Here is a 57671-nt window from a genome sequence, read left to right on the forward strand (position 1 = left end):
TGCTAGATTGCGCTTGGCCACAACTGCTGTGTCCAACTGTCTCAAGGTTCCTGCTGCAGCATTGCGGGGATTGGCAAACTCTGGCTCACCATTCTCCTGCCGCAGCTGATTGACCGCATCAAAGGAAGCCTTGGGCATGTAGCACTCTCCTCGAACCGTAATGTCCAGCGGCTCTTTCAAGGTCAGAGGAATATCCTTGACTCGCTTGAGGTTTTCAGTGATGTTTTCTCCAACAGAGCCATCCCCCCGTGTCGCCCCTGCTACCAATATTCCCTTTTCATAGGTCAGAGAAATAGAGAGCCCATCAATCTTGAGTTCACAAAGATAAGAAACTTGTGGAAATTCCTTGCGAACTCGCTGGTCAAAGGCTATTAATTCTTCACGTGAAAAAGCATCCTGCAAACTAAAGAGAGGATACTGGTGTGGATATTTTTCAAATCCTTCTAAAATCTTCCCTCCCACCCGATGTGTCGGACTGTCAGGCAGGATATCGGTTGGGTACTTTTCTTCTAACTCCGCTAACTCACGATAGAGTCTGTCATACTCGCTGTCCGATACACTTGGCCTGTCTGCCGTATAATATTCATGTGCATATCGGTTGAGCAGTTCTACTAATTCTGACATTCTTTCTTCCATACTTCTATTTTATCACAAATACACAAAATCTTCCTCTATTTGTTCCGAATTCTTCCTAAAAAGCAAAAGGACATAAAAAGAGCGGAAATTCCGCTCTCTGCTGTTTTATTTTGTCAAATCAATACTTTTTGCAATCTGGTTAATAAGGATAGCTCCAACAATCAAGGAAGCAAACTCACCAATGGCCGTTGTAAACCAAGTCAGGAAGAATGGCAGACCTTGCAAGAAGTGTAATTCTGCAGCTATAGTCACCATCGAAATAGAAAAGAATACTGCAAAATAGAAATGATCCAAACGAATCAGACCTTTAATCAGATATTCATTCTTATAACGACTGAAAAGGTAGACACCCAGTGACAGGAAGACCAAGGTGGACCCACCACCAACAAAGACATCAACGATTCCAAAACTATATAGATTGGCAATCATACAGCCAATGGTCACTCCCATGATATATTTCCGGTTATAAAAGGCCATAAAGTTCATCATTTCAGAAATTCTGAACTGGTAAGCACCATAGCTTATAGCATTTAAAGGGGGCGTAATCGTAAGAGCTACATAAATGGCAGCAACAATGGCAATCTGAGCCAAATCACGAACTGTCAGTTTTTCTTGTTTCATGTTTTCTCCTTTAGCGGCTTTACCGTATGTAATATGCTTGGCGAAAGAAGCTAAGCGCCAAGGGTTGCGTCACATGAGAGGAGCATCATTAGATGATTCCTCCACAGATTTGGCAACCCAACTAGTATAGCATAAATCCTAGAAATATGATAGACTATCTTTATGAAAACTTTAATCAAAAAATTCTTTGACAATGAGGTTCTGTCCTATCTTTTCTTTGGTGTGGCAACAACTGTCGTATCCGTTGTCAGTCGGATGCTCTGCTATGAATTGACGGGAAATGAACTACTGGCTACAATCATCGGTGATGTTTTGGGGATCCTTTTTGCCTTTGTAACCAACGATACTATCGTTTTCAAGCAAGCAAGGAGTGGCTGGCCTTCTAGACTTATCAAATTTTTCACTGCACGTTTGGCTACTATGGGCTTAAATTTACTATTGACTTTTATCTTTGTCACTAGCTTCCCACAGATCATAGGCCAGTTTGTCAATAACAATATCAAAATGGTCAATACTATCGAAACTTTCATTGCTCAAGTACTTATTATTGTTCTCAACTATGTTTTCAGTAAAGTCTTTATCTTTGAAAACAAGAAAAACTAATTGACTATGATACTTCAACCTTAAAATATCAAATCTGGACCAGATAATTCTGATCCAGATTTTTTTATTCCTAAATTTCCAAGCTTGGATTATCAAGCGTCAGATGGGTGATTTCACCTTTGACACCAAAATAGTCCTCAATCAGAGTCTGAAGCTCTATCATAGCTGCTTGAGCACGCACGGCCTGCTCTTCGTTGATGGACTCGATAACCAAGATGGCATTCTTGGTCTCCTCGGTCAGCATAGTTCGCTGGGCTTCTCGCCAGTTAAGGCAACGGCAGACAGCCCCTTCTTCATCATAGTAGATGATTTCTTCTGGAAGTGCCGGTGCGTCACTCTCAGCACCCAGCGGGAAAAAGGATTCCCCACCCTTGGCTTTACCTAAATAAAGACCTCCGACAATCTTATCCAAATCCTCACCGCCACATGGAACCGCATAAGACAGCGAGACACTGTTGTAGATATCGACCAAAGGATTGATTGGATGAAATTCACGCCCCTGACTGACCCGCTTGAGCAGAGCTTCGATAGAGGAACGCGCTCCTTTCTTGGTCTTGAATTGGCTGAAGGCCTGCCGCCACTCCTGAATGACTTCATTTTGAGTGAAGTTCTCGTCTGGGATAAAGTCATCAGCTCGCTTCGCTCCCTTATCCAGCAGGGATTTGAAATATGGGTCCTTACTTTCATCCACACTATTATCCAGCCCCTTGACCACTAAAACACTAATCTGAGCTTCCGGAAATACTCGCCAAAATTCATGTTCAACTGTAACTTTCATGTTCTACCTCTTCAATCTTAATAGTTTCTTTTTTGTCCTTTTTTGACTGCTTCCCAGTCACCTGTGATGTTTTCACTCACTCGTACCAGCATTTTCTCCAAGGCTTGAACTTCCGCCTGAGAAAAGCCCCGCAGGGATGTCTCCTCAGAGTAGTCGTTCTCCGCTAGGATAAAAGGATAAAGTTTTTCCCCTTTTTCCGTCACAAACCATTCCTTGTTCTTCTTGTTGTCCTTGGCTGCCTTCTGCTGAACCAAGCCCTTGGCCTCTAGCTTCTTAACAGAACGAGCAACCGTTGAGCGATCCACCTTGAGCAGCTCCGACAGCTCCTCTTGGATGATTCCCGGATTCTCCGCGATTCGCACCAGATAAAGATATTGTCCCCGTGCCAGCTCTATATCACGGAACTCAATATTAGCAATAGAATCCAAAGCTCGGGCAATAATCCCAATTTCCCGCAATACTGACATATTCCCTCCTTTAATTTTTATTTGAATCTATTATATCATATTTTATTGCAAATGCAATAAAATCAACTAAAAAGAAAAAAGAGGATAAACCTCTTTAAATTTGACAAAAATATCTTTTTCTAGTTTTCTTCCTTATAGTATTTTTGTAATTCTTCCGCTGAATTAATGACATGTTCCTGCCCATCTACTGAATATTTAGCAGGGATAGTCACGTTCTCAAATACATTCGTTCCTAGCGGAAAGAAGAGTTCAGCAACTTTTTTAACTAACGCTACATCTGTTGTTTCATTTAGGAATGTAACCTGTCCACCATATCCTTGAATGATTTTATATAAATCTGGATAGTTTTTAGCAAGAACTGTTTTTTTGAGGTTTTCTGGAGGGTAGTCCTCACTCAGACCGGCATCAATATAGGACACAATTACCCCCTTTTTAATTAGATTATCATGAAAACTCGTATAAGAAACAAAATTGTTTTGGTTAGATACACCTTCCGTTTTCACCTCATTAGCTGGTAAAATCTTACCTTCGTCCAAATCAATAAAGTGAACCTTATAATCTTCATCTTTTTTAGAATGTTTAGGATGGAGGAGGATTCGAACATACTTCTTTTGATGAGAAATATCTATCCAAATTCCGGTTGATTCTATTTCAGAAGGAACAAGATTATCATCAAAAGAACGCACCATCTTAAAAACATCAAATTCTTTTCTTTCTAGTTTTTCTCCCACCAGCTTATAAACAGCTAACCTCCAATATTCTCCTTTTTCTGGTATATTCCGATTAAAATCATATAAACTTTGTTTTGGATTATTCTTCAACTTCATATAACTATTCACAAAATAACCATGACCAAATGTCATTATACTATCATAATTAGGAACAGCTTCTGACTCGACTGCAGTCATTTCCCTTTGTTCCTCAGACTTTACAACTTCCCAATTATAAAAGATGGCTTTTTCCCCTTCAAAAAATTTATAATTCGGTCTATACTCAGGGACATAGTAGGTATATTGACCATAATTTTCTTGAAATTGTGCCTTTTGACAATTATCCCAGATATAATAGCCTACAAATCCTAGAATCAAGACTAGAGTGATCACAATACTCTTCCATTTAGTTATTTTTTTACTTTTCATACTTATTTATCCTTCTCCACTCTAAAACAACATCAGTCTTCTTCATCTACACCTTCTTCTTGAAACTAAAGCGTCCAGTGCTTTCAACTTGAAACCCTGACTCACAGCTGCTCTGGATACTGGCATTAAGCACTGCGCCAACAATCAAAATTTTAGCAATCATGATAAACCAAAACATCATCACAACCATAATGATGGAGCTGAAAAAACGAACATCAACTAGGTGATTTAAATAATTATCCATGTAGACGGAAAAGATATTCAGCAAAGCCAGAATGGTCAGGAACACAAAGGCACTGCCCGGCAGAACATAGCGTTTTTTGTTGATTTTCACATTGGGCAGGAAAAAATATAACATGACCAAAACCGCAAAGAGTAAGGCGTAAATCAATGGCTCTGTAAAATGCTGCAAGTGTTGATAAAGCTGGTTATCTAGCTTCCAGTAAGTACGGAGAAAATCCAGCGACATATGGCCAAACATGGTCAGAAAGAGGGCCAAGGCAAAGAGAATCTGCAGACCTAGACTCACAAAGAGACTCATGACGCGATGGGAAATCAGACCCCGGCTCTTGGCTACCCCATAGGCTTTGTTGAAGGCAATCTGTAGGAAATTCATGGACTTGGAAAAAGTCCAAAGAGCCGACAAGACTGAGAAGCTCAGCAGGCCAGTCGAAGGCTGGGTCAGCACTTCACGCATGACTTTTGCCACAACATCATATAAAGTCTCTGGCAGCATGTCCTTGATGGCTGTCAGAAAATCCGCCACCGGAATGTGAAAATAGGGCAAAATATTCACCACAATCAAGAGCAAGGGAAAAACGGAAATCAGCCAATAATAAGCAACTGCAACGCTAGTCAGCTCACTATCTGCTGCCCGATAAAAGCGGAAAAATGCTCTTAAAAACTGATTTCTGCGAATCTTGGCAAAAAATTTCTTCACTCTCTTCTCCTTCAAAAAAAGCTGAGACAAGTGCCCAGCCTTTGATTTCTAATAAGTCCCTTCTTCTCCCTGGCTGGTCAGAATGACAGGACCATCTTTTGTAATGACAAACTGATGCTCATACTGGCAAGACAAGCCGCCATCCAGCGTTTTATGTGCCCAGCCGGTCTCAAAGTCCGTATCAATTTCCCATGTACCTGTATTGATCATGGGCTCGATAGTCAGAACCATTCCCTCACGCAAGCGCAAGCCGCGTCCTGCTCGACCGTAATGCGGCACCATAGGCTCCTCATGCATGGTTGGACCAACACCGTGACCCACCAGATCCCGCACAACACCATAGCCATGACTTTCAGCATATTCCTGAATAGCTGCGCCAATGTCACCGATACGATTGCCAACCTTGGCAGCCGCAATTCCACGATAGAGACATTCCTTGGTCACATCCATCAGCTGCTGAGCCTCTGGGCTAATCTTCCCTACTGCATAGGTCCAGCAAGAATCTGCCACACCGCCCCGGAAGCTCTCTGTGTGTTGCTTCATCTGTGCTACATTGTCAAAGTCTAGCTTGGACACATCCAGCTCGGCCTTATCGACCAAGCCAACAACCATATCAACGCTGATGACATCGCCTTCTACCAGTTTCTGATGACGGGGAAAGGCATGGGCTACCTCGTCATTAAGAGAGCAGCAAGTCGCATAAGGATAGTCCATGACAGACCCTTCAACACCAATCTGCAGAGGCAGCGCATTGTCTTCTTTACAACGCTTGCGGACATACTCTTCTATGTCCCACATGTCAATGCCTGGCTTAATCAAGTCTCTCAAACCAATATGGACAGAAGCCAGAAAATCTCCACTCTTGTCCATCAAGTCAATTTCACGCTGTGATTTTAAAGTAATCATTCTTTCTCTAAATTCCTCTTCTTAATTAATTTTCACTGTAATCGTGGCTTTGGCAACCAGCATCGCTTCCAAATACATCTCAAAGTCAATAATGGCTGTCCGCCTAGTCTGACGGATAATACGCGGCTGGATATGCAGCAGGTCATCAATCTGGACCGCCTGAAAGAAATAAATCATCAGCTGGTCGATTATCAGGCTGCGGCCGCTGTTGACCATGAGCTGCTGGGTAATCCGAGTCAAAATTTCTGTCAGCACACCGTTGGCCAGCACACCATTTTGCTCTAGCATAAATGGCTCAACAGTAAAGGAAAACAAATCATCCTGACGGCTAATCTTCTGTCCTACCTGCTCACTGAAAGTCGGCAGGCTGGAAATCTGAGAACGGCTCATTTTTTCCATAATGTCCCGCCGCGTGATTACACCTAGCAAGGTCTGATTGCTGCGAACCACTGGTATCATTTCGAAATCTTCTGCAATCATGCGCTGGCTGATATTGGCAATATTAGCAGATAAGCCTGTCATAAAGACATTTTTCGTCATGACCTTGTCCAAGGTTGTCAGAGGAGACTTATCCCCTGCGTCCCGCATGGTTACTACTCCCACCAGCATCTGCTGCTGGTTGATAACCGGAAACCGGCTGGCACGATTGCGGCGGACCAAGTCCAGATAGTCACGAACAGTATCTGTATCATGCAAGAAGCCGTACTCGTGGCTGGAGCGATAGACCTGCTCCACTGTTAAAATATCGGTCTTGATTTGCATATTGGACAGGGCACGATTAATCATGGTTGCCACGGTGTAGGTATCGTGCTTGGTCCTGAGAACCGGTATATTAAGCAGATTAGCCATCTTCAGAACTTCCGAGCTGACTTCAAAACCTCCAGTAACCAACACCGCATTCTCATTTTCCAAGGCCAAAAGCTGGATTTTCGTCCGATCTCCGACAATCAGGAGACCGCCCTCTGTCAGATAACGCAGGATATTCTGCTCCGTCATAGCTCCGATGGAGAATTTATTGAATTCTTTTTCTAGACCATCTTCTCCGGCCAATACTTCTGAGCCTGTAATATCAACGATTTCCTTGTAGGTCAGATGCTCCAAGACCACTTTCTTGGACTTAACCCGAACCGTACCACTCCGAGGCCTAGTCTCAACAATACCGCGGTTCTCCGCTTCCTTAATAGCTCGATAGGCCGTCCCATCACTAACTCCCAGATAGTTTGAAATACTGCGGACACTGACCCTCTTGCCGATTGGAAGATTTTCAAGATAGGTTAAAATTTCCTGATGCTTACTCATTAAAATCTCCTCTCTCATAACGGTACTCCAGATAATCTCTCATCTTCCTCGTGTACCGATCACTCCCTTTAAACTGCCGGTAGAGGCTGAAGCCAGATTTTTGAGCTACCTTCTGACTGGCTAGGTTCTCTGCATGAGTGATAATGCTGAGACGCTTGAATTCAAAGCGGGTAAAAGATAGAAAAGCAATCTCTCGGACAATTTCTGTCATCAGCCCTCGTCCCCAGTAGTCTTGCCGCAGAAAATAGCCTAACTCAGCTTCTTTCTTGATCTCATCCATCTTTTCAAACTTGACAGAGCCAATCATTTCCTGCGTTTCCTTGTGGCAAATGGCCCAAATCCCCAGAGGATTTTTCATAAAGAAATTGGCAATGACGTATTCACTTTCCTCTAGGCTTGCTTCTGTCGGAAAAATGAACTGAGTATTTTCCGGATTGGACGCAATCTTATATAGGGCCCCTGCATCTTCAAAGACAATGGGCCGCAAAAATGCATGCTCTGTCTCAATAAATGAGCAGGCTGCCAAATGTGTCCACAAATTCATCTGCTACCTCTACAAAAAATAAGCGAAAAACGCTTATTCTTCTATCAACTGGATATCTGCACCCAGACTTGTTAATTTTTCAATAATATTAGAATAGCCGCGCAGGATAAACTCGATATTAGTAATCTCTGTCTTTCCTTGAGCCATCAAACCTGCAATAACCAAAGCGGCTCCTGCTCGCAAATCGGTCGCCTTGACCTGAGCTCCCTGCAGTTGATTTGGTCCCTCATAGACAATCTGATCGCTACTGGTCGAAATCTTACCTGCCATCTTAGCCAGCTCCGCCACATGGTTAACCCTCTTCTCATAGATGGTGTCCGTAATCTTACCATGGCCATTAGCCGTCAGCAAGAGCGGGGTAATCGGCTGTTGTAGGTCAGTTGCAAAGCCTGGATAAGGAGAAGTCTTAATGTTGATAGCTCGCAGATTTTGCTGTTCTTCGACGAAAATGCTGTCTTCAGAAACCGTCATCCGAACACCCATTTCCTCAAGCTTGGCAATAAAACTCTCCAAATGCTCATAAAGGACATTATTAATCTGGATTCCCTGACCTATAGCTGCAGCAAGGGCGATATAAGTCCCTGCCTCGATACGGTCTGGAATCACTTGATGACGAGTTCCATGGAGATGTGGAACCCCCTCAATCGTAATAATATCAGTTCCTGCTCCGCGGATATGTGCTCCCATATTGTTCAAGAGAGTTGCTACGTCGATGATTTCTGGCTCCCGCGCTGCATTTTCAATAATAGTCCGACCTTTGGCCTTGACAGCAGCTAACATAGTATTGATGGTAGCACCCACGCTGACCGTATCCATATAAATGCTGGCGCCTTTCAGCTGCTGGCCTCCTGTGGATAGGTTCATGTAGTTGCCGTCCATGGTCATCTTAGCCCCCATCGCTTCAAAAGCCTTGAGGTGCAAGTCAATAGGACGCGGACCCAAGTCACAGCCACCAGGCAGGCCTACCGTTGCTTCACCATAGCGACCAAGCAAGCTGCCATAGAAATAATAAGAAGCCCTTAGACTGTTGATTTTCCCATAAGGCATAGGGACGTTTTGGATACCACGCGGATCAATCGTCAGACTGTCCTCAGAGCGAGTAACACTAGCCCCCATGGCAATCATGATATCAATCAGACTATCCACATCCGAAATATCCGGAACGCCATCCAACGTTACAATATCATCCGCCAGAATCACAGCCGGAATCAAGGCAACGACACTGTTTTTAGCACCATTAATAGTCACCTCTCCTTTTAAGGGGCGACCACCATGTATTACAATTTTTTTCATGTTTAAAATAAAGCTCTTTCAAGGTATTGCCATTTATTATACCACAGATTCGGGAAATTTCCTATACTTTTAGATAAATAAGACAATTGAAATTAAAATGAAACAGGGAAAATTGCTTTTTCAACAGTTCTTTCAGAAAAATACAGTATTACCAAGAATGAGAGAAGCGCAAGGCTAGACTGCTTGCCTTTTAAAAGTTGTCTGTATAGAAATGACTTTTTCTTAAAAAAGAAAAGCTCTCAACCATTACGATTGAGAACTGTCTTCTTACTGCACTGCTGCTTTCAATGCCTCTACCTTATCCAACTTTTCCCAAGGCAGGTCAATGTCTGTCCTACCCATGTGGCCATAAGCTGCTGTCTGACGATAGATTGGTCGTTTTAGATCCAGCATTTGAATGATACCGGCCGGACGCAAATCAAAAATCTGACGAACTGCTTCCTGCAATTTGCTTTCTGCAACAGCACCAGTTCCAAAAGTATCAATCCGTACAGAAACCGGCTGAGCCACACCAATGGCATAGGCTAACTGCACTTCTGCTTTCTTGGCCAGTCCAGCAGCCACGATGTTTTTAGCAATGTAACGAGCTGCGTATGAAGCTGAGCGGTCGACCTTGGTTGCATCCTTGCCAGAGAAGGCACCGCCACCATGACGAGCATAACCGCCGTAAGTATCCACAATAATCTTACGTCCAGTCAAGCCAGAGTCACCTTGCGGGCCGCCAATTACAAAGCGACCGGTTGGATTGATGAAGAATTTCGTCTTATCATCCAAATACTGGGGTGGAATAACTGCTTTAATTACCTTTTCAATCACATCACGATGAATCTCTTCGTTAGTCGCTTCTGGGTCATGCTGGGTCGAAATAACCACTGTATCCACACGCACTGGCTGGTCATTTTCATCATACTCAACGGTCACCTGTGACTTAGCATCTGGACGCAGATAGGCAATCTCTCCTGATTTGCGCAATTCTGCCAATCGACGGACTAGCTTGTGACTGAGCGAGATAGGAAGCGGCATGAGCTCCGGCGTTTCATCCACTGCAAAGCCAAACATAAGCCCCTGGTCTCCAGCACCAATCAAGTCCAATGGATCTTGATCCGCATTCCCACGAACTTCCAGAGCTTCATTGACACCCTGAGCAATATCTGGTGATTGCTCCACCAAAGACGGATGCACACCGACCGTCTCTGCCGAAAAGCCATACTCTGTATTGGTGTAGCCAATCTCTGCAATGGTATCTCGAACCACACGATTGATATCCACATAAGCTGTGGTCGAAATCTCACCAAAAACATGAACCGAGCCCGTATAAACGGCTGTTTCAGCAGCCACATGGGCATCTGGATCCTGACTCAAGACAGCATCCAAAATAGCATCGGAAATTTGGTCTGCAATCTTATCAGGATGCCCCTCCGATACAGACTCAGACGTGAAAAGTTTACGTTCTGACATAGAAATGTCCCCCCTTAAATAAATTGTTATAGAGTTACAAAGTACTGATAGAAAGAACTACCACCTTATCGGGACTATATAACTTCTTCATTATACCACTTTTCGCTAAAAACTTCAGAATTTTTTTAATAGAAAAAGCTATAGACGAAAACTATAGCTTTATTGCAATGATAAACTAAGGGCAGCTTGCTAACAACTCTTCAACTTCCGCCTTACCGATAGCATCACCAGCTTGGTCAAAAAGTCTGATAGCAGCCGCGAAGTTGATTCTTGCTTCTTGGAGATTTCCCAAAGCTTGAGCAATTTCGCCCAAGCCTCGGTAACTACAGGCATGATTGATCACATCATCTGACTCCTTAGCATAGATATGCGCCTTTCGCATAAACTCCTGAGCTTGAGTCAATCGGCCTAATTTAAAATTTAGATAACCTAGCTCATAGAGATTAACTGATTGACGATAATGGTCATCTGGGAAGTACATCGCTAGGAAAGCAGCCTCTTTTTCTATCCATTCTAAAGCTTGATAAAAATCTCCCGCAGCTCTAGCAACATAGCCTAGCTGATGATAAGCGATATGCTCATTTTCAATATCACTATCATTTTGAGCCTGAATCAGATAAAGCTCCAAATTTGCAAAAGCATTCTGATAATCTTGCCTTTCTACAGCAAGATAAGCTCGCAAATTCCAGCGGCTAAAGGAATCTTTTTCAAGCTGCTGCTCTAGTTCTTCGGCCTTATTTAATTGTCCTTCAAAGAAATGCTGCCAAGCGGCTGCCAATTTCTCATTCATCTGCCTTCTCCTTTTACCTCCAGAACTTCTCCTCTATACCAAATCCGTCTGAGCAATGGCCTTCTTGACATCATCCAGCGGCAGATGAACCAATTCCACCTCTTTTTCCTTGTAGAGATACTGAGCATAGTCATCTATGCGATATTGGTTGATGTATACTACCCGTTTGCAGCCGACCTGAAGCAGTTGCTTGGTACAGTTGAGACAGGGAAAATGGGTCACATAAGCCGTAAAGCCCTTGGGAACTCCCCGCTCGGCTCCTTGCAAGATAGCATTGACCTCAGCATGCAAGGTCCGCACGCAGTGACCGTCAATAACCAGACACTCGTGGTCAATACAGTGCTCCGTCCCTGAAACTGAGCCATTGTAACCAGTTGAAATAACCTTATTGTCCTTAACCAATACAGCGCCAACCTTGGCCCGCTTGCAGGTTGAGCGATTAGCGATTAAGAGAGCCTGAGCCGCAAAATACTGATCCCAAGCTAAACGATTCTCTGACATGATTTCTCCATTCTACTGATTTTTTATTTACATAAATGTCTGTTTTTATCTATTATATCGCAAATCCCAATTTTTAACTAGCTTTACCATGAAAGCTGTCTTATCAGCAACATGCCTTTATCTATAATATAAGTGGCATGGCAGACTATTTCCCTCCTCATACTTTTCATTAAGAGTTATCGAAAAAGAACCAAGGAAATCCTCAGTTCTTATTTTAATTATTTACCAAGCTTAGCTTTAGCTGCATCTGCAAGAGCTGTGAAAGCTGCTGCATCGTTAACAGCTAAGTCAGCCAACATTTTACGGTTAACTTCAATCTCAGCCAATTTCAAACCATGCATCAATTGTGAGTATGAAAGTCCGTTCAAACGAGCTGCCGCATTGATACGAGTGATCCAAAGTTTGCGGAAGTCACGTTTTTTCTGACGGCGGTCACGGTATGCATAGTAGTAAGAGTTCATTACTTGCTCTTTTGCAGTACGGAACAAGATATGTTTTGCTCCATAGTAACCTTTAGCTAATTTTAAAATACGTTTACGGCGTTTGCGTGATACAACGCCACCTTTAACACGTGCCATTTATATTTCCTCCAATATTTCCTAGATAATCGTTACAGTAGCTCTTATTTCAGACCTGTAAGCATTGCTTTGATACGCTTGAAATCTCCTGCATGCACCATTCCTGCTTTGCGAAGATGACGGCGTTGTTTCTTAGTCTTTCCGTGGAAACGGTGAGAAGTGTAAGCACGGAAACGTTTCAAGCCACCAGAACCTGTACGTTTGAAACGTTTAGCTGATGCGCGGTGTGTTTTTTGTTTTGGCATAATGTTTTCTCCTTTTTCTATCTTTCTGACAATCTATTTTTTGTCAGGAATTGGCGCCATCTGCATGAACATCTGACGTCCATCCATCTTAGGCTTTTGCTCAATAATAGCAACATCTTGAGTCGCTTCAGCAAAATCTGCTAAAACTTTAGCCCCGATTTCTTTGTGGGTAATCATCCGGCCTTTGAAGCGGATAGATACCTTTATTTTATTTCCTTTTTCAAGGAACTTGCGTGCGTTGCGAAGTTTAGTGTCAAAGTCTCCCTTGTCGATGGTTGGACTGAGACGAACTTCCTTCACAGTAACAACACTTTGTTTCTTGCGTTGTTCTTTTTGTTTTTTCTGGTACTCAAATTTGAACTTACCGTAGTCCATAATTTTTGCAACAGGTGGTTTAGCTTGTGGCTGAATCAGGACCAAATCGACATTTGCTTCATCCGCAAGAGACTGCGCTTCGCTCAGTGGTTTAATACCTAATTGTTCGCCGTCAAGACCGATCAAGCGAACTTCACGCACACGAATTTCATCATTGATGAATAAGTCTTGTTTTGCTATGGTTTTCACCTCTTTTTTTATTTTTAGAGAAAAACAAGTGCGGACCTGCTAACGCAAACCCGCACTACACGATAGTATTTCATCACTGAAACTGAATCCTGTAGAGCCAGACAACGTTAGTCGCAAGGCGAGAAGCTCTCACTTCTGCTTTTCTCAACTCTACTATCATACCAAGTTTCATTTTATTTGTCAATGATTTTTTTCGCTTTTTCTTCGATAAATGCAACAACTTCAGAAATACCAACACCCGTGGTATCAAAATGAATGGCATCGTCTGCCGGTTTCAATGGCGAAACCTCGCGGTGACTGTCCTTATAATCCCGCTCTGCAATTTCTTCTTTCAGTTTCTCCAAGTCAGCAGGAATACCTTTCGATAGATTTTCCTTATAACGGCGCTCAGCTCTTTCATCAACCGAAGCTACCAAATAAATCTTGAGCTCAGCCTGAGGCAAGACAACCGTTCCAATATCACGGCCATCCATGACAATCCCTCCCTGAGCTGCAATTTGCTGCTGCAAGGCCACCAGTTTCTCACGGACTTGAGGAATGGCAGATACCCAGGAAACGTTATTGGTAACTTCATTTTCCCGAATTGGATGAGTCACATCCACATCACCGACAAAGACTAGCTGCTCGCCATCTTCTGCTCGACCAAAACTGACCGAATGATTATTTAGCAAGTCTACAATTTCAGTGGCATCTGCTTCCGTCAGATGATGCCGCAAAGCCAGATAGGTTGCAGCCCGGTACATGGCTCCTGTATCTAAATAAGTATAACCAAAGTCCTTGGCAATAATCTTGGCAACAGTCGATTTTCCACTGGAAGCAGGACCGTCAATCGCAATTTGAATCTGTTTCATAGCTGGCTCCTACTCAATCTTCACAACGTCACCTGGATTGGCATACCAAGAACCAGTGGACATATGAGAAGGGTTAAGCTGTTCCAGCTTGGCAATAGAAATACCTGCACGCGCCGCAATGGCTGCTTCTCCTTCACCAGGCTGAACAGTCAGAGTTCCTTCAGATGATTCAGTGGTATTTGCCGCTGTCTGCTCTGCTGTAGAAGACGCTTCACTGCTAGAACTTGCTGCTGAAGTGCCGTAGAAACCTTCCATTTGGGTCTGTCTATTACTTCCTCCAGTAGACAGATAGGTCAGGAAGCACACCACCGCAACCACTAAAATACAGAAAATAATGGTTAATATGGTCAATAAGCGGTCTGCATTCAAGGCGCTAAACTTCTTAGTTCGTTTCAACTTATCTTCTCCGTTATCGTATACATCTTCTTCCCATGGTTCTTTTTCCATGACTTCCTCCTTGAGTTTTTCTTAAAATCTTATTACAATATGGGTATGAAAGTAACACTCATTCCCGAACGGTGCATTGCCTGTGGGCTTTGTCAAACCTACTCAGATCTTTTTGACTATCATGACAATGGCATCGTCAAATTTTACCAGGACGACCAGCTCCTAGAAAAGGAAATTGCTGAGAATCCCGATGTCGTGGAAGCCATCAAAAACTGCCCAACCCGAGCTCTTTTGAAAGACTAGGATTTTTTGGACTGACTGCCATAGTATGCTTCAAAATAATCAATATGGGTAAAATTATCTACTAATTCTACCTCACCCTTAAAATGCTCATTAAGGGCCAGGGCATTGACAAAATATTTTTTAGGCCACTTGCGCATACAAAAACTCCGGCTGCGGTTCTGCCCTTTAAAATATAAGGTAATTGACGTCTTAGTCACTTCGACTTTTTCAATATCTGAAATCTTGACCTTTATCGGAGTAAAGGGATTGGCTGTGATAATTCGCAAGGTTCCATCGTCATAAATGGTAAAATAACGATGGACTCCCATTCCCAACAAAACCATGAACAAGAAGAAAGAAAACAGAACAAGAGTCGGCACTCGTGAGCTTTCATACATCAAAGCCAGGCCAACAAAAATCGGAATGACCGATAAAGACCAATATATTATCAGGATAGCTACATCTGGCTGCCAGTGATAGCGAACCTTACCGAAAATCTTTATCATGCTCACACCCCCATACTACTAGTTTAGCATAAATTAAGAAAAAATAGAACAGGTAGACTTGCCTATTCTATTTTTTTATTTATGATTTTGCTGTCTTAAAGAAGCTATCAGACAAGTAGCCCTTTCCTCTGACCATATCATACTCAATCAGTTTCAAATCATCTGCTATTTCTTGAGCTTCTTCGTCCAATTCCTTTTTATCTATACTGGCCTTATGCAATACTTCTGTTAGCAAAGCATAGTAAGGTGATACTTTGGAATTTGTCTGCTCCAGTAAGAGAGCGGAGAAATCACTAGAATTGACTCTTGGATAATCGAGTTTAGGAGTTTCATAATTACTCCAAACGAAATAATCTGTCAGATATTGGCTTTCTGGATTTTCTTTAAAGGCTGACTGAGGATAGAGACCAGGCAAATGGTCACCGTAAAAGACGACCGTTACCTTTTTATCTACCTTTGAAAGCTTCTCCAAAAACTCCTTGGTCGCCTGATCTGTATGGTAAAGCATTCTGACATAGCTGGAAAGAGATTCGTTCCCTTCCTTGCTAAAGTCAGGATAGCTGGCAGACATATAGACAGGATTGGGCTCACTCCAAGGCATGTGGTTCTGCATGGTCATGACAGAGAAAAACTGTCCCTGCTTGCCATTCAAATGCTCCAAGACTTGATTATAAGTCGTTTGATCGCTGTAATTACCACCTATATTATCACCCTTCAGGCCTTTAGTGCCATAATGAATAAAGGTATCAAATCCCAAATCCTGGTAAATGACATTTCTGGCATAATTGCTAGGAGAGGCCAGATGGATTACTGTCCGATTCTTAGATGAATAAGCATCACTAATGGAAGGGAATCTGTTCATCCTCGGAACAATTTCAGTATAGAGAACCGAAATAGACGGAGACAGATTATAAAAAGGCAAACCAGTCAGAGTTTGAAATTCCATGTTGGCCGTTCCTCCACCATAGCCGTCTGACTTCATCAGTCCACTGGTGGTGCGAGTTTTAACTTCCTGAATATAAGGAATTGGATTCTCAGACATGGTAACGCCGTCAACCCGAGCAGGGTCAGAAAAACTTTCACTCAGGAGATAGATTACCGTTTGATCTTCGATTTTATTCTGGCGGTCTTTGTTAATAGCTTCCGCAAGATTCTTATACTTTCTTTCTATCTCTTGAATCTTTTCCTTAGAATAGCCACGCGGCTCAATCATGGTTGTATCCGACATCTGTGAAAACCAGACAAAAGAAAGGGAGCGCAGCTGTGAATTGACAGTATTTCCCATCCAAGTCAGATCATGGTAATTATTTAAGATTGAAATAACTGGGATATTCTCTACTATTTTGCCATTCTTTTTAGTAGCAAATATATCCATGGCTCCCAAGAAAAAGACCAGGGGCAGGACTAGCAAGAGGAGCTGGTATTTAAGAACGGTAATGAGCTTGCCTGGCAAGATTTTCTTACGCAAATACCAGTAGAGAGCGCCTAAAGCAACTAGTCCCAAGATAGCATAAAATCCGTAATTGCCTCCGAGAAAGTCAAAGAGGGTCTTGGGATTTCTCAGCCAGACCATATCACTAGGCAATATTGGCTCTTGGCGATACTGAAATTTCAGACTACTGGCTATGGTAGCAACCACTACTAGCGCTGTTATCAGCATGGTTGGCAGGAGAAAATGATTGAAAATCAGGTAAAGAGCCATAAAAATCATGAAAAAAACGATGATTTGAAAGAGACTGGCTCCAGTGAAAAGATACTGATCCAAAACAATCACATCTCCTCGGATACTATTTTGGATTGTATAGTTAAAGACAAGGGCAAACACTGCACTCAACACAAAAGCAACAGAAACACTGGCTTTATTCTGAGCGAGATCGCGCAATCCCTTCACAGCTAGAAAGCTAGGGAGAGAAAGCAGGATAAAGATAAGTGCGATAAGGCAGAGGAAAGTTAGCATAAAGTTCTGCGTTATATCCAACTTGCCTTCCTCAAGGAAATTCACTAAATAGCTTTGGTGATGCAGCAATTCCGGCATCTTATCGTCCATCAAAGCAAGAAATAGAAAGAATTGGGACAGAAAAAGATTTTCCAGTACCTCTCTATTTTTCTTGGTAACCTGCAAGAACTTACCTGGGAAGCGTTTTTTAAGCTTTGGAAAATGAATAAAAATATACGCAAATAAGAAAATCAAAAGCAAGCCAGGCAGGGAGTTAAGCTGCCAAAAATGATTGCTGAAAACCCGTTCTGCTTTGAACTCAAAATCATTGACATGCTGCGTTACTGTCAGTAAGTAAGAAAATCCTGTATAGAGAGCGTAAATAATAGCTGACCATATAAAAAATCTTTTGCTGAAGAGCTGAGACAAAAGCTTGTCCAAGCCAAACAAAAGAGGAAGCAACATCAGAAAGGCCAGCCACAAGGCTGGATAATTCCGCAAATCTTCGCCTTCCTCCAATAGTAAAACTGTTGTAACAGCGACTGTATCTAGAAGTAAAAAACTAATTAACAGGTATGAGAACTGCTTGTAGTGGTTGAGTAAAAATTTCATTTTTCTTTCTGGTAAATAGTTAAATTCTCTAGCGAGATTTTTTGTAAACCAAGAATCTCACTTTTTCTTTAAAAGATTGGACAAACGATTTCTAATCTTTTGAGATAAATTTTTCTGACTTAATTTTTCTTTTTGCTCGGTCAATTCTTCCCTTTTCCTCTGCCAGTCCAGTAAAGAGGGGAGGGAAGATAAGGGCATAATCTTGAAATCATAATGATTGTCCCAAGCTAGATAAACTAATAAATGCTCTAAAACATCTGAAAACTCCTGCTCAGAGGATGGCAGACTTTCTAAGCTCTTCATCCGGAACACACTAGCCAAAGCAGAGTATTTAAACCATACAAAGCCACCGTAGACTCTCGTCAGAGAAGGGGGAGTCATAAAGTCAAAAGACTTATGCAAACCAGCTTCCTGCCAGATAGCAGCCAGCCTTGGACGCAGCGGTTCTGACTCAAACAAGCCATCTCTGACTAGACGTGGCAAATCTGGAATAACCAGCCCTACAGCAGACTCCTGTTCTAGCGCTTCTATGCTTGCATCCGCATAATCCACCATCAGATTTATCAAATCAGAGCGCATAGCTTGGTCAAAAACAGCCTGATTTTCCATTATTCTATGAGTAGATAGATGGCCGATATAAGCATAGTCTTGCAGAATTTCCTTCTGCTCCAGCATGGCAAGCCAGGCATGAGATTTCTGGCTTAGTACAAGCTGAACTTTATCGCCCAGATGAGCCAGAGTTGTCTGCAGCTGTTTCAGCATTTCTGGCTGCGTTACAGTCACTAAATACTGATACTGAGACGATAGAGAGAATAGCTTGTTCTGATACTGCTGAAAAATAGGAAGATCCGTTACATGGATATGCAGGAGGACAGGCTGATTTGTCCGATAGTTCGAAGTTGCCTGAGACAAATACTTATCCTGCAGCAAACAAGGAAGGTCTGGACCAAAATGATAGAACAGGTGTTCCCTAATCAGGGAAGTCGGATAGGATGAGTTGGTTTCAAGATCTTCCAGCAAATACCTAGCCAAAAAAGGATTGCCCGTGAGAGCCTTTACCTTTAGAAAAGGAAGCTTTGCTTCCAGAATCCTAAGAGGCTTATAGTATGAAAAATCTGGATGAAGCAATTCTCCCGCTTCTTCCTGACGGGTATCAAGGAGAGCTTGATATCTGAATCCTGCCTCTAAAAAACGCTTGGTAAACTTAGTCTCGTAATGGTCTATCACATCTTGAACGTCAGCAAAATCTTCTACCTGAGACCAAAATTCTCGGAAAGCCTTGTCTTTAAGAACTGACTTCTTAAAGGTGACAAAGTAGCTCTGCAGGTGTTCTTCAAAGTACCTGGTCTTGCGAAAATTAGTCATTCCCCAAAAATCGACTTGCGAATCCTCTTCAAAGCGCTGATAAATGGACGCCAAATCCCATAGCGGACCAAAGCAAGTGTCGTTCATGAGAGTCAGAGAGTCTGAGTTCTGCAAAGTGTCAAAACCCAGCCAGTTCATACCGTCACGCCAGGCTGCAAAATCAAAGCCTCGATTATCACGCTCAAGCAAGTCAGAAATTCCCAAGTCTTCTCTCAGCCGGCATTTGTCCTCATTGCTCAAAGAACTATTTGAAATAAAAATAATCTTAGAAAAAAGCGGCTTTAGCTGCTCCAATTGATAGAAGACATGACCGCTTATATGATTGCATTTATTGAAATGAACATAGAGTAATATTCGTTCCATGAAAATACCTTATTCTTTATGATTGAGAAATCTTCCAACTGCCATTACGCTGGATTAAGCCAGTGGCAGAATCCTTAGCAGAGACATCGTCATCCTTAATATCCTGGCGATTGACTAAGATAACAGGGTTGTTCTGAGAGTCTGCAAAGGCTAGAATCTGTTCTTCCTGATCCCGCACTGAAACCTGCAGTTTTAACTTAGCGTTATTTATCTGTGACACATGGCACTTGTAAGTCAAGCGCTTCTGTCCAGGTCCTTCTGTCGGCTGATCCATGGAATTATCATTGTAAAGCCAGATGGTTCGATCGATATCTGTCAGAGAAAAGGAAACATAGGTCGGTAGGTCTTGATTCACCTGATAAGAAATTTCAAATTCAATCTCTTGTTCAGGTGAAATCTGAGGCGAATGCAAGAGCTTAACTTTCAAATCAGAAACTGCTGCATTCTCAACCTGAAATCCTTCGTTCATGGCTTTTGTTTCAGTCGCATTGTCCAGACTATACTGGTTGGCCACATCATCTGGATTGCCGATAGCCTTGACCAAGCCATTTTCAATCAAGACAGCCTTATTACAATATTTTTTAACAGCTCCCATGTCATGGGTCACCAGAATGGTCGTCTTACCTGACTCCTTGCGATCTTTGAAATAGTCATTACACTTACGCTGAAAGGCTTCGTCCCCAACAGCCAAGACCTCGTCCAAAATCAGAATATCACCCTGAGCCTTGATGGCCACAGAAAAGGCCAAACGCACCTGCATACCGCTGGAATAGTTCTTGAGTTTTTGATTCATAAACTCGCCCAGCTCAGCAAACTCCACGATATCATCGTACATGTCGTCTACTTCTTCTGTTGAGAATCCCAGCATGGCACCATTCATATAGACATTTTCGCGGCCAGTTAGTTCTGGATTGAAACCGACACCCAGCTCAATAAAGGAAACCAACTTACCATCAATAGTTACCTTGCCCTTCTCCGGAATATAAATCTCAGAGATAATTTTCAGGAGAGTGGACTTACCGGAGCCATTACGGCCGACAATCCCGTAGAAGTCCCCTTTTTCAACTTCAAAGGAAATATCTTTCAAAACATGCTGTTCTTTGTAGCCTTTGATCCCCTTAAAACGATTGACCAGACTGGTTCTCAAACTCTGAGTAGCCTCAGTAGGCAATCGAAAGAATTTACTTACATGGTCGACTTTTACTGCAATATTATTTGACATTATAAAATCTCCGCAAATCTCTTAGCATTTTTATTAAAGAAGAACAAACCTAGAGCCAATATCACAAAAGGAATCAAGTAAGGAATGAGGGCGATTAGTTTGTTATTCACGATATCCCAGCCTCTAACATTGACAGGAGAAACGATGAAATGGCGCATATCCTGCAGCATCTGAGCAATCGGATTGAGCATCATAATTTTAGCGACAAAGAATTGCTTCCGCTGCAAAAGAAAGGTCAGAGAGTAAATAATAGGACTAGCATACATTCCTGCTTGAAGAGCCACTTCCCAAATCGGTCCAATATCCCGATACTTCACAAACAAGGAAGACAGCATGAGGGCACAGCCCATTGCCAAGACCAATACCTCCAGAAAAAGAGGAATAATCACTAGCGTATGCAAGCCGAATTCCACCTGATTGATCAAGGCGAAAAGGAAAACAACGACCAGATTAATCAGAAAATTGATTGCCGCTCCAAGAACGGATGAAATGACGATGGTATGCTTGGGAAAGTTTAATTTACGAAGCAAATCTCCCCGAGAAACGATGGAAAGCATGCCCATATTGGTGGCTTCGGTAAAGAAAGACCAGAAGACCATCCCCAGCAAGAGTCCTACTGTATAGTGGGGCGTTCCGTCATCAAAGCGCAAAAAGCGGACAAAGACCAGATACATGATGGTAAACATCATCAATGGCTTCAAAATCGACCAGAGATAGCCGACCAAGGACCCTTGATAACGCAACTTAAAATCCGTCTTGATTAATTCTTTCAAAAGAATTCGATTTTTTTTACTAAAAAAATCCATGAATATTACTCCTTATAAGCAAACTTTGTGAGAATGAGACTCGTAAAAACAAGGGTATGAAAAGTGCGGTTTTTACGGTAGCCATACTGGCGAATCCTGCGCCAGCGCTCCTTAAAAGGAACCTCCATAATGGTCACAAAGTTCTCAATTAACTCTCTATTTTCAGCAGTCAGCGGCAGGACCAGCAAATTTCTAGCCTGAGTCTGACTGTCTTTTATCAGTTTCCAATATTTGGCAAAAAGAACATGGGGACGAACCCAGTTTTTGACGCGTTTTCTGAGCGTTCGAGCTCCTAGCACATTATTCGAATGCTGACGATAGAGCTCCCCCGGCTTGTCAATATAGACTAGATTGCCAAAAGCCGCAGCCAGCAAGCCCAGATACCAGTCGTGCATGAGCAGTTCATGCTCTTCCTTCCCAGTCCAAAGTTGGGCCAAGGCGCGATTTATCATAGAAACTCCACCCGTCACCGTATTCTCCGTCAACTCTTGGACTAGTTCTGTATTAGCGTGATCTGACTGAGTGCGAATCATACTTTCGTGAACAACCTGCAGCTCTTGATCCACGACCTTCAAGTCAGTATACACCAGCAAGGGCTTACTGCTATCATACTTGTCTGCCTCAGCCAATTGCATGGCAATCTTGTCTGGCAGCCAAACGTCATCTTGGTCGCTAAAGAGATAGAAATCCGAATCTTGATACTGAAGCAGGCTATGAAAACTTTGAATGACACCTAGATTTTGTGGATTTTCCCGATTGATAAAGGCAATGCGGTCATCCTTGCGGCAAAAGTCCTCGATGACTGCCCGCGTCCCATCTGTAGAGCCATCATCACGAATCAGCAGCTGCCAATCCCTGTATGTCTGCTCTTGGATACTCTTAATCTGCTCGGACAGAAACTGCTCCCCATTATAGGTGGACAGAAGAATGGTCACTTTCATGATAAAAATAAATCCTCGTATTCACCCACAATTTTTTCCCAGGTGTAGTTTTCTTTCATATTTTCTTTGGCGGCTTGACCTAGCTCCGTAAAATCTGTTTGCGCATCTACTCGGTCAATCAGCTGGGCCAGCTGGCCAGATTCTTTTTGCCAGTACAGAGCCGTTTCTTTTGCTACCTTACGGTTAAAGTCCACATCCAGCACCAGATTGGCATCTGTCTGAGCCAGTGCTTCCAAGAGTCCCGGATTGGTCCCGCCAACCTCATGGCCATGTATGTATGCAAAAGCATGATTACGGATATATTTGAGCAGATTCTGATCGTAGACCGTACCGACAAACTTAATGCGAGAATCACGGTCAAAGCCTGTTTTCTTCTTAAGCTCTTCAAAATAGGGATTGCCCTCATGATTGCAGATAATCAGCAAATCACGTTGGGTCTTGGATTTCATAAATTCTTGAATGATGGTTTCATAGTTGTTTTCCGGAACGAAGCGTCCGACAATGAGGTAATAGTCTTTTTCCTTACTGGCCCACTTTTCAAAGAAGACTCTGACCTTGCCTTCGTTTTCCGTCAGATTGGACAGATAAAGGTCGGTTCCATAAGCGATACAGGTCGTTTTAGACCAAGGATAAGCTTTTTGAATATAGCTTTCGATACCTTGATTGTCCGCAATAACCAAGTCTGCATGCTTGGTCATGACCTTTTCAGAATACTTGAGATAGGCTTGGACTGGCTTAGACCATTTGGCCCGCTTCCACTCCAACCCGTCAGGATTGATAAAGAATTTACCGCCTGCCTGATGGATACGACGAGCAAAAGGAAAGATAAAAGCACCAATCGTATTTCCAAGAATGTAAAAAATAGGCTGCTCAATCTGCTCTTTCTTAGCAAACTTGAGGGCGTAGGAGACAGCCATCATATCATAGGCAATTACGCGGGCTGGGCCAAGCTTAGGTGGCTTGACTGTAAAGCAGTCGACTCCCTTGTAGTCAAAATGATGAAAAGCTTCATCATCTGATAAGCAAGCCACATGATATTGGATTTGAGAAGAGATTTGATGCTCTGTCAATTTCTCGACAAAGGTTTCAAACCCTCCATATTTGGCAGGAAGTCCCCGACTCCCGATAATGAAGACATGTTTCATGATTTCCCTCAATTCAAGATTTTACAATCCATTCTATTATACCACTTTCTAGTGTGTTTGTATAATACAAAAAGGACAGGTAGAGCCACGGCTGCACTTGTCCTTTTCTTTCTTTAACCTCTTCTACCAGAAAGCAGCTTATTTTTCACTTTGCGTAAGAAAGAGCTGGCTTGTTGAGAAGGTAAATTTGTATCCAATAAGCACTTGACATGGCGCAAGGAGTTAGCCTTGTACATCTCAGTGTTTTCAATCTTATCCAATAAGGTCTGGTAAACACTCTGAACTGTGTAGCGCTCTTGGATTTTGCCAAGATTGGCCACCGACTGGTCTTTTAATCCCTCAAAGTTTGCCAAGGCAAGGTTTATCTTATCAGCCAACTCCTCGATATTACCAGATGAATAGAGCTGACCTTCTTCAAAGATTTCATAGGCGGATAGGTGACCAGGATTGTCTGACAAAATGGTCGGAAGGCCATTCATAATCGCTTCAATATAGACTAAACCAAAGGTTTCCATCGCAGACGGAAATACCGCTAGGTCTGCTGCCGTCACCTCTGCCCAAGGATTGTCCTTGTGTCCCAGGAAGCTAATATTTTTTATCTGGTGTTCAGAGATATAAGTATCGCATCTTTTTTTGTACTCCTCATCCCAGGCACCGATAAAAACTAAGGCCGGTTTTGGCTGAGATAGCTGGTTATAGGCCTTTATCAATTCTAATTGATTTTTCCGCTCTGTCAAACGTCCAACTGACACGATACGCCTTTCGACTCCATCCCTTTCTCCTGTATCAGTAGGATAAATTTTCGTAAAAGGGGCAAAAGACAAGACTTTTCTGTCTGGCAGCAGATTCTGCAGCTGTCTCTGCAAGGCTCCTCTAACTGCAAATATTTCCTGCGAATAATCACTGATAAAATCTAGCTTTTCCTTATAGTAGCCAAACTCTCCGTCAGGAAATTCATGAATCAGCCAGAAATGCGGAACATCCTCGCAGGCCGCTGCCACTGCTCCTTGAAACATATTGACCGTATTGGTAATAACCAAATCAATCTTTCGCTCCGTTAGTATCTTTCTGAGCGCTGAGGTATTATCCTGATAAGACCGAGCTCTAGACTCAGGACTACCTGGCAGGCCACCAGGCGAGTCCTCCCACCACCATTTAACTGACGGCAAGGCTACAGTCTCAATACCCAAGGCCGCCAGGCTGGAGATATAGTCCTGCTGAACGGCTACATGATAATCCGGAATCGCATTGATAACCTGATGGCCCGTCTCTACCAGGTATTCCATCAAATTGACAATAGAGATTTCAGCTCCATTATCCAGCGTTCCAGTCGGCGAAATGAATAATATCTTTTTTTTCATAGCTTATCCTAATACATTCCAATAAAAGGGCACCATCAAGTAGAGGGAAACCAAGAAGTTAGCTACCAGAGTCCCAACCATCATTCGATTCACCACTCTGTCTTTAATGTCCAAGGTTCCTAGATTAGCAACAGTTGGTAGCAGTAAAATCAGGAAGGGTGTAAAATAACGTCCCTGAGCACCAACTGATATCATAGCACCTTTACCGAGGACAATGGGCGTCCACTGCAGATACATAATTGACACAACAGCAATCACTTGAACCAGAAACAGATAACGCGACATGACTGTATAACCCTTGGTCATAAAATCTTTCTGCGATTGCAAGAAGATAAGCGCCAAGACTACCACATCGATAAAAATCAACCAAAGCGGCAGCTGGATAGTAAAATTCCCCAAAAAGCCAAACATACCGATTGTCAAAATCGTATTCAAGTCGCCATTAACACTTTGCTTAAAGAGCGTATTCAGCAAGACTTGGCCATAGTGCAATAGCCCTCCCTGATTGCGAAATGCCAGATGCAAGGCAAGAAAGAAAGCTGAAAAGCCAAGTACATAGAAGATAGGGCGATAACGAGCTACAAAAGCTTTGGTTGCAAGAAAAGGCTTGTTCAGAACCGCAAGGAATCCTTCAAACTCAAAGTCAACAAAAGGCAGCAAGCCTAATAAAAGGACATTATTCGGTTTGGTGACAAAGAGTCCTATAGAAATCACCAAAAGCTCCAGTACATTTCTATTAGTGAACTTCTTATGGTAGGCAATATTGGTCAAAAAGCCAACCGCCAGCATAATCTCCAGATAGCTCATCACATCATAAGAGAGAGAAGCTGCCTGCTGGACCATAATAGGCAAAAGAGATAGGAAAAGTAGAGCTTTTTTGCCATATTTGAAATATTTAATCAGCAGATAAACCCCGATGATGTATGCTAAGGCATTAAAGAACCGCCCCATCATCACGATGAAGCCTACTGACGGATAAAGCAAGCTTCCTAAGGTCATACCTAGCAGCTGAGGCAGGAAAGAGACAGCCTTGAGATTAAAGCCAAAGGCAAACTCTTCTTGCGCCAAATCTATCTTCTCTGAGAACAGCTGCTTGTACTCTGCCGGCGAAACATTCGGAGTAGATGGGATTTTGTCCATCCATTTATATGTTCGATTGGTCGGTTTATGGAAGATTTCCCATGTCATACGAGCATGATTGGTCTCATCAGGCACCCGATTAATCGGCTGTGCAATCATAAAAGTCAAGACAAAGATACTTGCCAGCAGCAAGAAAATATTCTCAACTTTTACTTCTTTATTTCTTTTCAAAATAAGTCACCATTTCATCTTTTTTATCTAAACTGCAATTTTCTAATACAAAAGCGTAGGCGTTCTCTGCTAGTTCTCTGCGTAAATCCGCAGAAAGAATCAGGCTTTCCAGCTTTTCTTCCCATTCACTATCTTTAGCCAAAAGTCCAGTCTGACCATCTATCATCATGTCCGCAAAAGCACCGATATGACTGGCAATCGTTGGTACCTTGACTAGAGCTGCTTCTATCCACTTGATTTCTGACTTAGCCCGATTAAAGACTGAGTCTACTAGTGGAGCCAGATTAATATCAACCTGACTAATCAGCTGAGGCAAGGCCTTCCAGTCCACATACTCATGGACGATAATACGCCGCGAATATTGTTTCATATCCTGCGGGATATCCAAGTGCCCTACAATATGAAGCTCAACGGTTGGGTAGTTGTCAAGAACTTCTTTGATAGACGGCTTGATGAGCTCAAAATTTTCATTGTGGCTGATAGAGCCAGAGAAATAGCCGATTTTGATTCTGTCGTCTGCACCAAAGTCTTCCTTCAAGGACTGCGAGCTAACCGCAATCAATTCGCTGGACGCCAGATTACGATTCAGCAGGACGGAGTCCTTGTATTTGAGCAATTCCTCTTTTAGCTGATTAGTGGAGGTAATCGCCCCATCACAAGCCGCCAGCATTTTCCCGTAATTCTTGACACCAGCATCGTAATTGCCCTTTTCCTTCTCAGACAAGCCTTGGGTATAGCTTAGCTGGTCCGTATAAAGGGTATCAAAGACCAAATCATCAATATCAAAATAAACTGGCTTATGCTCTTCCCGAGCCAAATCGCATAAAAGCTGGAGCTGGGCAGACCAAGGAGCGCGGTAGATAATGATGTGGCTGGCATACAGGGCTTGAGTCAGACTAAACTCAGACGCATTGACCACTTTCACAGCAAAACCATTCTTTCTAAGCTGCTCTGCCTTATTGAGCACACGGTAGCGCGTACACTGCGGAATGATATTCTCTACACCGTCAATGATGAGAATATATTGATCACGAGGCACATCTTTGAATTTTTGAACGATGTTCTCAAGAATTTCTACTGGATAATCTGTCTTCTCCCGAACGTAGTCCAATAAATCAGGAACTTCCGACTCTCTTTCCAGACCTTGCCATAAAAACTGCTGATCATCATAATTCTTCAAAGAAGTATACTTAATCAGAGGACTACCCGCTTTTAACATCCTTAATGGATGAATATACATAGCCGAATCCTGATTTTCGTGAACCAAGGCATCGTAACGATAGCCCAAGTCAGCAAAGTACTTGGTAAAAGTCGTTTCATGCTTTCCGATTGCTTCTTCTCGTGAATCCGTGTCAGTCAGCACTTGCCAATAGTCGTAGAATTCTTCGGACTGAAGCAGCAAAGGCTCTATCACTAAAAAATAAGACTGTAGGTGATTGGGAATATAACCATAGCGGTTAAATCCAGTGATATCTTCCTGGGGCTCACCATAGGAAATTCCCCAAAAGTCAAGATTTCGGCCAGCCATGGTTTGAAAGACTGCCGCCAAATCACTCATAGGTCCGATATTGGTGTCATTGACGAGCATCAGCTGAAAGCAATGCTGCAGCTTTTCCTTTCCTAAGGAAAGAATGCCTTCACGAAAAGCTGCTGTATCATAGCCACTATTATCCCGCACCAAGACTTGACCATACTGTCCTAAAATTTCTAAATCCTCTGCAGCCAGTCCACCATTAACGACGATGAGAGTCTTATCCGCCAAAGCTGCTAACTTATCTAAAAAGATAGTCTTATACTGCTGCAAGCGTGGCTCGGATTCAAAAATGACATAAATTAAGACTTTTTCGCCACTTGAAACTGAAGCTAAAGCTTTTTCTCGTTGAGAGTTCCGCAACCATTGATAATAATAAACCTTAGGAGACTTAACTTGGCGTTTCAAACGAACCAGCTGTTGCTTAATCCGACTTAAAGCAGCTTTGATACTGCGAGGATTTTTGACTAATCGAGCCAGACGTTTCAATGGCGTAATCACGCCATTCCCCAGCCGATAGGAAATAGATCGGCGAATACGAAACTGCTCCTGAATAGCCTCATCTCGCTGTTCCTTTATCGTTCTCAGTCTGGATTTCAGGGAATCTAGATTTTTATGTAACTGTCGCTGATCCTCCTGCAGTTCAAGAACATAGTCGTTCACTTTATCCATATGCTGAATCAGTTCATCCAAACGACCTTCCAGTGTAAATATGTTCTGGCCCAGAGCTTGGTAAATATCATCTGGTATCTGTCTCACATACTTACGCAGAATTTTCAGATACATTTCGTAATGATATCTCGTAGAATTCCGTTTAGAGATTGATTCCTTATCAAAGACCCGATAATTCAGCTTTGTTTTTGCATCATAAACAGGTTTCGCTCCTTGATTGATAATTAAGTTCAAAAGGAAATCATAGTCTTCCAGTTTTTCACGATTCAGAGCTTCATCATAATAAATACCATCAGCAACCGAACGACGAATGAGAGAACAGTTGGAAATAAAATTTTCCGTTAAGAAAGCTAGCTTGTCAAATGGCCGTGATTTAAGGTAAACTTCCTTTTTATCAGGATCATACAAATCACCATAGACAATATCTGCCTCCTCTTGCACCATGCTTCTATAGAAGCTCTCAATATAGTCTGAATCCAGAAAATCGTCACTATCCACAAAAATAAAATAAGTGCCTTGAATTTGCTGCAAAGCCTTGTTTCTTGTCTTGACGACCCCCATATTTTCATGACTTTCAAACCGCGTCGGAAAAGGGGAATCCGCCGAGACAGCCTCTATGATTTCAGCAGAATGATCAGAGGAGCCATCATCCAATACCAGTAACTCAATATTTCGATAGGTCTGAGCAAAAATACTGCGCAAACACTGTTCAATGTAATCTTGATGGTTGTAACAAGTTACAACAACAGATATTAAATCTTTCATATACTTTCCTTGTAAATAACTCTATTAGTTTGAGTTAGCATCTTGACTCTTCATGTATGCTTTATTTACCAGATTAGCCACCCACTTGGGCCAGAAAAGCTGATACATGAACAAGTCCTCTTTGGTTCGAGTATTATCTGAAATAGTCTTGGTTGTTTCCGACTCTCCATGAATCCGGTGGCACATAAGCTTCTCAGAAATATAAGCAAAGCGCCCCTTATAGGAGCTAATCTTATACCAAGCATACCAATCTAGACTCACGCGCATTTCCTCATCAAATCGAAAATCCCTTAATGCCTCTAAATTGTATGTCACCGCCGGACAGGAAATGGGATTGCCAAAAGCTAGAACCCGATTTCTCCAAAAACGACTGGATGGCATCAGATTTAAGGTTTTAAGCATGAGAGTCTTGATTTTCAGATTGGTATTAGCCGGAATTTTGACTCCATTTTTCTCTTCAAAGTAGTCTGTATAGGCAATGAGAATATCCTTAGACTGCTCTATCTTCTGCATCACTGCTTCTAAATAAGTTGGCTCATAGTAGTCATCCTGATGAGCAATGGTAGCATAAGAAGTCTCAACAAAGGTAAGGGCATTATTCCAGTCCTTACCGATACCACCGCCTTCTTTCGTGTAAAAAGGAATACCGTACTTCTGGCACAGCTGCTTAATTGAACCCAACGGTGTTGAGCTATAGCAGATAATCTTTGATTGCAAGGTTTGAGCCTGCAAAGACAAGATACAAGCTTCTAAAAATTCGCTTTCGCCATAGGCGCAAATCACCCAGGTATGGTTATTTTTCATCTTTTTCACTCTCTAACTTGGACATTCTTTGCTTCATGATGGACAGTTCTTGCACCAACTGCTTGATTTGCTCCTTTTGCTTGGAAATGGAAATAGTGTGTAAAAAAACAATAACCAGCAGGAAAAAGATGGCCAAGGACATGACAAAGTTTGAGGTCAACTCAAAGCCTAACAATTTGGCAATCGAAACGGGAATCCAATCAAAAATAGAAATAACAATCAGAACGAAGCCAATAATAATCCACATAAAGGCTTGCTCAAACAAAATATTGTTTTGATTGATATTCCGAAAGACAAAATACAGGAATAGGACTGAAGCCACTAGCATAACAATAGACAAAATGGACATTATTCACTCTCTTTCATAAAAGCAGCAATCAAGATCGAAGAGCAAACTTCAATCATATAGCGAATGGACTTAATCGGAGTAATTGAAGAGACTCCTCCTGCACGTTCAAACATATTGGCTGGTGCTTCCACCACTTTATATTTCCGCTTCAAGATATGGACAATCGATTCTGGCTCAGGATATTTTATAGGATAGCGCGCAGCGAATTGTCGAATAATGTCACGATTGGCCAAACGATAGCCTGACGTGGTATCCAGAATCCTTTTGCCTGTTGTTAATTTAATAAAAGCTGAAATAATGGTAATGCCAAAACGCCGCATAAAAGTCGTCTGAAATTCCGAAGACTTGTCACCGATAAAACGAGAACCAACAACCAAATCAGCCTGCTGACGACGAATAGGCTCCAGCAAAGCATCCAGCGACTCAATATCATGCTGACCATCTCCATCAAACTGTACGGCCACATCATAATTCTTCTCAAGAGCATACTTATAGCCCGTCTGAACAGCCCCGCCAATCCCTAAATTCATAACTAAATGAATAGCATTCAGATGATGGCTGTCCAAAATCTCCTTAGTTCTGTCAACTGACCCATCATTGATAACTACGTAGTCTAAGTCAAAATCAACTTTCTTCCGATATTCTATAATGCTCATAACCGTATTTAAAATACTTTCTTCCTCATTATAAGCAGGAATTATCATTAAAACTTTCATTAATTTAATCTATTCTTTCTATAACATGTCATCACATTATTTTTTGTTTTTCTGCAACTGTTTTTTTCTATATTTCATAAAGCTCGGGATTAGGGAATTGATAATCTTATATCTTAGCATTGGAAAAGGCTTCATAACAATATTAAAGATTCTAAAACAAACAAAATAAAGCTGCCAACCTTCTTCCATTGGTGTATCTTTCCATGGAGTTTTGTGGAGATAATAGAGGTACTCCTTTTTAAACCTATGTGTGTTCCCTTTCCGCCAAGGTCTCTCTTCACCAAGATAGTGAATAATTGTAGGTGCTTTCCGAAAATGATTAAAATCTTCCTGTGACATAAACTTAGTTGGCTTACTTAATTCACTCAACGTTTTATAAGGATAGACATCATAAATATTAAAATAATTAAAGGAAATTGGCAAGGTAAAAATTTGCTCTTTCAAGGCTCCATTTAAGGCATCTTGGTCTGGTGCGAATAGCTTTCCTTCATGAAATTGATAAAATTCTATGACCTTTTTACCAATCTCTTCCCTACGCCATTTTTTTAGATCGATCAATAGGACACCCGAATTATGATAGGGGTACTCTTTCAAAGCTAGAAATTCCTTTCTTGACTTATCCACAGTTGGTTCGGGACACATACCTATTACCTTATCTCCTAAGTCGCTATAAAAAAGAGAACCTATATCTTCTAGAACTAGTGTATCTCCGTCGAGATATAAAATCCTATCAACTTCTTGTGGAAGAAGTTTATCTAAAAAAAGACGTGCCAAAATAATTGAAGACCAACCGTTTGTATCAAAATCAAAATCAATATAGTCTGCGATATTATTTATAGAAATAATACAAACTTTTCTATCGTAACTTTTAGCAAATCCTTTTAATTTGTTTTGATTCTCTTGGCTTATCCTCTCGCCAATTAAATATACTGTAATATTCTCAGCAGATTTATTATTCTCAAATATAGAACACATACAGGTTGCAACTTGAGGTACGAACGCATCATTTAATGTAAATAAGATATTCATAGAATTCTACTTCTTTCTTTTTTCCTGATTTTTAGCAACGCCATAAATAATCAGACTTGTTGCATAAAAGACGCACATGGAGATTAAAAAGGAATTAGCAGCTCCCAGCAATTTTTGATCACGGATAAATGGTAAAGTAATAAATTTTGAAACAGCAAATGTCAATAAATAGGCTATCATCAGATAATGCTGTTTTCTAAAGATGGTCATAATGATATCAACCACTAGAGCAAAAACATTCAAAATACCGCCTATAAGTAATATAGTGAAAGGAAGCTTATACTCCTGTAATTGGATACCATAGACAGCACTAAGCACTTCTGTACCAATCAGATAACCCAAAATAACAATAACAAGTCCTAAAACAGTCATTACTAGATTTAGAGTATTGACCTGTTTGAAAAATAGTGTAAATTTCTTCTCGTTCCAATAAATGGAAAGCTGTGTAGTCAACGGTCTCAGGACAAAGAATAAAAGGGATAGAACAAAGACAGGCATGAATAGAACATTAAAGTCTCTTTGAACCCCAGATGAAAAATAGCCATTTGTCAAAAGGTAATCAATATCAATTTTTGGCTCGTTATAGATATACGTTATCAAAAAACCATTTAAAAACAAGGGAAAACTATTTTTCAAAATAGAATACACATTTTTTCTGTCATCATGGAGTTTAGGCGAAAACTTTTCCTGAGAAAAATGTAATCTACAGTTTCTGAAATCTAAGGGGAAGGTCAGAATGAAATTCGCACAGCAAATAACAATACTAGCTACCATCAATGATTTTGTAAGCAACAGGACTATTGCAAATATTAACATGCAAATCCAGCTCCTATAGAATTGCACCTTTCCAGCTAAGTCTGATCTATTTTTTTGCTGAAATAATCCTTGAAAAACATCTGAATATGCATCTATAGCCCGATAAAGAACAAGCAATAAAATAATACTAGATTTATAAACATCATACCCTTGCCATAGAGTATAGATAAACGATGTTAAAATCATCAAAAAGATCGTAAAAAGTCTCGTGTTATGATAAGAAGCAAATTGGTATCTTTCTTTTATATCCGTAGATTGCAGATTTCTAACTTGAAAATAACCTAGAACAAAGAACTGCTGACCAAGAGCATAAGCAATACTAAAAATATCAGAATCTCTTGAATCTAGAAATCTAGAAGCTAGTAGAAGCAAGACGACTGATATCAATGAAGATGAGACTGTCCCCAACATGTTCCATATATAGTTATTTTTCAGTCCTTCTTTTGAGATTATTTTTTCTATTTCTTTATTACCGTCATTATTTTTAGCATAAGGTGATGATCCTGATTTTGAGGGCATTTTTCTTCTCCAAATGTATTCTATTTCTTATTATACTATACTTTCAGTGAAAAGTGAAAATCCTTCCTGAAAGAATCTCTCTTTTAAATGATACTTTCTTCCCCAACCTAATTAAAAAGGGCAAAACTTCTATCAAGCTTATATCTATACTTCTTCTCTTTCCGTTTCCTAAATCATCTTAAAGGTGGTTCTGCAAAATCAAGCTATCTATTCTGGAGATTACCGACCACCTTCTATTCTTCCTCATTTTTTAAAACAATTACAATATTAAAAAACCCCGTTTTCACGGGGTTTAGTGTCTGACTATAATTGTTATCTGGGAACGGAATCGAATTAAGCTTCGATTTCTGTAACCATACCTGAACCAACGGTACGTCCACCTTCACGGATAGAGAAAGTAGTACCTTGTTCAACGGCGATTGGGTGGATCAACTCAACGTCGATTGTTACGTTATCACCAGGCATTACCATTTCAGTACCTGCTGGAAGTTCGATTGAACCTGTAACGTCAGTTGTACGGAAGTAGAACTGTGGACGGTAGTTGTTGAAGAATGGAGTGTGACGTCCGCCTTCTTCTTTAGTAAGGATATAAACTTCACCCTTGAATTTAGTGTGTGGGTTGATTGAACCTGGTTTAGCGATAACTTGTCCACGTTCGATTTCATCACGTTGGATACCACGGAGAAGTACACCTACGTTGTCACCTGCAAGACCTTCGTCAAGCTGTTTACGGAACATTTCAACACCAGTAACAACTGCTTTTTGGATTTCTTCTTTGATACCAACGATTTCGATTTCGTCGTTGACTTTAACGATACCACGGTCGATACGTCCTGAAGCAACTGTACCACGACCAGTGATTGAGAATACGTCTTCGACTGGAAGAAGCAATGGCTTGTCAGTATCGCGTTCTGGTTCTGGGATGTACTCATCAACAGTGTCCATCAATTCCATGATGATGTCTTCATATTTAGAGTCACCTTCAAGAGCTTTAAGAGCTGAACCTTGGATAACTGGAAGATCGTCACCTGGGAAGTCGTATTCTGACAAGAGGTCACGGATTTCCATTTCAACCAATTCAAGCAATTCTTCATCGTCAACCAAGTCAACTTTGTTCATGAAGACGATCAAGTGTTTAACACCAACCTGACGTGAAAGCAAGATGTGCTCACGAGTTTGTGGCATTGGTCCGTCAGTTGAAGCTACTACAAGGATAGCTCCGTCCATTTGAGCGGCACCAGTGATCATGTTTTTAACGTAGTCCGCGTGTCCTGGAGCGTCGATGTGAGCGTAGTGACGCTTAGCAGTTTCATACTCAACGTGCGCAGTGTTGATAGTGATTCCGCGTTCGCGTTCTTCTGGAGCAGCATCGATAGACGCATAGTCTTTAGGTTGGTTAACTGCTGAAGGCAAGCGACGTGCCAATACAGTTGTGATAGCTGCTGTTAAAGTAGTTTTACCGTGGTCAACGTGTCCGATAGTACCAATGTTAACGTGTGGTTTACTACGATCGTATTTTTCTTTTGCCATTTGAGTAAAAGCCTCCAATAAAATATATTTTATAGATAGACAGTAGGCAATACAGTCTAACTTTCCTTACTATTTTATCAAATTTAAATGAAAATGCAAGTCTTTTAGCATTTTTTTGTGAATTATTCCTTGTCTGATTTTTAGTAAGGTTGATACAAAGAAAAGCGGTTGAACTGTCACTAGTATAACGAATTAAGTAGCCCTTTGGTTACAAAAATAGAAAAAACCGGAAAAATTCCGATTTTCTCTTTGTATTAGCCAGAGTTTCGCAGACCAGTTGCAATACCGTTGATGGTGATGTGAATCAGCTTTTCTTGATCAGGTGTGAGCTGGCCATTTCGCTGACGCTTGATCAGTTCTAGCTGGATATAGTTCAAAACATTGAAGTAAGGCATACGATAGTGCAAGCTATCTCTCAGATAGGTGTTTTCTGCCAGAAGCTCATCGTGCCCTTCAATCTCTAGAATGACATCCTTAGTCAGCTGCCACTCATCCAAGATAATATTGAAAATATCACGCACATTCTGATCTTCACAAAGCTGCGCATACTCAAAAGCGATATTCATATTTGACTTAGACAGAACCATGTCTACATTTGATAAGAGTGACTTGAAGAAAGGCCATCTCTTATACATAAATTGCAGAAAGGCTAAGTTATTTTCTGGGTCTTCATCAATGAATTCCTTGAAACTTGACCCAACACCATACCAACCTGGGAACATAACCCGACTTTGAGACCATGAGAAGACCCATGGAATAGCCCGGAGACCACCGATTTCAGTGATGGTTTTACGGGCTGCTGGACGAGAACCAATATTAAAGCTAGAAATAGCCTTGATTGGGCTGGATTCAAAGAAATAATCGTAAAAACGCTCGTCACCAAAGACTAAATCACGGTAAATCTGATAACTGCGATTAACTACTTGGTCCATAATTCGCTCATATTTATCAGACGTATGGCTATCGCTCTTCTTATGAGTTACCATGCGGTTAATGGCAGCAGACACTAGCATTTCCAAGTTATAGTAGGCTGCGTCTTTATTTCCATATTTATTACCAATGACTTCCCCTTGCTCAGTCAGACGGATCCGGTCATTGATACTGCGGAGTGGCTGAGAAGTAATAGCTTCATAGGTTGGGCCGCCACCACGTCCCACCGTACCTCCCCGGCCATGGAAGAAGGTGATTTTCACGCCAAACTTATCACCGATGGCTGTCAGCTGCTGCTGAGCCTTGTAGAGAGTCCAGCAAGAAGATAGGTAGCCACCGTCCTTATTACTGTCTGAATAGCCCAGCATGATTTCCTGGTAATTATCCTTAGAGGCAATCCACTTCTGCGCAATTGGCAGAGACAGGTATTTCTCCATGGTATCGCAGGAATTGTCCAAATCCTCAATGGTTTCAAAGAGCGGAACAATCTGGACACGAGCACCATTTTCATCAATCAGTCCCACTTCCTTGAGCATAATAGCCAACTCAAGTAGATCTGATACACTGGTCGAGTGAGAGATAATATTCTGCTTAATAACTTCCTCACCAATGGCATCTTTTAGCTGACGAGCTGTTTTGAAAATCTCCAGTTCTTTTTGAAGGAGTTCGGATTTAGGCTCATGAGTAGCTGACAGGATACGAGGATCTTCTAGCAGCTGTTTGAGGAGAACCTGGCATTTTTCTTCTTCCGATAGATTGCTATAATCCTGGACAATATTAGCTGAAGCCAAGAGCTCAGCCACACAAGCCTCATGAACGCTGGAATCCTGACGCATATCAATGCTGGCCAAGAAGAAGCCGAAAACATCAACCGCTTGGAGAAGTTCAGTCAAGTCGCCACTTACCAAAGCTTCCCCATGATGTTCAATAAGAGAATCATAAATGACCTGCAAGTCTTTTTTAAATTCCTGAGCTGTTTTGTAAGAAGGTGTCTCCTCCTTCTTCAGCTCAGTCAGGGTCTCGCTGATACGAGACTGGATATAATTAGGAATGATTTCTCTTCCCTTATTGCTGACAGAAAGGTTAGCCTTCGCAGAAAATTTTTCCTCAGCTCGGTCAGTCAATCGCTGACCATCATTTGAGAAATTGCCTTCTTTTAGGTAAAGCAAGGTTTGAATCAGCTTGGACTGGATATAGTGAAAAGCACGGCGGTAAGGCTCATTTTCCCGATAAACAGACTTGTCTGTAGACAGAGCTGCCATTTCTGCTACTGCCTGACTGGTTTCTGAGAGGTTGGTCGAGAGCGAGAAGGTGCGATAGAGTGTATAAACCTTATCAATATAATAGTTGAGGATGACTTCACTCTGGAGGGTGGCTGATAGTTTCAGGGTTTCTGCAGTTACAAAAGGATTGCCATCTCGGTCTCCGCCAATCCACATTCCCATGGTAATAGGCTTAGGATTATCCAGTTTGATGCCCCGCTCTTCTGCCAAGCGTCTGTATTCGACCATAAAGTTGGTGATTGCTTGTAGGAAAGAGCTGTTATAGTACTCCATGACATTGGTAATCTCATTGGTCACTTTCAGCTTTTTCTCACGGATCATATCTGTCTGCATCATAAGCTCAATATAGCGACGGAGATTTCCGAGCCACTTCTTCTCATTGACAAGGCCAGCCTTAACATCTCGATGCTGACGCAGCAAGCTATGGATATGATTGGTTAAGTCTAGAATGGTCTTGCGCTGAACTTGCGTCGGGTGAGCTGTCAGTACTGGAACAACATTCAAATTCTCCAGAATCTCCTGAGCATTTTCCCGCGTTGAAATCAAGTCAATAGTTGTTGACAGCTTTCCAAGATAATCCTGATTGATATTGTTTTGATGGTTGATTTCATAAGCTAGGTCCACGTCTTCTGAGATATTAATCAAAAGCGGCAAAATAGAGAAATAACGAGAAATATAAACCATTTCATCTGTCGTTAGTTCTTCTACAATCGCTTTTAACTCATGATATTTGGAGTTAACCGCCAGCTCCTCCATGAGGGAGATTTTTTCAAAGGTCTCAGGGCTGAGAAGATTCCGAGTAATATCGGCAAGCAAGTCTGTCAAAATGGCGACTTCTTCTCGAATCACTTCTTTATTGCTGTAGCTTTCTAATTTGTTAAATGACATAATCTGCACCTTTCATTTTTACAACAACTGTTCATACGAACTGCGTTTAAGCTTCCTCAGACTGGTCTTGCGCCTCCGCTTCCATCTGTTCATAGAGGGCATCACGGCGCTCGTTGGCATCAATATTAAGTACCAAGGCGATGGCTACTGACAAGACCAGAAGACTGTTCCCTCCTTGCGATAGGAAGGGGAAGGTTACTCCTGTAGAAGGAATGAGACCTGAGATTCCACCGATATTGATGAAGGTCTGCATGAGTATCATACCGCCAATTCCCAAAGCCATCATGGAGTTAAATGGATTCTTGGCCCGAATCCCGACCAAGATAATTCTCAAAATCAGGAAAAAGAGTAAGGCCAGAATCAGACTGGCACCAAAGAAACCAAACTCTTCTATCACGATAGAAAATACAAAGTCTGTATGAGCTTCCGGCAGATAACCGCGCTTTTCAATAGAGTTCCCCAAGCCTAGACCAAACCAGCCGCCATTACTCATAGCATAATAGGAATTAGCCAATTGGTGGCCTGAGCCAGACAGGTCCTTGAAGGGATTGAAAAAAGCACTGAAACGCTTGGCCACATACCCAAAGACTGGAATCTTGGCCACGCGCTCAACCCCAATCAACCAAATGCTAGCTAGAACCAAGCCGGAAACACTAACAATGGCTCCCAGCATCGTAGAAAACCATCGATAGCCAATCCCGCTGACAGCAATCATTATCACGACGGTCAAAAATAGAATAGTCGCATTTCCAAGGTCTGGCATAATCGCTACAATCCCAATCAGAATAGCCACCATGGTCCGCCAGTCGTTAAAGGCTTTAGGAAACCAATGGTTATGGGTCAGGGCTTGGTAGTCATAGACCTTTATCTCCTCCTGCCTCTTAGTGAAGCGAAAAGCTAGATACCAGACCAGAATAATCTTCAAATACTCCGCAGGCTGAATACTGAAAGCTCCAAGCTTGAGCCAACCATGGGCACCGTTAATAGTCCCTGTTATAAAACGAGATAAGAGCAAGAGGATAATCTCAGCAAAGATAACTATAGTCAGGATGCCTCCTTTTTTCAGGAAACCCAAGCGGATTCTATATAGGAGCGCAATTATAAAGAGACTTATTACCCAAAAAATCCCCTGATTCAAGACCATGCCAAAACCATTTCCTCCGGCCTGAATCGAGGTAGGACTCGTCGTTGAATAGACCACAATCAATCCCAAAACGGATAGAATCAAATAGGGAATCAAGATGGAATAATTCAACAAGTGCTTCTTGTCAATTTTCATATTTCACCATTAAACTTCTAAAAATTCAATTCTCATTATACCACCTTTTGGATTGAAAAAAAAGCATTAGTGCAGAGACTGGAACAATAAGGTCTTGCTTTCTCTCTTTTACATAAAATTGTGATAAGATAGGAAGCAAACAAAGGAGGAGAACATGACAGACATTTATGATATCGAAATCCAAAAACAAGACGGAAGTCTGCAAAAAATGAGTGATTATAAAGAAAAGATTCTGCTGATTGTCAATACAGCGACCGGCTGCGGCTTCACTCCTCAGTACCAAGAACTGCAGGAACTCTATGAGCGCTATCAGAAAGACGGATTTGAAATTCTAGATTTCCCCTGCAATCAGTTTGGCCAGCAGGCACCTGGAGACGCTGCAGAAATCAACAGCTTTTGCAGCCTTAACTACGGAACAACCTTTCCTCGATTTGCCAAGATCGATGTCAATGGTCCTCATACCGCTCCTCTCTTTGACTGGCTCAAAAAAGAAAAGTGCGGTCTTCTGGGTGAGAAGATTAAATGGAATTTCACAAAGTTTCTGGTCAGCCGAGATGGAACAGTCATCAAACGTTTCTCTCCGCAAACTTCTCCCAAAAAGATTGAAGAGCTCATTCAAAAGCTATTATAAAAGGTAAGAAAAAGCAAAATGATTTATCCAACGACAATTCACCGTCCACAGCTTAGCTAAGCTCTTTTAAAAAAATAAGACATTTTGAGCTTTCAAAACGTCTTGTTTTTGCATTATAATATTTCAATTATATTACATTTTATTCATTTTCCAGCAATTCTGGGGATATTTTTTGCTTTTTTATTTGTTTTAAGTTAAAATAAACCAGTATGAGGAAGAGGATTAAACCGCTTGCAATCCTAATTTTCTTTGCTTCTTTTATCGCTTTAATTTTGATAAGCAAGCAAATTACTGACTCTCAGGAAAAGCAAGCACAGGCAAAAATTTCACAAACTAAACAAACTCCAAGTTCCTCAAAAAAAGAGGAAACATCTGAAGATTCGTCCTTGGATGAAGAGTTTATTTCCAGACCAATCATTGACATTTCTGGCTGGCAACTGCCGAGTGAGATTAATTACGACTTACTCGCACAGAATGTTTCAGGAGTAATTGTCCGTGTTCATAGTGGATCGCAGGCAAAAAAAGAAAATGCAGCAACCCATCTGAATGGTCTGGACAAGTCTTATGAAAGACATATCAAAGAATTTCAAAAGCGCAACATCCCTGTTGCTGTCTATGCCTATGTGGCCGCCAATAGCAAAAAAGAAATGGAAAAAGAAGCTGAAAGTTTCTACAAGGCTTCTGCTAAGTACCATCCAACCTATTATTGGCTAGACGTCGAAGAAAAGACCATGTCTGACATGAATGCGGGAGTTGAGGCTTTCCGAGCCAAGCTAGAGTCACTTGGTGTTAAAAATATTGGTATCTATATTGGAACTTATTTTATGGAGGAGCATAGCATCTCTACCGATAAATTCACAGCAATTTGGATTCCGACTTATGGTAATGACGACGGCTACTACAATGCCGCACCAAATACGGAGCAAGATTACGACTTGCATCAGTACACATCACAAGGACAGCTGACTGGCTTCTCCCATTATCTTGATTTGAACCAGCTGTCAACCTTGAAAGACCAGACGGCTACTTATCAAAAGCTATTTACAGTTCCTAAAGAAAGTCAATAGCTCAGAACGACAGCTCAAGTCTCAAAGACTGCTGTCGTTTTTTATTGTCATAAAATAGGAAATTTCCAGTCGTTTCCTCTTAATAAAGCCTATATTTTATGATATAATGATTTGATAAATGAAATTAGAAAAGGAAAATACAATGATTTCTTGGTTGAATAGAATTTTCAAAGGAATGGTCATTGCACTTGGCTTTATTTTGCCGGGAGTTTCAGGCGGTGTTTTAGCAGCTATCTTAGGTATTTACGAGCGCCTGATTCATTTTTTAGCCCATTTAAAGGAAAACTTCGTCGAAAATGTTCTCTATTTCATACCAGTTGGAATCGGAATGATTTTAGGAATTGCCGCTTTCTCCTATCCTGTCAATCTGCTGCTGGACAACTACAAAGTGATTGTCCTTTGGGGATTTGCTGGAGCCATTATTGGGACTGTTCCCAGCCTCATTAAAGAGTCTGTCGCTAAAAGTGAGCGTGATCGGACTGATATTCTCGTTTTCTGGGTCAGCCTCATCCTTTCAGGAATCTTTCTTTATTCCCTAAATGGGATGGTCGGCACCTTGCCAGCCAACTTTCTCTCTTTCATCCTAGCAGGAGCCTTGATCGCACTGGGCATTTTAATTCCCGGACTCAGTCCGTCCAACCTTCTCTTAATTTTAGGACTCTATGCACCTATGCTGAATGGCTTCCGCAAACTGGACCTCTTGGGCACCTTTCTTCCAATTGGAATCGGTGGTGCCTTAGCACTGATTCTCTTCTCTAAGCTCATGGATCATATTTTGAAAAACTACTACTCTCGTGTCTATCACTTTATCATTGGCATCGTCCTATCCAGTACACTTCTCATTGTAGTGCCACAAGCAGGAAACAGTGAAAGCATAAGCTATCATGGAGTTTCTGTATTGACACTTGTCCTTGCAGCCTTTTTCTTCGGTCTGGGAACCTGGTTGGGTCTCTGGATGTCACAATTAGAAGAGAGATATACTAATGGCTAAAAAAACAAAAATCAAAAAAACTCTGGTCGAGCAAATTTTAAGCAAGGCTAAGATTGAACATAAAGGTCTGCAGCTAAATGCCTTAGCAGAACACCCAGCCGATGGTTTGGACCGTTCGCAGATTTATAAAACTTTAGCCTTGACAGGAGACAAGACTGGCACACTGATTGGTATCCTGCCTATCACAGAACATCTATCTGAAAAGAAAATGGCCAAGATTTCCGGCAATAAAAAAGTCAGCATGATTCCCCAGAAAGACTTGGAAAAGACAACGGGCTATATCCACGGAGCCAATAATCCTGTCGGTATCCGTCAAAAGCACAACTTCCCAATCTATATCGACCAGTCAGCTCTAGAGCGAGATAGCATTATCGTTTCTGCCGGTGAAGTCGGCCGCAGTATCGAAATCAAGGCTCAAGATTTAGCAGATTTTGTTCAAGCTGACTTTGCGGACCTTAAGGAAAATCCTGGCTCATAATTCTTCAACACTGCACCTAATATTCTCAATAAACTCTAACAAGAAAGAAACAATCAACCACTATGAAATTATACTTTGTCCGACACGGAAGAACGGAATGGAATCAAGAAGGCCGCTTTCAGGGAGCTAGCGGTGATTCGCCACTGCTGCCAGCCGCCGTTGAAGAACTGCATACCCTAGGAAAACATCTGGCCCAGACTCAATTTGGCAAGATTTACAGCAGCGACCTCCCTCGCGCCGTTCGCTCTGCTGAGATTATCCAAGAAGAAAGCCAGTTTCCGACTGAAATCGTATCAGTACCTGAACTGCGAGAATGGCAGTTGGGAAAACTAGAAGGCGCAAAAATTTCTACCATTGAAGCCATCTATCCACACCAGATGACAGCCTTCCGCCACAACCTCTCTCAATTTAATCATACGTTTTTTGACGCTGAGTCGGTCTACCATACGACCCACCGGACCATTTCCTTTATCAAGACCTTAAAGGACAAGGACTATGAGCAAGTACTCATTGTCGGACACGGAGCCAACTTAACCGCCAGTATTCGAACCATGCTGGGCTATGACACACCCCTCCTACGCAAGAATGGCGGTCTGACCAATGCCAGCATCACCATCCTTGAAACAGAAGACTTTGAGAATTTTGAGCTGATCACTTGGAATAATACGGATTATTTAGTTGAAAAGGCAGAAAATTAAGGCTGGATTTCTAGCTTTTTTTCTTACTTTATATCCAAATATAGATGAATTTCCCTATCTTTTGTGATAAAATAGGTAGGAAAACTTTTGGAGGAAAAACATGACTACTGAACATATCGAGGAATTAAACGACCAGCAGATTATCCGCCGTGAAAAAATGGCTGCACTGGCTGAGCAGGGAATTGACCCTTTTGGCAAACGCTTCGAGCGGACTGCTAACTCTGCTCAACTAAAAGAAAAATACAATGATAAAGATAAAGAAGAATTAAACGAACTCAACGAAACAGCTATTATCGCTGGCCGTCTCATGACCAAACGCGGCAAAGGAAAGGTTGGCTTTGCTCACATCCAAGATCGTGAAGGCCAAATCCAGATTTATGTACGTAAGGATGCTGTTGGTGAAGAAAATTATGAAATCTTCAAAAAGGCTGACTTAGGAGATTTCCTCGGTATCGAAGGTGAGATTATGCGGACGGATATGGGGGAGCTTTCTATCAAGGCGACCCACCTTACTCATTTGTCTAAGGCTCTGCGTCCCCTACCTGAAAAATTCCACGGTCTGACAGATGTCGAAACTATCTACCGTAAACGTTATTTGGATTTGATTTCCAACCGCGAAAGCTTTGAACGCTTTGTCACTCGTTCAAAAATCATCTCAGAAATCCGTCGTTACTTGGATGGACAAGGCTTCCTTGAAGTTGAAACTCCTGTTCTCCACAATGAGGCAGGCGGTGCTGCTGCCCGTCCATTTATCACCCACCACAATGCCCAAAATATTGACATGGTACTGCGGATTGCAACCGAGCTTCACCTTAAACGTCTTATCGTCGGTGGTATGGAGCGAGTTTATGAGATTGGCCGTATCTTCCGTAACGAAGGGATGGACGCAACTCACAATCCAGAGTTCACTTCCATCGAGGTTTACCAAGCCTATGCAGATTTCCAAGATATCATGGACTTGACTGAAGGCATTATCCAACACGCTGCTGTTTCTGTCAATGGAGATGGACCGGTCAACTACCAAGGAACTGAAATCAAGATCAACGAACCATTTAAACGCGTTCACATGGTAGATGCCATCAAGGAAATTACTGGTGTTGATTTCTGGCAAGATATGAGCTTTGAAGAAGCTGCTGCCTTGGCTAAAGAAAAGAAAGTTCCGCTTGAAAAACACTTCACCGAAGTTGGCCATGTTATCAATGCTTTCTTTGAAGAATTTGTGGAAGAAACCTTGATTCAGCCAACCTTTGTCTACGGTCACCCTGTAGCAGTGTCACCTCTGGCCAAGAAAAATCCAGAAGATCCACGCTTCACGGACCGTTTCGAGCTCTTCATCATGACCAAAGAATATGCCAATGCCTTCACCGAGTTGAACGATCCAATCGATCAATTATCTCGTTTTGAAGCACAAGCAAAAGCCAAAGAACTGGGCGATGACGAAGCAACTGGCATCGACTATGACTTTGTCGAAGCTCTGGAATACGGTATGCCACCAACTGGAGGTCTGGGAATCGGTATCGACCGGCTGGTTATGTTACTAACCGACGTGACTACTATTCGCGATGTCCTGCTCTTCCCAACTATGAAATAATCTGTATTTTATACGATATTAAGAGAACAAATCCTGCTGGAATACCAGCAGGATTTTTACATCACAAAAAAGTCTGGGAAACCAGACTTTTTGTTGTATTATTCATATCTCAGTGCTTCAATTGGATCCAGTTTAGAGGCTTTATTGGCCGGCAGGATTCCGAAGAGAACACCGATAGTAGCTGAGAAAAGAAGACTAATGATGCTGACTGTGAGTGATACTGTCACTGGTGTTCCTTCCAGCATTTGACTCATGGCTGAGCCTAGTACAGACGCAAGTCCTGCAGCTAGAACCAAGCCAATCAACCCACCAATCAGTGTCAAAATCATAGACTCAATCAGAAATTGCATCAAAATATTTCCGCGTGTCGCTCCCAGAGCTTTCCGAAGTCCGATTTCACGAGTCCGCTCAGTGACCGATACCAGCATAATATTCATAACGCCGATACCTCCAACAAAGAGTGAGATTCCGGCGATAGCACCGATAACTCCTGTCATGGCACCATAAATATTTTGCACTTCCTGATAAAGGGCACTATCGTCTGTCACTTGATATTCGCCCTGTTGGAGACCAGCAATTTCTGTTAATTTCTTGGCAACCTTAGGACCAAGTTCTGGAACCAAGCTGGTATCATTCACCCGAAGAACAATCTCTGAAATTTCATCTACTCCAAAGTTTGCAGCTATGAGAGTATTAGTTGTAATGGCATTACCACCATAGACCTGCATGGAGCCAGATGCAGCAGCAGTTTCAGGATCTCTATAAACCCCAATCACCCGATAGTTACTGGCACCCACTGTCACAATCTTATTGATTGCTTCTTCAGCGGAAGAAAAGAGAGTCGCAGCCAGATCTTCGTCCAGCAGCACAACACTGGCAAAACCTTTATAGTCTTGCTGTCTTAAAGCGCGACCAGCAATGATTTTGTATTTTTTTACCTGAATATAGGTCATGTTTGCTCCGACAAAGTTGACGCGCTCAGCCTGCTTATTTTCGTAGCTAAAGGTTTCCATAGCTGAGTTGGTCACATAGTAGCCGTCCACTCCCTTTATATGGGTCAATTCCTTAACCCAGGCTTCCTGGGCCTTGGGTGGTTCCACCACTTCTTCGCTTTCATCTTCTACATTTACTGAATAGAGATCAGCCGTTTGTGTGTAGGAGCCGTCCTTGCTCTTTTTAGGAGAAAAGACAAGACGCATGTTTTTCTGACTTTTGGTAAAACTCTCATTAACCCGCCGAGTAATGGAATCTCCCAAGGCCATGATAACCACAACCGAAGCCACTCCGATAATAATCCCAATCATGGTCAGGAAAGACCGCATTTTGTGTCCAAGAATGGAGCTAATGGCAAATTTCCAGTTTTGCATTAGGCTAGTCCTCCTTCCTTAGCGCTATCAGATGAGATGACACCGTCACGAATGACAATCTGCCGTTTGGCATAGGCCGCAATCTCAGGCTCGTGGGTTACCATGATAATGGTTTTCCCTTCTCGATTGAGCTCAGTTAAGAGCTCCATAATCTGCTCACCAGTCTTGGTATCCAAGGCCCCCGTCGGTTCGTCAGCCAGAATCAGAGAGGGATTATTGACCAAAGCACGCGCAATGGCTACCCGCTGCTTCTGTCCTCCGGAAAGCTCTGAAGGCAGATGATGCATCCGCGTGTCCAGCTCCACCTTGGTCAGAAACTGCTCAGCCAAAGACTTACGTTTAGATTGACCGACACCTGCATAAATCAAGGGCAGTTCCACATTTTGCAAGGCATTAAGCTTAGACAAGAGAAAGAACTGCTGGAAGACAAAGCCGATTTGCTTATTTCGAACCTTGGCCAGCTTCTTATCACCTAGCTTAGCGACTTCTTCGCTTCCTAGATGGTATTCACCAGTGGTCGGACGATCCAGCATCCCAATGATATTCATCAGAGTAGACTTACCAGATCCAGACGGCCCCATGATGGCAACAAACTCGCCCTCTTCAACCTCCAGACTGATGTCTTTTAATACCTGCAGTTCCTGGTCTCCATTGCGATAGCTCTTATTAATATTTTTTAACTCAATTAGCTTCTTCATAAGATTTCACCTCTTGACCGTCTTTCAAGCTATCTGTCGGATTGATGATAACTTTACTATCCTTTGTCAAACCAGATGAGATTTCTTGATTTTCAGCATCAGCATTTCCGAGCGTTACTTCTGTCTTCTTGGCAACTCCTTTTTCCAGGACCCAAACATAGTTCTTGTCTCCGTCCATTACCACACTGCTGACTGGCACAATGAGTCCCTGAGTATTGTTTTTAACTTCAATGTTGACAGAGAAACCTTGCTTGAGCTCACCAATCTCGCTGGTAATGTCAATTGTAAATGGATATTTAGAACCTGAAGCTGTTCCGCTGCCACCTGTTCCAGATGGCTGAGCTGCTGCTTGCTGGCCGTCTTTTGGATAGTTGGAAATGTAGCTGATTTTACCAGTCCATTTCTTGTCTGGGTAAACTTTTGATGTAATGGTCACTTCTTGACCGACAGACAAGTTAGCCAGGTTGTATTCGGACAATTCTCCCTTAATTTGCAGATTACCATTGCTGACGATATGAACCAAGGTTTGAGTGGCACCAGTTGTTGATTTTGAAACATCACGGTTGACTTCTACGACCGTACCATCTGCAGTGCTGGTCACTGTTAAGGCATTGAGAGTAGCTTGTGCTTTGTTCATATTATCAACTGCATCAGCTCGAGCATCGCGCAGGTCAGCTGCCTGAGACTCTACAGAACGCTGAGCCTGAGCTTCAGACGCCCCATCAGCTTCTTCGTCGCCGGTAGTATTTACAGTCACACCATTGGTTTGCAAGTCATGCAATTGACGATCGGCTTTGCTAACCGCCCGAGCAGCCGCATCATAAGCAGCCTGAGCCTCTGCACTTTTATAAGTGACCAACGCTTGACCGGCAGTCACTTGGTCACCAACATTGACCAGTACATTTTCCAAGTCACCTTTGGTGCTGTCATAGTAGATGTACTGCTCGTTGCTGGCTGTAACATTGCCTGTCAGTAAGACTGAAGAAGCCACTGAGCCTTCCTTGGCTTTCTGAACCAGCGGAGTCGTATCGACCGGTGCCTCAGAAGGATTCCCTCCATTTAAAAACATGAAGAGAATTGCTCCTGCAACAACTGCAATTGTAGCTCCAATAATGCTAAATAATTGCCATTTCTTTAACTTTTTCATCTTTTTTCCTCCTCTTGATGAAAACGATTTTCTTTTGTTATATTATATCACAAGGCTATCATAATTCTTCTAAAAAAATTTACAGTTTTTCACAAATGGTTGCTGTTTTATCTCAGATAGTCACTCCACTTAAATCCGTAGCAGATTTTTGCATTCACCTGCTAAAAAAGGTACAATTACCTCATATAATAGAAGGAGATTCTAACAAGATGAAAGAATTTGATATGATTGCTATTGGCGGTGGCAGCGGGGGAATTGCTACCATGAATCGGGCCGGCGAATACGGTGCCAAGGTTGCCGTTATTGAAGAAAAGAAACTAGGTGGCACCTGTGTCAATGTCGGCTGTGTTCCAAAGAAGATTATGTGGTACGGAGCCCAAATCGCTGAAGCTATCCAGCATTATGGACCAGACTACGGCTTTACCTCTGATAATCAGGCTTTTGATTTTGCTACCCTTCGGAAAAATCGCGAAGCTTATATTGACCGAGCACGTTCATCTTACGACGGTAGCTTCAAACGGAATGGGGTTGAGCTGATTGAAGGCCATGCCCGCTTTGTGGATGCAAACACTGTCCAAGTCAACGGTGAGCTTATTCGCGCCAAGCACATTGTCATCGCGACGGGTGCTCATGCTGCTATTCCAAATATCCCTGGCGCAGGCTACGGAGAGAATTCCGACGATGTCTTCGCTTGGGAAGAATTACCTGAATCTGTTGCCATTGTCGGAGCAGGCTATATAGCAGTTGAGCTAGCTGGCGTGCTCCATGCTCTGGGAGTTAAAACAGACCTTTTTGTCCGTAAGGATCGACCACTACGCAACTTTGATAGCTATCTGATTGACGGTCTGCTCCAAGAAATGGAGAACTCTGGACTCCAGCTTCATACTCATAAGATTCCGCAAAAGTTGGAAAAGCTGCCTGATGGTCAGCTCAAGCTCTACTTTGAAGATGGCAGCAGCCACACAGCCCAGCATGTTATCTGGGCCATCGGTCGTAAGCCAAATGTTCAAGACCTCAATCTGGAAGCAGCTGGCGTAACTCTCAATGAACGTGGCTTCATCGCTGTAGATGAGTATCAAAACACTGTGGTTCCTAGCATCTATGCTCTAGGCGATGTAACAGGTGAAAAAGAATTAACTCCTGTTGCTATCAAGGCTGGACGGACCCTGTCTGAGCGTCTTTTCAATGGCAAAACAAATGCTAAGATGGACTACTCGACTATTCCAACTGTCGTCTTCTCCCATCCCGCTATTGGGACAGTTGGCCTGACTGAGGTAGAGGCTATCAAGACTTACGGAGCTGAAAATATCCATGTTTACACATCTAGCTTCACATCCATGTATTCAGCTGTCACCCAGCACCGCCAACAGGCCAAGTTCAAGCTTATCACTGCCGGTGAGGATGAAAAGGTCGTTGGCCTGCACGGTATTGGCTACGGAGTAGACGAGATGATTCAAGGTTTCGCAGTTGCTATCAAGATGGGCGCTACCAAGGCTGACTTTGATGCTACAGTTGCTATTCACCCGACAGGTTCCGAAGAATTCGTGACAATGCGATAAAAAATTCAAAATCAGAAGAGGTTTGGTATTCCAGCCTCTTTTTGACTTCTGCTACCATTTTATAATAAAGATGTTGACCGTTCCATAACCTAATCTTTCATTTTACTGACAATTCTTACATTTTTGTAAGATTGTAAATTTTAGCTAGTTCAGGTTCATTTGACTTTCCTTTCAAATATCAGTCTAATGAAAGAAATTGAGAATTTTTTCAGAGCATAGACTACTGCATCACTATTTTAAAGGGTAAATTGTCAAATATCCATCAAGAAATTCCAAAGATTATAAAAAGCAATCTATTTATTAGTTATTATATGAGACAAGGAGCCTGAAATGAAATCTCAGACTCCTTTTTCATTATGGTAAAATAGCTACAGCCCTCACTGGTGAACCGCTAGCTTGATGCCAGTTGGGAAAGCTAATCGAGATGAGAGCACCCTTAGCCGGCAGCTGATCCAGATTGGTCATAACTTCTAGCTGATAAATATCCTGCTCCAAAAGATAGTATTCATTGAGCAGCCCATGCTCCGCTGTAGGAATACCCGCATCTGTATCAAAAGTTTCGTGACCTACCGCCTTGACACCACGCTCATGGATAAGAAACTCTAGAGCATCACGTCCCCACCCAGGAGTATGCTGAATCTCCTGGTCATCCAGATTGCGCATAGCAGATTGACTTGGCCAACGCTTGGACCAGTCTGAGCGAAAGGCAACAAACGTTCCTGGCTCAATCTGCCCGTGCTCCGCTTCAAAATCCAAAATATCCTGCTTGCCCAGAATAAAGTCTGGATTCTCTGCTACTTCCTTAGACTTATCAATAACCACCAAAGGCAGGAAAAGATCTTTTAGTTCAATCTCTTCCAACCAGCGACCACCCTCCACAAAGTGAATCGGAGCATCAATATGAGTCCCGTACTGGCCAACTACAGAAAACTGCTGAACATGAAAACCGTCTTTCAAAGTGAAAATATCCTTCTTCTCCAAGGCAGGCAGAGCTGGAAAATGCGGACTATCTTCCTTGATCTGATGGGACAAGTTGACCCATTTTTTCTCCTGTAGTTCCTGATAAATTTTTAATAAATCTGTCATAGCCTTCTCCAATCTAGTCAGTCTTGCTTTAGGAAGATGTTGATTACGCACCCACATCTCTAGCAAAAACTCTTATTTACTTTTGCATTATTATATCAATCAAAGTGTGCTGCTGCAATTCTTTATAGCACTTTTAGATAATCCTTTTTTATTGATAAGAATATAGTTTAAAGCTATAGCTAATTTTTCTAATGAAGCCTATTCAAACATTGAAAATTTTGATATGATAGTACAAAGCAATCCAGAAATGAGGAAAACTGATGAGTAAAACAAAAAAACTTCTTGCGGCCTTGGGCATCCTTTTCTTTAATATTTTTGGTCTTATCGCCTTCTTCGTCTTGCTCATCAGAAGCAAGAAACGAAAATAAGAATCTGTCTGTATAATTGTCTCGTCCGATTAAGAAGGACTTGACTTTTTTTTATTTAGCTTTTAAAATAGTTACCATAAAATATAAAAGAGGTTTACTATTTATGAACAAGAACAAAGCTTTTCTTCTTGCCCTCCCAGCTATCGGAGCTGCCTTCCTAGCTGTCCTATCCCAATTAACTTTTTCTATCGGCCCCGTTCCCATCACGCTGCAGACTTTTGCTGTCGGTTTGATTGCAACGATTTTCAAACCTCGCGAAGCTGTGTTGTCAGTCTTTGTTTATCTGCTGCTAGGAGCTATTGGTCTACCGGTCTTTGCTGGAGGAAGCGGTGGTTTTCAGGCTCTCTTTGGTCCAAGCGCCGGCTATCTCTGGTTCTACTTACTCTTTGCCCTTGTGACATCCAGTCTGACCCATAAGGACAGTCCTTTCTATATGGTTTTTATAGCCAATGTATTGGGTGATGCTCTCGTCTTTGTCGGTGGTATCCTAGGACTCCATTTCTTGGGAGGATTTGATTTCTCTAAGTCGGTCGCGGTTGGCCTTACTCCTTTTATCCTGCCAGACTTGCTAAAAATGGTTGTCATTACCATTATCAGCATTCCCATTTTTAAGAGTCTGAAATTTCATCCCTACTTTTCAGAGAAATAGAAAAACTGATAGAGCTTCCTCTATCAGTTTTTAAATGCATCCACGAGAACTTGGAATTCTTCATTGGAAAGGGTAATCCCCTTGCCCATTTTGCTGTGGTCTGGGCTCCAAGTCCGAATATCATACTTAGCTGGTGCTCCATTAAAGCTAACGCGGTTGAGTTCCTTGGTCCATCCCTTATCATTTTCAGACAGGACCAGAAGTTTTTCTTCGATTTCGAATGTAAATTCAGCCATATTTCACCTCTTGTTTTATTTTCCAACTAATAATTCGTAAAAGAATTTACAATTTAGGGAATTTTGTTATATAATATATTGTAACAAGTTATGGAGATTTTAGCTATGAAAAAATATCTCGAAATGATTTTACAAAGAGCTAACGAATTTATCAGTGGCAAAAAGAATGAACAAGGACCAGAGGACAGCGGTCGCATCCTGCGTACCATCGAGCTAGCTCTGCGAAAACAATCTGGTGTCCACGTTATCTTTCTAGATAAAAGCTTCACTGGCGATATTGTTAAATACGATCGCGAGCGCCAGCAGCTGATTATCAAAAATTTCAAGAAAAGTATGACCACTATTATCCGCGTGCAGGACATCAAGCGAATCAGCCTCGTACCAAATAATATCCGTGAGGCCCAAAAGAAGGACATTCGCATCACCAGCCATCGTTTCAAAAGATAACTCTTCCATCCAGCTGGATGGAAGAGTTATTTGTTTGTCTGAAAATAAATTGATTGATGCTTCTTGCATCCTGGATTAAAAGGATGAGTACAGATAGGACAAGCATCCTCACAGCCAAGATACTGGGAAATAGTCAACTCGGTCCTGCAATGACCACAAAGAACTACTCGATCTTCTGAGCGACTCACAGGATAGGCCAGAAAAGCATGGTCTTCGTAGCAGTCATGACAGAGAAAGCAAGGATAGTATTTCTGACAAGCAAAGCACTTAAGAGCTATGATATCTCTCTCACTATGATAATGCTGGCAGCGAGTCTCCTCATCAAGAATATCTCCGTAAACCTGAATCATGCTACTTCCTCTCTGAAAACCTGTATTCATAAAGATGGCTTTTAGATTAAAAAGCCACCTATGAATATAAGATTAAGCTCGGACGGTCACGCTAGTGCCATCTTCCTTGTATAGATTAATCAAGCCTTCCTTTCGAGCCCGCACCATATCGCCAGCCTCTACGGGCTGCTCCAAGTGAATGGTCAGAAGCTCCATCGGATTAGGAGCCCGATCAATTTTGTTACCATTAGCATCACGAAGGTCTGTGACAAAGGTTTCAAAATGACGAAAGCCCGGTCCATAAAACTCAACCTGATCTCCTTCATGGATAACATTTCGCTGACGGATAGTCGCTGTCTGACTATCTGCGTCATAGGCTACTACTTCTGCTACAAATTTGTATTCCGGAATCTTGCGTCGCGCTCCGAACAGCTGCTCATTCTCTGTTGGAGTATGATAGTAAAACCCTGTGGCCAATTCGCGTTGAGCAACCTTCCACATCTCATCGACCAAGTCCTGCTTGATAGCTTCAAACTTTTCAGGACTTTCTAGATAAGCATTAACTGCTGCTTTATAGCAGTTAGTCACCGTGGAAACGTAATGAATAGACTTCATCCGTCCCTCAATCTTCAAGCTATCCACTCCATTTTCAATCATGTCTGGTATGCGGTCAATCATGGACATATCAACTGCGGACATGGAAAATTCTTCTGGAACTTCACCCTTCAAGCTCTTACGTTCTTGTCCGAAAGGCATATCGTAGAGGTCATATTTCCAACGGCAGGATTGTGAGCAGCCACCACGATTGGCATCGCGCATACTCATGTGGTTGGATAATGTACAGCGTCCAGAGTAGGAAATACACATCGCTCCATGAACAAAAGCTTCTATCTCAACATCAGTCCGTCGGCGAATTTCAGCTAGCTCAGCCATTGATACTTCGCGAGCTAGGACAACGCGAGTCAGTCCTAAATTCTTCCAAAACTCCAGCGTTTCATAGTTGGTCGCACTGGCCTGAGTCGATAGGTGGATTTCTAGACCAGGTGCTTCTGATGCTGCGATAGCAATCAAAGCTGGATCTGAAACAATGACAGCCGCAATCCCGATGTCTCGCAAACGGCGGAACCACTCACCAGCCCCCTCTTCATTGCCCTCGTGCATGACCATATTGGCCGCGACATAGACCTTGGCACCATAACTAGCCGCAAACTGAACCCCTTCTTCCATCTGTTCAAAGGTAAAGTTCCCAGCCCGGCTGCGCAGACCATAGGCTTGACCGCCAATAAAAACAGCATCTGCTCCATATCGAACAGCTACTTTTAGCTTTTCCAAAGTACCAGCAGGTGACAATACCTCTGGTCGTTTCAACTTTCTTGCCATCATTTTCTCCTATTTGCAATATAAAAGTGTTGATGTCTAATCCTTATTATTTTATAGTAATTTACCCCTAAAAGCAAGGTTCTTTGAATTATTTTCACAATTCTAATTTTCAGATTTTTCGAATTAATTCAAAAAATAGTTTGAAACATTTATTTTTTACTCATGTTTTATAAATCTCATTTTTGTTCACAAAAAAGAACTCCTAAAAAGAGTTCTCGTTTCTAATTTTATTTTACCATATCAGGATCATAGTCATAAAATCCTGTATCGAGAAAACGATTTTTCGGATGCAGTTTATGAATCGCCTCATCCAGCACAAATGCTTGGTCTGAGCTAAACTTGCCTGCTTCAATCAAATCTCTCGCCTCTACAAAAATCTTAGCAATCTCGACAAAGTTGTGACCAGGTGTGTAGAGACCTTCCAACTTCCAGTTGCAGAAGCCATGGTCAACCAACTCTATCAGCTTGGTCATCAAATCCAAGTCATTATTGGCAAAAATATGAGTACCATGATTGTCCTCAAAAATCGAGTAATGGCTCTGCGGATCGCTTGGTTCTGCTAGAAATAGATCCCGTTCTCTCGTCTTCTCATCATCGATATGAGTGAAATTATAGTAATTCTGCAAAAGAGGACGCTTGGAGTGATGGATGACACTAGCTCCGTAAACCAAGACTTCAGCAGGAATTTCCAGAATCTCTGGCATCTTAAAAAGCTCTGCAGAAGGAATCTCACGCGCTAAGACAGCTTCTGAAACTCCAGCATTCTTAGCCCAAAAGTTAATCTGACGGCTGCTGGTAACCATGGTCGATGCGTCGTAAATGGTTTTTAATTTGTAGCCGTCGCGCTGCAGCACATAGAAAACACCAGCATCTCCAACCGTAATATAATCTGCCCCAATCTCCTGCAAGAAATCAAGGTAGGGCTTGATCTTATCCATCATTTCCTGATGCATGAGCGCATTCACTGCAACGGTCAACTCTTTTCCTGCTTGGTGAACTAAGTCAGAAATTCGAGTTAATTCGTCTAAACTAAAATTATGAGGCAAACGAAGGCCATAATTTTTCTCGCCGACATAAATTCGATCGACATTTGCCTCTAGAAGTTCCTCAACTTGTTCTATACTTTCAGCTGTTGCTGTAATAATTATCTTTTTCATAAAACCATTATAGCAAAAAAATATAAAGGAGTGGTTTTTCATTCGAATTTATTCGTTTTGTAATCCTTTTGTAATATTTAAAACTGCAAAAAAATGGTAGAATTAGAGGGTACTGTAAGGAGAGAGAATTATGCACGTAAGAAAATACCAACAATATGATGACCCAACTGACTACTACTATCAAGAAATTGAATCTGAACAAACACCACTCTATCAAGAATACCTACCTGAAGCAGAAACATCACCAAGATTAAGCGAACTCTTTTTCTTCTTAAATATTGCTGTTTTCTGTGTCTTGACAGTTTTGTTTAGCTTTGTATTTTTGAGTTTAAAAATGAATACATTTATGTCCTTCACTTTGGCCATTGCTTCTAGCCTGATTAGCATTCAATCTTATCGCCTATTCGCAAAGAAACGCCAAACTAGCAAATAAACCAACCTTGTGATTCTACGATTTTAAAATAAAAATATAAGAAAAACCGACGACGCTTTATGTTCTCGGTTCTTTTTTCGTTCTTGCAAACAAAGAAGACTAGCAAAATTGCTAGTCTTCTTTGTTTTATTTTTCTTCTTGACTGTCTGTTTCAACAGCCTTTTCTTCTTGTCCTTCTGTCGCTTCGGCTCCGAAGTCAATGATGATTTCTTCTGAAGGTTCCTCTTCTTCTTCGAAGAACACCGGTTCTTCCTCAGCAAAGCTACTTTCTTCCTTATCAAATTTTTCCTTGATTTCGTTAAACTTATCTTGCGAGTAGTCCACGACTGACTTGGTCGTTTCTTTGACAGATTCGATGACTGTTTCAGTTGTAATCTCGCCTTTCTCAACTTTTTCTTTGGTTTGTTGAATTGCGCTGACAGCTTGATTTGAAAAGTCTTTAGCAGACTGAACGACAGCTTCGTGAATATCATCAGGATTTTCTTGGTATTCCTTAACAAAGTCCCGAACCTTATCTGTCGTTTCCTTTCCTTTCTTACTGGTCAGAAAATAGGCAGCAGCTGCACCTGTAACGGCGCCCAATAACAGTGATGAAAATTTTCCCATAATAGACCTTCTTTCTTATTTTTTAAACAATTTTGAAGCAAAACGCAAAGCAGATAAACCAGCTGTTGTCTTGACAGATCCCTTGCCAACAGACACAGCTTTTTTACTCAGCGTGCGCGCCTGAACGTTTAAATCTGAAACAGACTCAGACAGGTCCGCTACAGCTGTAAACAAAGGATCAATAGTTGCGACTTTTTGATTGATGTCGTCAGTCAAGACATTGACCTTGGCCAGTAAATCATTGGTTTGGTGAAGGGTCACGTTGACATCAGAAGTCAATACCTTGATGGTATTTTCTGTTTCATCTAGCATCTTACCAGCTTTCTCGCCCAGATTTTTGACAGTAATCGTCAAGTAAATCACGAAGATAATGAGGGCAACTGCCAGTAAAGCATAAGCAATTTCAATTATCATATTTCTCTCCTTTCATCGCAGACATCTCTTATAAAAGTCAGCGGATCTATTATTTCTTATTCTTGGTAATAAGGGGCTTTCTTTTTTCTTTGGTAAATGATGATGCCGATTCCGACAAAAATAAGAATCAGCGACAGCCATTGGGAAACACGCAGACCAGCAAACATGAGACTGTCCGTCCGCATTCCCTCAATGATCATCCGACCAAATCCATACCAAATCAGATAGAAGGCGGCGATTTCTCCCTGCCTCAGCAACTTAGGCCGACGACGGAGAACAATAATCAAGATAAAACCAATCAGGTTCCATACAGATTCATAGAGGAAGGTTGGCTGTCTGTAGCTGCCTTCGATATACATATTTTCCCGAATAAAGCTAGGCAGATAGTTCAAACTCTTAACTGCCGCACCATAGGCCTCATGGTTGGCAAAATTTCCCCAGCGACCAATACTCTGGGCAATCATCACACTTGGTGCTGCAATATCCAGAAAATCAACTGGATGAATCAGCCTTCTCCGACAGAAAAAGTAGAGAACGATAGCACCAGCTATCAGCCCACCGTAAATCGCAATACCTGCTATTCCACCATTCCAAAAATCAATGATTTTTATCAGATTCTTACCGTAATAATCCCATTCGAAGGCCACGTAATAAAGCCGGGCACCCACAATGGCTACGGGAAAAGCTACTAGGATAAAATCCAAAATATCATCAGGAATAATCTTCCGACGCGGAGCCTCTTTCATGGCAAGATAAACGGCTAATACTAAGCCTGTGA

At 42.0% G+C, this 57671-nt stretch carries 59 protein-coding genes, 1 riboswitch and 1 other annotated feature (2 of these 61 running past the window's edge); of the genes, 12 read left to right on the forward strand and 47 right to left on the reverse strand.

Annotated features, from left to right (window positions below; genetic code table 11):
- Both ligA and J1C77_RS07595 read right to left on the reverse strand, forming a co-directional pair.
- A protein-coding gene (ligA, locus tag J1C77_RS07590; protein WP_002920799.1) for an NAD-dependent DNA ligase LigA crosses the window boundary here: on the reverse strand, positions 1-636 show its beginning. It extends 1323 nt beyond the left edge of the window; the window shows 636 of its 1959 coding nt (coding positions 1-636); its start codon is at positions 634-636; its stop codon lies beyond the left edge, outside the window.
- A 105-nt stretch (positions 637-741) separates the two neighbouring features.
- Positions 742-1257: a QueT transporter family protein gene (locus tag J1C77_RS07595; RefSeq protein ID WP_002920797.1), complete on the reverse strand. Its 516-nt coding sequence runs from the start codon at positions 1255-1257 to the stop codon at positions 742-744.
- Positions 1255-1391: riboswitch (PreQ1 riboswitch) on the reverse strand. Its footprint overlaps the gene before it by 3 nt.
- A gap of 28 nt (positions 1392-1419) precedes the next feature.
- Between J1C77_RS07595 and J1C77_RS07600 the strand changes: the two genes are divergently transcribed.
- Positions 1420-1860 carry a GtrA family protein gene (locus tag J1C77_RS07600; RefSeq protein ID WP_002920794.1) on the forward strand — a complete coding sequence of 147 codons (441 nt, stop codon included), beginning with the start codon at positions 1420-1422 and terminating at the stop codon, positions 1858-1860.
- Between the two features lie 70 nt (positions 1861-1930).
- On the opposite strand, the gene J1C77_RS07605 is transcribed toward J1C77_RS07600, so the two are convergent.
- From J1C77_RS07605 to J1C77_RS07680, 16 genes are all read right to left on the reverse strand, one after another.
- On the reverse strand, positions 1931-2638 hold the full coding sequence (locus J1C77_RS07605) for a B3/B4 domain-containing protein (RefSeq protein WP_002917013.1): 708 nt from the start codon (positions 2636-2638) through the stop codon (positions 1931-1933).
- Positions 2639-2655: 17 nt separating this feature from the next.
- The gene (locus J1C77_RS07610; RefSeq protein ID WP_002897267.1) at positions 2656-3105 is read right to left on the reverse strand and encodes a MarR family winged helix-turn-helix transcriptional regulator; all 450 of its coding nucleotides are present in this window, start codon (positions 3103-3105) and stop codon (positions 2656-2658) included.
- A gap of 119 nt (positions 3106-3224) precedes the next feature.
- Positions 3225-4244, reverse strand: a complete 1020-nt coding sequence (locus tag J1C77_RS07615; protein WP_002920791.1) for a hypothetical protein — start codon at positions 4242-4244, stop codon at positions 3225-3227.
- 46 nt (positions 4245-4290) lie between these two features.
- Positions 4291-5199, reverse strand: coding sequence for a YihY/virulence factor BrkB family protein (locus J1C77_RS07620; protein ID WP_002917011.1), 909 nt, complete (start codon positions 5197-5199; stop codon positions 4291-4293).
- 33 nt (positions 5200-5232) lie between these two features.
- Positions 5233-6090 (reverse strand): methionyl aminopeptidase, encoded by an 858-nt coding sequence (locus tag J1C77_RS07625; RefSeq protein WP_002900015.1) that lies wholly within the window; start codon positions 6088-6090, stop codon positions 5233-5235.
- Positions 6091-6111: 21 nt separating this feature from the next.
- On the reverse strand, positions 6112-7389 hold the full coding sequence (spxR, locus tag J1C77_RS07630; RefSeq protein ID WP_009659239.1) for a CBS-HotDog domain-containing transcription factor SpxR: 1278 nt from the start codon (positions 7387-7389) through the stop codon (positions 6112-6114).
- Positions 7382-7933: a GNAT family N-acetyltransferase gene (locus tag J1C77_RS07635; protein ID WP_002920788.1), complete on the reverse strand. Its 552-nt coding sequence runs from the start codon at positions 7931-7933 to the stop codon at positions 7382-7384. Before J1C77_RS07635 ends, spxR begins: the two co-directional genes overlap by 8 nt.
- Before the next feature lie 33 nt (positions 7934-7966).
- On the reverse strand, positions 7967-9226 hold the full coding sequence (locus tag J1C77_RS07640) for a UDP-N-acetylglucosamine 1-carboxyvinyltransferase (protein WP_002895048.1): 1260 nt from the start codon (positions 9224-9226) through the stop codon (positions 7967-7969).
- A gap of 267 nt (positions 9227-9493) precedes the next feature.
- Positions 9494-10684 (reverse strand): methionine adenosyltransferase, encoded by a 1191-nt coding sequence (metK, locus tag J1C77_RS07645; protein ID WP_002920786.1) that lies wholly within the window; start codon positions 10682-10684, stop codon positions 9494-9496.
- Between the two features lie 175 nt (positions 10685-10859).
- The gene (locus J1C77_RS07650; RefSeq protein ID WP_002920784.1) at positions 10860-11474 is read right to left on the reverse strand and encodes a tetratricopeptide repeat protein; all 615 of its coding nucleotides are present in this window, start codon (positions 11472-11474) and stop codon (positions 10860-10862) included.
- 33 nt (positions 11475-11507) lie between these two features.
- On the reverse strand, positions 11508-11975 hold the full coding sequence (locus J1C77_RS07655) for a deoxycytidylate deaminase (RefSeq protein WP_002895042.1): 468 nt from the start codon (positions 11973-11975) through the stop codon (positions 11508-11510).
- Between the two features lie 218 nt (positions 11976-12193).
- Positions 12194-12553 (reverse strand): 50S ribosomal protein L20, encoded by a 360-nt coding sequence (rplT, locus tag J1C77_RS07660; RefSeq protein ID WP_000124830.1) that lies wholly within the window; start codon positions 12551-12553, stop codon positions 12194-12196.
- 44 nt (positions 12554-12597) lie between these two features.
- Positions 12598-12798, reverse strand: coding sequence for a 50S ribosomal protein L35 (gene rpmI, locus J1C77_RS07665; protein WP_002895038.1), 201 nt, complete (start codon positions 12796-12798; stop codon positions 12598-12600).
- 33 nt (positions 12799-12831) lie between these two features.
- The gene (gene infC / locus J1C77_RS07670) at positions 12832-13362 is read right to left on the reverse strand and encodes a translation initiation factor IF-3 (protein WP_002895037.1); all 531 of its coding nucleotides are present in this window, start codon (positions 13360-13362) and stop codon (positions 12832-12834) included.
- Between the two features lie 16 nt (positions 13363-13378).
- Positions 13379-13509 (reverse strand) — a sequence feature (ribosomal protein L20 leader region).
- A gap of 26 nt (positions 13510-13535) precedes the next feature.
- On the reverse strand, positions 13536-14213 hold the full coding sequence (gene cmk, locus J1C77_RS07675; RefSeq protein ID WP_002920778.1) for a (d)CMP kinase: 678 nt from the start codon (positions 14211-14213) through the stop codon (positions 13536-13538).
- A gap of 9 nt (positions 14214-14222) precedes the next feature.
- Positions 14223-14660, reverse strand: a complete 438-nt coding sequence (locus tag J1C77_RS07680; RefSeq protein WP_002895035.1) for an SAG1386/EF1546 family surface-associated protein — start codon at positions 14658-14660, stop codon at positions 14223-14225.
- A 45-nt stretch (positions 14661-14705) separates the two neighbouring features.
- On the opposite strand from J1C77_RS07680, the gene J1C77_RS07685 reads away from it, so the two are divergent.
- Positions 14706-14903, forward strand: a complete 198-nt coding sequence (locus tag J1C77_RS07685) for a ferredoxin (RefSeq protein ID WP_326845211.1) — start codon at positions 14706-14708, stop codon at positions 14901-14903.
- Here the strand turns inward: J1C77_RS07685 and J1C77_RS07690 are convergent.
- The 18 genes from J1C77_RS07690 to ftsW form a co-directional block, all read right to left on the reverse strand.
- Positions 14900-15388 (reverse strand): EbsA family protein, encoded by a 489-nt coding sequence (locus tag J1C77_RS07690; RefSeq protein WP_002900006.1) that lies wholly within the window; start codon positions 15386-15388, stop codon positions 14900-14902. The genes J1C77_RS07685 and J1C77_RS07690 overlap by 4 nt on opposite strands.
- Before the next feature lie 79 nt (positions 15389-15467).
- Positions 15468-17936 (reverse strand): LTA synthase family protein, encoded by a 2469-nt coding sequence (locus J1C77_RS07695; RefSeq protein WP_002920774.1) that lies wholly within the window; start codon positions 17934-17936, stop codon positions 15468-15470.
- Positions 17937-17993: 57 nt separating this feature from the next.
- Positions 17994-19664: a rhamnan synthesis F family protein gene (locus J1C77_RS07700; RefSeq protein ID WP_002920772.1), complete on the reverse strand. Its 1671-nt coding sequence runs from the start codon at positions 19662-19664 to the stop codon at positions 17994-17996.
- Between the two features lie 16 nt (positions 19665-19680).
- On the reverse strand, positions 19681-20886 hold the full coding sequence (locus tag J1C77_RS07705; protein WP_002909350.1) for an ABC transporter ATP-binding protein: 1206 nt from the start codon (positions 20884-20886) through the stop codon (positions 19681-19683).
- Positions 20886-21692, reverse strand: a complete 807-nt coding sequence (locus tag J1C77_RS07710) for an ABC transporter permease (protein WP_002895024.1) — start codon at positions 21690-21692, stop codon at positions 20886-20888. The genes J1C77_RS07705 and J1C77_RS07710 overlap by 1 nt, the downstream gene beginning before the upstream one ends.
- A 5-nt stretch (positions 21693-21697) precedes the next feature.
- Entirely contained in the window at positions 21698-22633 is a 936-nt protein-coding gene (locus tag J1C77_RS07715; RefSeq protein WP_002920771.1) for a glycosyltransferase family 2 protein, read from the reverse strand.
- On the reverse strand, positions 22630-23778 hold the full coding sequence (cps2T, locus tag J1C77_RS07720; RefSeq protein WP_002920770.1) for a beta 1-4 rhamnosyltransferase Cps2T: 1149 nt from the start codon (positions 23776-23778) through the stop codon (positions 22630-22632). The genes J1C77_RS07715 and cps2T overlap by 4 nt, the downstream gene beginning before the upstream one ends.
- A gap of 113 nt (positions 23779-23891) precedes the next feature.
- Entirely contained in the window at positions 23892-25139 is a 1248-nt protein-coding gene (locus tag J1C77_RS07725) for a glycosyltransferase family 4 protein (RefSeq protein WP_002899996.1), read from the reverse strand.
- A gap of 3 nt (positions 25140-25142) precedes the next feature.
- The gene (locus tag J1C77_RS07730; RefSeq protein WP_002920768.1) at positions 25143-26450 is read right to left on the reverse strand and encodes a DUF2142 domain-containing protein; all 1308 of its coding nucleotides are present in this window, start codon (positions 26448-26450) and stop codon (positions 25143-25145) included.
- On the reverse strand, positions 26437-29418 hold the full coding sequence (locus J1C77_RS07735; RefSeq protein WP_002920767.1) for a rhamnan synthesis F family protein: 2982 nt from the start codon (positions 29416-29418) through the stop codon (positions 26437-26439). The genes J1C77_RS07730 and J1C77_RS07735 overlap by 14 nt, the downstream gene beginning before the upstream one ends.
- Before the next feature lie 24 nt (positions 29419-29442).
- Positions 29443-30222, reverse strand: coding sequence for a glycosyltransferase family 2 protein (locus tag J1C77_RS07740; protein ID WP_002920766.1), 780 nt, complete (start codon positions 30220-30222; stop codon positions 29443-29445).
- Positions 30212-30571 carry a DUF2304 domain-containing protein gene (locus J1C77_RS07745; protein ID WP_002912850.1) on the reverse strand — a complete coding sequence of 120 codons (360 nt, stop codon included), beginning with the start codon at positions 30569-30571 and terminating at the stop codon, positions 30212-30214. Before J1C77_RS07745 ends, J1C77_RS07740 begins: the two co-directional genes overlap by 11 nt.
- On the reverse strand, positions 30571-31287 hold the full coding sequence (locus J1C77_RS07750; RefSeq protein WP_002912852.1) for a glycosyltransferase family 2 protein: 717 nt from the start codon (positions 31285-31287) through the stop codon (positions 30571-30573). The genes J1C77_RS07745 and J1C77_RS07750 overlap by 1 nt, the downstream gene beginning before the upstream one ends.
- Positions 31288-31323: 36 nt before the next feature.
- Entirely contained in the window at positions 31324-32316 is a 993-nt protein-coding gene (locus J1C77_RS07755; RefSeq protein ID WP_002920765.1) for a glycosyltransferase family 8 protein, read from the reverse strand.
- Between the two features lie 6 nt (positions 32317-32322).
- Positions 32323-33651: a lipopolysaccharide biosynthesis protein gene (locus J1C77_RS07760; protein WP_002920764.1), complete on the reverse strand. Its 1329-nt coding sequence runs from the start codon at positions 33649-33651 to the stop codon at positions 32323-32325.
- A 333-nt stretch (positions 33652-33984) separates the two neighbouring features.
- Complete coding sequence (gene tuf / locus J1C77_RS07765) at positions 33985-35181, reverse strand: elongation factor Tu (protein WP_002895003.1); 1197 nt, start codon at positions 35179-35181, stop codon at positions 33985-33987.
- A gap of 254 nt (positions 35182-35435) precedes the next feature.
- Entirely contained in the window at positions 35436-38282 is a 2847-nt protein-coding gene (gene ppc / locus J1C77_RS07770) for a phosphoenolpyruvate carboxylase (protein WP_002904935.1), read from the reverse strand.
- Between the two features lie 46 nt (positions 38283-38328).
- Entirely contained in the window at positions 38329-39561 is a 1233-nt protein-coding gene (ftsW, locus tag J1C77_RS07775; protein ID WP_002894999.1) for a cell division peptidoglycan polymerase FtsW, read from the reverse strand.
- A 154-nt stretch (positions 39562-39715) separates the two neighbouring features.
- On the opposite strand from ftsW, the gene J1C77_RS07780 reads away from it, so the two are divergent.
- The 6 genes from J1C77_RS07780 to lysS all read left to right on the forward strand — a co-directional run bounded on the left by J1C77_RS07780 (position 39716) and on the right by lysS (position 45017).
- Positions 39716-40192 (forward strand): glutathione peroxidase, encoded by a 477-nt coding sequence (locus tag J1C77_RS07780; protein WP_002920763.1) that lies wholly within the window; start codon positions 39716-39718, stop codon positions 40190-40192.
- Between the two features lie 209 nt (positions 40193-40401).
- Complete coding sequence (locus J1C77_RS07785) at positions 40402-41259, forward strand: glycoside hydrolase family 25 protein (RefSeq protein ID WP_002920762.1); 858 nt, start codon at positions 40402-40404, stop codon at positions 41257-41259.
- A 142-nt stretch (positions 41260-41401) separates the two neighbouring features.
- Complete coding sequence (locus tag J1C77_RS07790; protein ID WP_042762799.1) at positions 41402-42250, forward strand: DUF368 domain-containing protein; 849 nt, start codon at positions 41402-41404, stop codon at positions 42248-42250.
- Positions 42243-42728, forward strand: a complete 486-nt coding sequence (locus J1C77_RS07795; RefSeq protein ID WP_002920759.1) for an aminoacyl-tRNA deacylase — start codon at positions 42243-42245, stop codon at positions 42726-42728. The genes J1C77_RS07790 and J1C77_RS07795 overlap by 8 nt, the downstream gene beginning before the upstream one ends.
- A 62-nt stretch (positions 42729-42790) precedes the next feature.
- Complete coding sequence (locus tag J1C77_RS07800; protein ID WP_002920758.1) at positions 42791-43426, forward strand: histidine phosphatase family protein; 636 nt, start codon at positions 42791-42793, stop codon at positions 43424-43426.
- Positions 43427-43526: 100 nt separating this feature from the next.
- A complete protein-coding gene (gene lysS / locus J1C77_RS07805) occupies positions 43527-45017 on the forward strand; it encodes a lysine--tRNA ligase (protein ID WP_002914784.1) in 1491 nt (496 codons plus the stop codon).
- Positions 45018-45115: 98 nt separating this feature from the next.
- On the opposite strand, the gene J1C77_RS07810 is transcribed toward lysS, so the two are convergent.
- Genes J1C77_RS07810 through J1C77_RS07820 form a run of 3 tightly spaced genes read right to left on the reverse strand, consistent with a single transcriptional unit; the run spans position 45116 to position 48229 of the window.
- Positions 45116-46384 (reverse strand): ABC transporter permease, encoded by a 1269-nt coding sequence (locus tag J1C77_RS07810; protein ID WP_002920757.1) that lies wholly within the window; start codon positions 46382-46384, stop codon positions 45116-45118.
- Positions 46384-47082, reverse strand: a complete 699-nt coding sequence (locus tag J1C77_RS07815; RefSeq protein ID WP_002899969.1) for an ABC transporter ATP-binding protein — start codon at positions 47080-47082, stop codon at positions 46384-46386. Before J1C77_RS07815 ends, J1C77_RS07810 begins: the two co-directional genes overlap by 1 nt.
- Entirely contained in the window at positions 47066-48229 is a 1164-nt protein-coding gene (locus tag J1C77_RS07820; RefSeq protein WP_002920756.1) for an efflux RND transporter periplasmic adaptor subunit, read from the reverse strand. The genes J1C77_RS07815 and J1C77_RS07820 overlap by 17 nt, the downstream gene beginning before the upstream one ends.
- Positions 48230-48438: 209 nt before the next feature.
- On the opposite strand from J1C77_RS07820, the gene gorA reads away from it, so the two are divergent.
- Positions 48439-49788, forward strand: a complete 1350-nt coding sequence (gene gorA, locus J1C77_RS07825; RefSeq protein WP_042762795.1) for a glutathione-disulfide reductase — start codon at positions 48439-48441, stop codon at positions 49786-49788.
- Positions 49789-50142: 354 nt separating this feature from the next.
- Here the strand turns inward: gorA and J1C77_RS07830 are convergent, their stop codons facing one another.
- Positions 50143-50874, reverse strand: coding sequence for a cyclase family protein (locus J1C77_RS07830; RefSeq protein ID WP_042762793.1), 732 nt, complete (start codon positions 50872-50874; stop codon positions 50143-50145).
- Positions 50875-51345: 471 nt separating this feature from the next.
- Between J1C77_RS07830 and J1C77_RS07835 the strand changes: the two genes are divergently transcribed.
- Entirely contained in the window at positions 51346-51891 is a 546-nt protein-coding gene (locus J1C77_RS07835) for a biotin transporter BioY (protein WP_042762791.1), read from the forward strand.
- 23 nt (positions 51892-51914) lie between these two features.
- Here the strand turns inward: J1C77_RS07835 and J1C77_RS07840 are convergent, their stop codons facing one another.
- On the reverse strand, positions 51915-52127 hold the full coding sequence (locus J1C77_RS07840; RefSeq protein ID WP_002897227.1) for a YdbC family protein: 213 nt from the start codon (positions 52125-52127) through the stop codon (positions 51915-51917).
- 90 nt (positions 52128-52217) lie between these two features.
- On the opposite strand from J1C77_RS07840, the gene J1C77_RS07845 reads away from it, so the two are divergent.
- The gene (locus tag J1C77_RS07845; RefSeq protein WP_002920752.1) at positions 52218-52574 is read left to right on the forward strand and encodes a hypothetical protein; all 357 of its coding nucleotides are present in this window, start codon (positions 52218-52220) and stop codon (positions 52572-52574) included.
- 26 nt (positions 52575-52600) lie between these two features.
- Here J1C77_RS07845 and J1C77_RS07850 read toward each other — a convergent pair whose 3' ends face one another.
- The 3 genes from J1C77_RS07850 to J1C77_RS07860 form a co-directional block, all read right to left on the reverse strand.
- Positions 52601-52924, reverse strand: a complete 324-nt coding sequence (locus J1C77_RS07850; protein WP_042762789.1) for a CHY zinc finger protein — start codon at positions 52922-52924, stop codon at positions 52601-52603.
- A gap of 72 nt (positions 52925-52996) precedes the next feature.
- Positions 52997-54283, reverse strand: coding sequence for a peptidase U32 family protein (locus J1C77_RS07855; protein ID WP_042762787.1), 1287 nt, complete (start codon positions 54281-54283; stop codon positions 52997-52999).
- 227 nt (positions 54284-54510) lie between these two features.
- The gene (locus J1C77_RS07860) at positions 54511-55440 is read right to left on the reverse strand and encodes a peptidase U32 family protein (protein WP_042763170.1); all 930 of its coding nucleotides are present in this window, start codon (positions 55438-55440) and stop codon (positions 54511-54513) included.
- Positions 55441-55570: 130 nt separating this feature from the next.
- Here J1C77_RS07860 and J1C77_RS07865 point away from each other — a divergent pair, with 130 nt between their 5' ends.
- Positions 55571-55873, forward strand: a complete 303-nt coding sequence (locus tag J1C77_RS07865) for a DUF3270 family protein (protein WP_002894977.1) — start codon at positions 55571-55573, stop codon at positions 55871-55873.
- Positions 55874-55999: 126 nt separating this feature from the next.
- On the opposite strand, the gene J1C77_RS07870 is transcribed toward J1C77_RS07865, so the two are convergent.
- The 3 genes in view from J1C77_RS07870 to lgt are tightly spaced (at most 56 nt apart) and all read right to left on the reverse strand, a layout consistent with a single transcriptional unit that may run on beyond the window.
- Positions 56000-56479 carry a YtxH domain-containing protein gene (locus J1C77_RS07870; protein WP_002920748.1) on the reverse strand — a complete coding sequence of 160 codons (480 nt, stop codon included), beginning with the start codon at positions 56477-56479 and terminating at the stop codon, positions 56000-56002.
- A gap of 15 nt (positions 56480-56494) precedes the next feature.
- Positions 56495-56893, reverse strand: a complete 399-nt coding sequence (locus J1C77_RS07875; protein WP_002894975.1) for a DUF948 domain-containing protein — start codon at positions 56891-56893, stop codon at positions 56495-56497.
- Positions 56894-56949: 56 nt separating this feature from the next.
- Positions 56950-57671, reverse strand: the 3' portion of a protein-coding gene (gene lgt / locus J1C77_RS07880; protein WP_002920747.1) for a prolipoprotein diacylglyceryl transferase. The gene runs 64 nt beyond the window's last position; the window shows 722 of its 786 coding nt (coding positions 65-786); its start codon lies beyond the right edge, outside the window; it ends in the stop codon at positions 56950-56952.

Source organism: Streptococcus sanguinis, from assembly GCF_050223295.1.
GTDB lineage: Bacteria > Bacillota > Bacilli > Lactobacillales > Streptococcaceae > Streptococcus > Streptococcus sanguinis_X.

Bases quoted from the DNA above. Each gene is read 5' to 3' on its own strand.
- J1C77_RS07595 (WP_002920797.1), bottom strand. From the start codon at position 1,257: ATGAAACAAGAAAAACTGACAGTTCGTGATTTGGCTCAGATTGCCATT.
- J1C77_RS07600 (WP_002920794.1), top strand. From the start codon at position 1,420: ATGAAAACTTTAATCAAAAAATTCTTTGACAATGAGGTTCTGTCCTAT.
- J1C77_RS07605 (WP_002917013.1), bottom strand. From the start codon at position 2,638: ATGAAAGTTACAGTTGAACATGAATTTTGGCGAGTATTTCCGGAAGCT.
- J1C77_RS07610 (WP_002897267.1), bottom strand. From the start codon at position 3,105: ATGTCAGTATTGCGGGAAATTGGGATTATTGCCCGAGCTTTGGATTCT.
- J1C77_RS07615 (WP_002920791.1), bottom strand. From the start codon at position 4,244: ATGAAAAGTAAAAAAATAACTAAATGGAAGAGTATTGTGATCACTCTA.
- J1C77_RS07625 (WP_002900015.1), bottom strand. From the start codon at position 6,090: ATGATTACTTTAAAATCACAGCGTGAAATTGACTTGATGGACAAGAGT.
- spxR (WP_009659239.1), bottom strand. From the start codon at position 7,389: ATGAGTAAGCATCAGGAAATTTTAACCTATCTTGAAAATCTTCCAATC.
- J1C77_RS07635 (WP_002920788.1), bottom strand. From the start codon at position 7,933: ATGAATTTGTGGACACATTTGGCAGCCTGCTCATTTATTGAGACAGAG.
- J1C77_RS07640 (WP_002895048.1), bottom strand. From the start codon at position 9,226: ATGAAAAAAATTGTAATACATGGTGGTCGCCCCTTAAAAGGAGAGGTG.
- metK (WP_002920786.1), bottom strand. From the start codon at position 10,684: ATGTCAGAACGTAAACTTTTCACGTCTGAGTCTGTATCGGAGGGGCAT.
- J1C77_RS07650 (WP_002920784.1), bottom strand. From the start codon at position 11,474: ATGAATGAGAAATTGGCAGCCGCTTGGCAGCATTTCTTTGAAGGACAA.
- J1C77_RS07655 (WP_002895042.1), bottom strand. From the start codon at position 11,975: ATGTCAGAGAATCGTTTAGCTTGGGATCAGTATTTTGCGGCTCAGGCT.
- rplT (WP_000124830.1), bottom strand. From the start codon at position 12,553: ATGGCACGTGTTAAAGGTGGCGTTGTATCACGCAAACGCCGTAAACGT.
- rpmI (WP_002895038.1), bottom strand. From the start codon at position 12,798: ATGCCAAAACAAAAAACACACCGCGCATCAGCTAAACGTTTCAAACGT.
- cmk (WP_002920778.1), bottom strand. From the start codon at position 14,213: ATGAAACAGATTCAAATTGCGATTGACGGTCCTGCTTCCAGTGGAAAA.
- J1C77_RS07680 (WP_002895035.1), bottom strand. From the start codon at position 14,660: ATGGAAAAAGAACCATGGGAAGAAGATGTATACGATAACGGAGAAGAT.
- J1C77_RS07685 (WP_326845211.1), top strand. From the start codon at position 14,706: ATGAAAGTAACACTCATTCCCGAACGGTGCATTGCCTGTGGGCTTTGT.
- J1C77_RS07690 (WP_002900006.1), bottom strand. From the start codon at position 15,388: ATGATAAAGATTTTCGGTAAGGTTCGCTATCACTGGCAGCCAGATGTA.
- J1C77_RS07695 (WP_002920774.1), bottom strand. From the start codon at position 17,936: ATGAAATTTTTACTCAACCACTACAAGCAGTTCTCATACCTGTTAATT.
- J1C77_RS07700 (WP_002920772.1), bottom strand. From the start codon at position 19,664: ATGGAACGAATATTACTCTATGTTCATTTCAATAAATGCAATCATATA.
- J1C77_RS07705 (WP_002909350.1), bottom strand. From the start codon at position 20,886: ATGTCAAATAATATTGCAGTAAAAGTCGACCATGTAAGTAAATTCTTT.
- J1C77_RS07710 (WP_002895024.1), bottom strand. From the start codon at position 21,692: ATGGATTTTTTTAGTAAAAAAAATCGAATTCTTTTGAAAGAATTAATC.
- J1C77_RS07715 (WP_002920771.1), bottom strand. From the start codon at position 22,633: ATGAAAGTGACCATTCTTCTGTCCACCTATAATGGGGAGCAGTTTCTG.
- cps2T (WP_002920770.1), bottom strand. From the start codon at position 23,778: ATGAAACATGTCTTCATTATCGGGAGTCGGGGACTTCCTGCCAAATAT.
- J1C77_RS07725 (WP_002899996.1), bottom strand. From the start codon at position 25,139: ATGAAAAAAAAGATATTATTCATTTCGCCGACTGGAACGCTGGATAAT.
- J1C77_RS07735 (WP_002920767.1), bottom strand. From the start codon at position 29,418: ATGAAAGATTTAATATCTGTTGTTGTAACTTGTTACAACCATCAAGAT.
- J1C77_RS07740 (WP_002920766.1), bottom strand. From the start codon at position 30,222: ATGAAAAATAACCATACCTGGGTGATTTGCGCCTATGGCGAAAGCGAA.
- J1C77_RS07745 (WP_002912850.1), bottom strand. From the start codon at position 30,571: ATGTCCATTTTGTCTATTGTTATGCTAGTGGCTTCAGTCCTATTCCTG.
- J1C77_RS07750 (WP_002912852.1), bottom strand. From the start codon at position 31,287: ATGAAAGTTTTAATGATAATTCCTGCTTATAATGAGGAAGAAAGTATT.
- J1C77_RS07755 (WP_002920765.1), bottom strand. From the start codon at position 32,316: ATGAATATCTTATTTACATTAAATGATGCGTTCGTACCTCAAGTTGCA.
- J1C77_RS07760 (WP_002920764.1), bottom strand. From the start codon at position 33,651: ATGCCCTCAAAATCAGGATCATCACCTTATGCTAAAAATAATGACGGT.
- tuf (WP_002895003.1), bottom strand. From the start codon at position 35,181: ATGGCAAAAGAAAAATACGATCGTAGTAAACCACACGTTAACATTGGT.
- ppc (WP_002904935.1), bottom strand. From the start codon at position 38,282: ATGTCATTTAACAAATTAGAAAGCTACAGCAATAAAGAAGTGATTCGA.
- ftsW (WP_002894999.1), bottom strand. From the start codon at position 39,561: ATGAAAATTGACAAGAAGCACTTGTTGAATTATTCCATCTTGATTCCC.
- J1C77_RS07780 (WP_002920763.1), top strand. From the start codon at position 39,716: ATGACAGACATTTATGATATCGAAATCCAAAAACAAGACGGAAGTCTG.
- J1C77_RS07785 (WP_002920762.1), top strand. From the start codon at position 40,402: ATGAGGAAGAGGATTAAACCGCTTGCAATCCTAATTTTCTTTGCTTCT.
- J1C77_RS07790 (WP_042762799.1), top strand. From the start codon at position 41,402: ATGATTTCTTGGTTGAATAGAATTTTCAAAGGAATGGTCATTGCACTT.
- J1C77_RS07795 (WP_002920759.1), top strand. From the start codon at position 42,243: ATGGCTAAAAAAACAAAAATCAAAAAAACTCTGGTCGAGCAAATTTTA.
- J1C77_RS07800 (WP_002920758.1), top strand. From the start codon at position 42,791: ATGAAATTATACTTTGTCCGACACGGAAGAACGGAATGGAATCAAGAA.
- lysS (WP_002914784.1), top strand. From the start codon at position 43,527: ATGACTACTGAACATATCGAGGAATTAAACGACCAGCAGATTATCCGC.
- J1C77_RS07810 (WP_002920757.1), bottom strand. From the start codon at position 46,384: ATGCAAAACTGGAAATTTGCCATTAGCTCCATTCTTGGACACAAAATG.
- J1C77_RS07815 (WP_002899969.1), bottom strand. From the start codon at position 47,082: ATGAAGAAGCTAATTGAGTTAAAAAATATTAATAAGAGCTATCGCAAT.
- J1C77_RS07820 (WP_002920756.1), bottom strand. From the start codon at position 48,229: ATGAAAAAGTTAAAGAAATGGCAATTATTTAGCATTATTGGAGCTACA.
- gorA (WP_042762795.1), top strand. From the start codon at position 48,439: ATGAAAGAATTTGATATGATTGCTATTGGCGGTGGCAGCGGGGGAATT.
- J1C77_RS07830 (WP_042762793.1), bottom strand. From the start codon at position 50,874: ATGACAGATTTATTAAAAATTTATCAGGAACTACAGGAGAAAAAATGG.
- J1C77_RS07835 (WP_042762791.1), top strand. From the start codon at position 51,346: ATGAACAAGAACAAAGCTTTTCTTCTTGCCCTCCCAGCTATCGGAGCT.
- J1C77_RS07840 (WP_002897227.1), bottom strand. From the start codon at position 52,127: ATGGCTGAATTTACATTCGAAATCGAAGAAAAACTTCTGGTCCTGTCT.
- J1C77_RS07845 (WP_002920752.1), top strand. From the start codon at position 52,218: ATGGAGATTTTAGCTATGAAAAAATATCTCGAAATGATTTTACAAAGA.
- J1C77_RS07850 (WP_042762789.1), bottom strand. From the start codon at position 52,924: ATGATTCAGGTTTACGGAGATATTCTTGATGAGGAGACTCGCTGCCAG.
- J1C77_RS07855 (WP_042762787.1), bottom strand. From the start codon at position 54,283: ATGGCAAGAAAGTTGAAACGACCAGAGGTATTGTCACCTGCTGGTACT.
- J1C77_RS07860 (WP_042763170.1), bottom strand. From the start codon at position 55,440: ATGAAAAAGATAATTATTACAGCAACAGCTGAAAGTATAGAACAAGTT.
- J1C77_RS07865 (WP_002894977.1), top strand. From the start codon at position 55,571: ATGCACGTAAGAAAATACCAACAATATGATGACCCAACTGACTACTAC.
- J1C77_RS07870 (WP_002920748.1), bottom strand. From the start codon at position 56,479: ATGGGAAAATTTTCATCACTGTTATTGGGCGCCGTTACAGGTGCAGCT.
- J1C77_RS07875 (WP_002894975.1), bottom strand. From the start codon at position 56,893: ATGATAATTGAAATTGCTTATGCTTTACTGGCAGTTGCCCTCATTATC.